Origin of the sequence: Trichocoleus sp. FACHB-591, assembly GCF_014695845.1 — a bacterium.
Lineage (GTDB): Bacteria > Cyanobacteriota > Cyanobacteriia > FACHB-46 > FACHB-46 > Trichocoleus.
In genome coordinates this window covers 1-57,671 of the sequence record NZ_JACJPA010000047.1, presented here as the reverse complement: position 1 = coordinate 57,671, position 57,671 = coordinate 1, and the positions used below count along the sequence as shown (strand labels likewise).

The following is a 57,671-nucleotide window of genomic DNA, read 5'->3' as shown; positions in this document are numbered from 1 at the left end:
CAATCCAGCGCAAGGCTCAGAGAGATGTAGCTCGCATTGAGAAAAGAGCCGATGAAGATGCAGCTCGGACTCAAAAGGCGATCGACAACAACGTAAATGCAGTTGAACGTGCGGTTGACAGCATCAAAGGTGTCTTCGGTAAGTAGACAATAAATAGCAACTTCTTAATTAGAGAGCGATGGAGAACTGAGTCTAACTAGTTCTCCATCGCTTTTTTAATAGTCAGTTATGCAGCGCGGGCTTTGAAGCTGAGAATGGCACCGAATTAGAGAATGGCAGCGATCGCCCTTGTGCAATCTCTGGGTGACGTAGGCAGGATAATAACAACGGTTTGTAGCTATCCCAAGTCATAGCTTTATCTGGCAAACTCCAGACGGTAGCTTTTAGTACAACGAGCGATGAAGCGTGGGCGGTATACCAATACACGAAGCCTTAATGTGCTTTCCATCGTTTCTGTTGGGTTGGGCGAACAAGTATGTCTACGCTGGATAGGGCTATTTCTGCATCTGTGCCGCCGGATGCTTCTGAGTATGCGGAAGCCTGGCACTTAAAACCAAGTCCAATTTTGTCAGTGCAAGAGTTGCTGGAGTTGAATGAGCGATCGGATCGCCAAGGCTGGCAGCAATTGAGCAGACATCTAACGGTGATGGTGGCTAGTGGTGCCGTCTGGGGTTTGAGTTGGGGGCACTGGTGGGTAGCAATTCCAGCATTGGTGGTTTACGGTTTTAGTCTGGCGTCGATGTTTGCACCTATGCATGAGTGTGCGCATCGGACGGCATTTGTTAGTCACCCGGTGAATGATGCAGTGGCATGGCTAGCCGGGGTGTTGTCGTTCTACAACAGCACATTCTATCGGCGCTATCACAAGTGGCATCATCGCTATACCCAAATTCCGGGGAAAGATCCGGAGTTGGAGGATATCCCCCCAACCAACTGGATGAACTACCTCTGGCAGATGAGTGGCGTTCCTTGGTGGATGGGGAAGGGACGGAGACATATTCAGACTGCGCTCGGACAGTTTGAAGGATGTCCGTATATCTCTGAAACAGCGCGAGGAGAAGTGACGCGATCGATTCGATGGCAGTTGGCCGTCTATGGCGGCGCGATCGCCCTTTCCATCGCTGTTCAACAACCCTGGTTCTTCATCTACTGGCTGTTGCCACTGGTGGTAGGACAACCAATCTTGCGTTTCGTTTTGCTTGCAGAGCACACAGGTTGCACCCAGGATGGCAATCCTCTGAGTAATACACGCACCACTCTGACAATGTGGCCGATGCGATTGTTGATGTGGAATATGCCGTTCCATGCGGAGCATCATCTCTACGCATCGATCCCCTTTCATGCTTTACCTAAAGCCCACGAAAAGTTGGCAGGGCAGTTCACTGAAGTAAGACCAGGATATGTAGCAGCCAACCGTCATATTGCTGCTCGGTTTGATGAGGCTGCCTGAGTAGTTGGATCAGATGCTAGACGGTGGAGAACTGTCTTGCTCCAGTGCTAACCCTCTTTTTAGGAAAACCCCACATGACTCCAGCTCTGTCTGAAATCGCCCGTGAGCGCGGTATCCGCTATTTTTTGATCTCGTTTACCGATCTGTTTGGGACGCAACGAGCGAAGCTGGTGCCGACACCGGCGATCGATTCGATGGCAACTAGTGGTGCGGGATTTGCGGGGTTTGCCACTTGGCTGGATATGACGCCTGCTGACCCAGATATGTTTGCCCTGCCTGACACCAGCAGCCTGTTTCAATTACCCTGGAAACCGGATGTAGCCTGGATGCCCACAGATCTAGTGACACCCAAAGGGATATCGATTCAGCAAACTCCCCGTCTGGTGCTGAAGCGAGTGCTGCAACAGGCGCAGGATATGGGCTACAGCGTCAAGACAGGAGTAGAATGCGAATATTTTTTGTTGTCAGCCGATGGAGAAACGTTATCGGATTTGTGCGATCGCCAGACCAAACCCTGTTATGACCAGCAAGCCCTGATGCGGCGGTTTGATGTGATTGCTGAGATTTGCGATGCCATGCTCACTTTAGGGTGGGGAGCTTATCAAAATGATCATGAAGATGCCAATGGGCAGTTTGAAATGAACTGGACCTATGCTGATGCGCTCGTAACTGCCGATCGCCATGCTTTCTTTAAGTACATGGTGAAGGCGATCGCGGAAAAGCATGGGCTCCGGGCCACTTTCATGCCCAAACCCTTTGCCCAGCTCACCGGGAACGGCTGCCATACACATTTATCCGTTTGGGATGCAGTGGGTACTACCAACCTGTTTCATGATCCCGATGGAGAACTAGGGTTGTCCTCCTTGGCCTACCACTTCATCGGTGGGGTTCTCCATGCCGCCCCTGCTCTCTGCGCCTTCACCAACCCCACGGTCAATTCCTACAAACGCATCAACGCTCCTGCTACCCTCTCTGGGGCAACTTGGTCTCCCAATACGATTAGTTACAGCGGCAACAACCGGACCCACGCCATCCGCATCCCCGAACCTGGACGCTTTGAGCTACGTCTAGCCGATGGAGCTGCCAACCCCTATCTGTTACCCGCCGCCCTCATTGCCGCAGGATTAGATGGAATGGTGCAAAAACGAGATCCGGGTCCCCGCTATGACAACAACAATTACACTCAGCCCCTACCTCCAGACACGGCGAAATCTCTTCCTGGCAACCTTCTCGATGCCCTACGCCAGCTAGAAAATAACTCGACCTTGCACGAATCACTAGGAACAGAGTTTGTGCAGTCTTATTTGAAGCTGAAGCATCAAGAATGGCGTGACTACAGCACCCAAATCACTCCTTGGGAGCGAGAAACTACTCTGGATTGCTAAACTTCAACGGGTACAGCAAAGGATGAGATGTGAATTATGTCACTTCCATCGTTAATAATTCCAAGGCGTTGAATCCTCCGGAAGAACCAAGCCAGTAAACTTGAAACGGCTTAGGGTGGATATAGAGTTGCAGTCCTCCCTAGGAGCACCCGAAAAACAAAGACTAGTTCTTTGAGACCAATAATTTTTTAAGTGCGCTACGGCTGCGCTACTGCCCTCACTCGGAGGCTTGGCGATTGCAATGAGGAAAAACCACGCCTTATTTTTTAACTGGCCTGCTCACTGGACGAGACGACGGTTCGTGCGATTTGGGATCGTGGGGTGCGCTTTACCGACCGCGGTCTCTCAAATAACGCGTTGTGAAAATCAGAATTTATCAGTTATGGGAACTTCAAAGCAAATCGATTCAGCCGCTACAGGCCAACTACGGTCTCGACCAGAACAGCCTACAGTATTTGGAAAACCTGGGCTGCATCCTCTCCAGTTAAGTGAAAAAAGAGACGGTTTCCTTTATGTGCCTGCTAGCTATCGCGCCGATCGCCCCGCTCCTTTAGTGTTGATGCTACATGGTGCTGGAGGGGATGCTGAAGGAGCGCTGATTATCCTTCAGCAAATCGTTGATCCAGTCGGAGCGATTGTCTTGGCAGTTGACTCGCGGCGGCAAACTTGGGATGTGATTATGGGTCAATATGGGCCAGATATTGCCTTTATTGATCAAGCGTTGGCTCAGACCTTTAGCCGTTATGCCATCGACCCTCAGCGAGTTGGAGTAGCTGGGTTTTCCGATGGCGCTTCCTATGCTCTCTCCCTAGGCATCATGAATGGAGATTTATTCACCCATGTCCTCGCTTTTTCGCCGGGATTTATGGCTCCGATTCGGCAAGCAGGCGATCCACATATCTTCGTCTCTCACGGAACCCAAGATAAAGTACTCCCAATTGATCGTTGTAGCCGCAAACTGGTGCCGCAACTAAAAGGAGCTGATTACAACGTGCTGTATCAAGAATTTGAGGGACCGCATACAGTCCCAACGGCGATCGCCCAAGGAGCCTTGGAGTGGTTTATTCAGACCGAGCCAACCCAAGCAAATCCCAACCAAAGCTAAGCCCTTCCGGATGCAGTAAGGCGATCGATGGAAGGACTTAGCAGCTTCAAAAAAGTAGAAATAGAAATTTTATGGCAGCAATGCTGAGCGGGGGCTGGCTATTCCCTCAGCTTGAATGGTTGAGAAGGCCGCTTCACCCAAAATTCGATGCGCTGCTGTGGTGGGGTGAATGCCATCCCAAAACAAAAACTGATTAGGATTGCCACAAGCATTAGAACCTGCTAAACATCCACTAGTGACATTGGCGAAGCCAAACTTGGTTGGATTGCTGATAGCTTCTCGGTAAAGTGTGTTGGCATCTAGAGTTGCAATCTGTAAATCTGGATGTTGCTGAGTCAGCACTTTGAGCGATCGCCGTAAGCCTTGATTGTGGGTTTGGCTCAAGGCACTGAGAGTCTTAGCTTGGCCTCCATTCCGGGTAGAAGGAAGCTGCCCCAAGTCTGGTAGATTTGCCACTAAGATCTTTCTCGCTCCCACTTTGTTCAGCGATGCGATCGCCTGGGTAATATTCTGGATCGGGCCATTGGTGTTGCTGACTCCTTGCAAATAATCATTTGCCCCTGCCCACAACACGTACAGAGCTTGAGAATCTGCTTTTGGATGGGTTTGGGTAAATGAGTTGACTTGGCTCAGCAGCCCCGGAACTAAACTGCTGCGATCGCTGCTAGTTGTGGCCCCACCATAGGCGAAGTTGCTCGTCTGCGCATTAGATAAAGAGAGGCGATCGCCCAGATACTCCACCCAGACTCGACCATTTGAGTAGCGTCCTTGGTAATACGTGGGACGAGGCGGATACATCCCTCCAGTTGCCCGAAACACAGTGCCTACATCTGAAAGGCTGTCTCCAAACACATAGAGCTGATTAATGGGAGTGGAACCTTGAGTAGATAGTGTCAGTGCAACCATAAAACCCAAAAACGCCAGAATTACTGCTAAAAGTCCTTTTTTTATCACGTTCAAAATCTTCCTATTCAAACCTTCTGCTCAGGAGAGCTAGGTTGGATTACCCAAATTGGAGCCTGTAAGCATCCTGGAATCGCCCTTGACACTTGCTCTACTCTAGCCATTCCGCTAGTAAGTGCGGAGGAGACAAACCGTACTAAATGGAGAGGATTGTTCTACCCTGTAGCACTACAGCTAATACCAATTCCTAAGCGGTGACTTACTAACAGACTTCCGGTCCAATATTCATTCAGAGTCTCAGGGACGTTTACAGGCGGTGCTGCCCCAGTCACCCGTAAAAGGAAGATTGAGGGAGAAATCTACTTGGAACAGTATCTATCTGACAAAGATGGCTCAGTTGAGATCTAACTCTCTGGTTGAATTGGGCGATCGCGGTTAAATCTTCAAAGCCATCTCAGCTCGATGTCTTGCTATCCAGGCCCAAGCCCACTGAAAAGTTATGCCTGCTCGTTGGGCGGCTTGTTCGTCTTCGGGACGATCACCCACATACAAGCAGTTTTCTGGTAAGTGATTGTGTCTAACCATCGCCAACTTCAGCATTCCAGGATCAGGTTTGCGATACTGACGGAACCATTTCGTTATGCTGTGGTTGTGGACATTGTGGCGAGTCACCCGGAAGCACTTTCTGCCTTCAAAGTCAGGACAGAAGTAGATTTCTTTCAGTTGAGGAATGAGTTGCAGAGTATATTGCTGCTCTTGGATGCATTGCTTGATAGATTTGTGCCCAGCCGCAACACCGCCTTGGTTGGTGATGCCTACGATGAGCCAATCTGCGGGATAGCTCTGGATCGCTAGATCTGCCCCAGCAATGATTTGTTGGTCTTGGGGGTGCTGCAAATATAGCTGTCCCTCTAAGGGTTCGCGGATGGTGCCGTCGAGGTCGAGAAGAAGAAGGCTCATAATAGGAAAACTGCGATCGCCGAAACACTTAGACCAACCGCAAGCTCAATTGCTGTCAGCCCTACTTTCTATACTGATAATTTGCTCAGCTCAATTCATCAGCCCTAAGGAGAGATCGCGCTTGGTAGCTAAGCCTACAGGCTCTATCACTACCTAAATAAATGCCAATCGCTCAGGGTGCAGTTTGGGCTCACTAATCAAGCTTGGCAGATTACTCAATGTAGCGATCGCCCTGAGTAACTTGTTGAGTGACCTGTGCCTTGCCTAATTTGAGTGAGCGTTCTACGAGTGGCTCAGGCAAAGGGAGTCAATTTTTTCTTCAGCCAAATGTCTGCCTTGGCATGGAGATAGCAAGGATCAGGATGTAAGGTAATGGCTTGATCATAGGCAGCGAGGGCCGAACCATACGCTCCCATCTCTACCAACAACAGACCTCGGTTGAACCAGGCTTGGTGATATAGCGGATTTATGAACGTGGCTTTGTCGTAGCAAGCTAGGGCTTCTGCTTGTCGCCGTAAGGCACTGTAGGCATTACCTTGGTAATTCCAAGTTTGGCAGTTATTCGGCTCTAAACTTAAAGCAATACCAAATGCTGCGATCGCCGCTGGGTATTGCTCAGCTGCACAAAGATCGCAGCCTTGCGCTTGCCACTGTGCCGCAGAGTTAATCTCTAGTTCTGCTGAAGTCATGCGATCGCCCACTCAATTCAATCCGTTCTCCTCCATTATGCCGAATATGCAGAACGGCAGCGCCAACCAACCAGATCGGTGCAGATCGATTCCTGATAGGATGATTCAGGTGATTCAGTCTTGAGACAATATCCACCCTCCCAGCCTTGCAAGCGAACCTGTAAATGTCACTTTCTCAGATCCTGCCGTTGTCAACTTGTCCGGGACTTAGCTTAACAGCCCTAGCTCCCATGCAGGATGTGACCGATTTACACTTTATGAGCGTGCTGGCTCACTATGGCTGTCCCGATTATTTCTTTACCGAGTACTTTCGCGTTCATCCTAGTTCCACGCTCAATAAAAAGATTCTGCGATCGATTACAGAAAACACGACGGGTCGCCCAGTCTTCGCGCAGCTGATTGGCGAGAGTATTCCTGACTTAGTGCGCATAGCCCGCGAGTTAAGCCACTATCCGGTTGCAGGCATCGACCTTAACTTGGGTTGTCCAGCTCCCAGAGTTTATCGCAAGAACGTTGGTGGCGGGCTGTTGCGTGACCCAGAGCAGGTGAAACGGATTCTGAGCGAGTTACGGGAAGCTGTGGCAGGACGGCTGACTGTCAAAATGCGGATTGGCTTCGACAACACAGATCACTTCGATCGCCTCCTCGACCTGATCAATCTATGCGACATCAACTTATTGAGCCTACATGGTCGTACGGTGAAGGAGAAGTATCATAGCGCCGTACACTACGACCTGATTGCCCACGCCGTCCAACAGGTTAGGTGCCCAGTGCTAGCCAACGGTAATGTGACCTCCGCCACCTCTGCCCTATCTGTTTTAGAGATGACAGGAGCCGCAGGAGTGATGATTGGTCGGGCTGCTATTCGTAACCCCTGGATTTTTCAGCAAATCCGCCAAGCCTTGAACGGTCAGCCTGTTTCTGGCGTTCCTCTCAGTGCCGTTCACGATTACATTGAGCGCTTGCGCCAAACTCAAACTGCGTCAATGGTGCCAGAGCGGGCGCGGGTCAGTCACATGAAGATGTATCTCAACTTTATTGCTCAAAGTGTCGATGTTGCGGGAGCCTTCTTAAGGGAGATGCGCCAAGCTCGGACGGAAACGGAACTGTTGGCAGTCTGCGATCGCCATTTATTAAGTAATCCAGAGACAGAATTTGCTTTGGAGCCATATCCGGGATTGGTCGCTCGTCCCACTTGTGAAACTCCCCAAGATTGCTGTGCTTGATACTTTATCTACTGATCTCAAATCATATGAATTTCTGGCAACAGATGACTTCATGGCTCGGTAGCGATGTCCGCGATCGCCAGGGTTTTCATCGCTTTGACGGTTGGTCCTTGAAAGATCGCGATCCTGAAGCGATCAAAGCTTGGATGCCGATCTGGGAATGGTTTTATCGTTACTATTTTCGGGTGGAAACCGAGGGATGGCAGCACATGCCAGCTAGTGGCAAGGTGTTAATTGTCGGCTCTCATAATGGAGGCTTGGCATCGCCTGATACCTCAATGGTCATGCTCGATTGGTTTCGGCGATTTGGCACTGAGCGTCCCGCCTATGCCTTGATGCATCCGACCGCTTGGCAAACTCCTATCTTTGCGGTTCCAGGGGCACAGGTGGGAGCGATTCAGGCTCATCCGAAAATGGCGATCGCAGCCTTGCAAGCCGATGCGGCTCTACTGGTCTATCCGGGAGGTGCCCAAGATATGTTTCGTCCCTACAGCTTGCGCCATCGCATTCACCTGGCAGGACACCGAGGCTTTATTAAGCTAGCCTTACGAGAGTCAGCGCCGATTGTGCCTGTGGTTTCTCATGGGGCGCATGAAACGCTGATGGTTTTAGGCGACTTTTATGAACAGATGCAGCAATTTCATCAGTGGGGATTTCCTTGGCGACTGGATGGCAACACTGGAGTATTTCCTATCTACTTGGGGCTGCCTTGGGGAGTGGGAATCGGTCCGTTGCCTAACTTCCCTCTGCCAGTGCCAATTCAAACCCGTGTCTGTGCGCCAGTCGTCTTTGAGCGTTATGGACGAGCCGCTGCCTGCGATCGCGCTTATGTCGATGCCTGCTACGAACAAGTACGAGCCCACATGCAAAGCGAATTGGATGATTTAGTTGCGCGCCAAAATCGACCCTGATTTAACCTGTTTTACCCCACGGTGTAACGTAGGAAATTAGAACAACTCACTAAAAAATATCGTTGGTTAGCGCTTCCTGGATCAAAGGTCAGAAATGTCAATGTCTACTGTGAGATCAGGACTATCTCAACTATTGAGCCAGGGATTTAGCAGAAAGAGCAAAAGCAGGGAGAGCAAAACCTCTAAAGCCTTTTCTAGAAGTTTGCTGCTCCTCCCAGTAGTACTCTTTGCTTGCACTGCCCCTAGAGCGGATCAACCTCAGCGTCCAGAAACAAGCACTGCTGTAGCGACAAAACAGCCTATGGAGTTGGTTGAGAATTCTTCAGTCGCCAGTCACAAACAGAAAGCAACCTATTCTCTCGTGATTCACCGCAGCGATAAGCGCCTGGAAGTACTCAACAGTCAGGGCGGTCGCCTGTACGAAGCCCCGATCGGGATTGGGCAGGGTGGCCTGAAGCAGAAACAGGACATGGCTGACCTAGTAACGCCGACGGGTGAGATGACAGTAGACCTAATTCTCTACAAAAAATCTGCCTACAACCAAATCACGAGCCAGAATGTACAGCGTTTCGCTCAAAATCCCCAATTTCGTCCCTTGGTAAGTCAACCGCAAGGCTTGGTCCAGCTATTCCAAAACATGAGTCGGCTTGACTTTGATGGCAATGGTAGCCCAGACAAAGCCTATGGCGACGGGTATATCGGACTCACCTCAGAAACCACGATTACAGGGCCTAAGATGAGCACATTTGCCTCAACGCCTTACTGGTTCTCGATCGCCCTGCATGGCACTCCTAATCCTAAGAATATTGGTCAGGCGAATTCTGGTGGTTGCGTGCATTTGGCACCCGATACCTTGAAACAGTTGATTGAGCAGAAATGGGTCCAGCTCGGCACCGCCGTTAAAATTGTGGATTAAGCTAGGATGCTAAATCCGCAATTGTGGGAGCAATGTAACCTACCTCCCGATATAGGCACTGCCATGTGAACACCCATAACATTGAGCTTCAGTCGTATTTCAGGTAAGGCACATGTCATCTCAATTGAGCAGTAAGCCAGAAAAACTTGAGGCTAAGCAAAGTACATTGCTTGATCGCACCTTTCGAGACAGTGAAGGCAAGATCGTGATTGCTCAGATGCCCAATCTACCGCTCTTGGTTGGGTTGACAGCAACTGTCTTGCAATCCGTGCTTCCTAGTGGCAAAATTCAGACCGCATTCGATTTAGTCGCGTTTGGTGCTTTGTTTACTTGGGCCTGGCAGGAACTGTTTGAGGGAGTTAACTACTTTCGTCGAGCGCTTGGCTTGATTGTATTGTTGAGTATGCTGACGCTGGGACTTAACCTCGGTAGAGTGTGAATCCTGCCAGGAAGCTCACGCCGTGAGAAGTCTCGTTAGGTGTTGAGTCATTTTGGCGAAAAGCTGTATATCCAGTTGGCCTCTGTTACAGGGCATCAATCCGATGCAGTGACTCCATCAACTCCTCAATCTCCTCATCACTAGAGCATTGCTGCACCTGAGATTTGAACCACTCTAACTCTTCTGGTTCTGTATTTTGCCCTTGGTACACTAGCAGTGTTCCTGCCACCCGCGCCAAGGTGAGGGGTTCATGAGGAACGTGATTCAGCAGGGCATTAGCGTCTTCATATAGCTGTTCTGCTGCCACCTCATTCAGCGATTTCCCCATCTGTGCTGCAATTTCCTGCAAGCTTTGCTGAATCGATCGCTGAAGATCTGGGGGGAAAGAATAGTTCATGGTGTCTGGGTAAAGGATTTAAATGCTTTAGGATTCATCTTCTCTATCGCTACCCTTCTAATCAGGCATTTCCTCAATGCTGCGTGGTTCACCCTTCGGCTGCTGATTCATCTCATGACGGTATCGGCTGGAGGCTTCGTACACCTGCCTCCGGACTCGCTGGATTGAACCAAGCGGTCGATGCTCTGCAATGCAGTGCCAGGCGTTGAACGATAGCACTTCATCGACATAAACACGCCGCGCGGGACTAAATGCCTCCTGCACCGGAATTGTGAGCTTGGCGATCGCCTGATAGGGACTTTCCTGCTCGGACCACGGAATCGAGGCATCTTCGATCGGCATCGTCTCCAAATTGGTGCAAAGCTGGGCACGCAGTTCATACTCGGCAGGTTGCTGACGAAAGAAATCGACAATCAGATCGCGCAAAACTGAAGAATCACTGGTTTCGACCGTTTTACCTATAAGTGGCTGAAGACTATCTGAGATGGGAACAGCGCTAATTTTGGCAATATAGTCTCCATAGCGCAAGGCAGCAGTCGTGTAGTAAGTTTCTCCTAGAATGTGGGTTTCTGGCACCGTGATCCCCAACGCAGTCGGGTAGAGGTCTATTCCTACCTTTTTGGTGACGGCATTCACAGTGCGTAGGGCGGTGGTCAGAAGTTGTTGCGCCTCCTCAGGGGCTCGGACCACAACCTTTTCTTGAAGTAATTGCTCATTGAGGTAGCGAGCGACATTTCCCGATGGAAAAACCGGGCGGTTGATCATCAAAAAATCTTGGGTCAGTGCGTCTGGTTCAGAGCTAAATAACTTAGAACCTTCTACGCCAATCACCTTAATGGCCATACCCCGAAACGCAGACATACCATCGGGCATGATGTCACCGGGAGAGGTCGAGAAGCGAATCATCACAGGATAGGTTCGCGGTTCACGGAACAAGCCCTGCGCTAGCGGTGTAGGCAGGTTGTCATATATCGTTAGTTCCCCTTTGAGCCCACCGTGTCCTTTGGCATGGGCACCGCGCATAGCGTGCCGATGTTTGTCAAACACCTTTTGCCCCATGCGGCTAACCGAGTCTAAGGTTTCGTGAATGAGCTTGTCTTCGTCGGGTTGTTTGACTTCTACATCGTCCGAGTAGCGAACGTATTGTTCTCTGGGGCTGGGCATTAAGGTTCCTGGTCAGGTTGAGGGGATTATTCTAGACAGTCGTAGTTTAACAATCTGAAATGGAGTCTGCCTTCAAACAGATTGAATCAAGTAGATTGAATCAAGCTAGAAATTACTTCAATCAATTTTTTGGGTTCGATTGGTTTGGAGACATGCTGTTGAAACCCAGCTTGTAGCGCTTGTTGCTGGTTGAAGTCTCCAGCGTAAGCAGTCAGGGCGATCGCTGCAACTTGCCCACCTTGCTCTGGCGACAAGGCTCTTACCTGTTGCATCAGCATGTAGCCATTCATATCTGGCATCCCGATGTCACTCAGCAGTACATTTGGCCTGAAGCGGATGAGCATAGTCAAGGCTTCAGCAGCAGTCGTTGCGATCAGCACAGTGGCTCCAGCTTCCTTCAACACAAAGGCCACGAATTCTCGCGAATCCGGTTCATCATCCACCACCAAAACCTGAACCCCATGCAAATCGTAGTCAGATTCTGGTGACTGACGGTTCTGAGTGGCGATCGCCTGTGTGGGCATCAGTGGAAGTCTGACGGTAAAGGTAGCACCCATGCCAACTCCTGGGCTTTCGACTCCGACCGTGCCTCCGTGTAGTTCGACCAAGTGCCGCACGATCGCTAACCCTAATCCCAGCCCGCCAAACTTTCGTGTTGTAGTGGCATCAGCCTGCCGAAAGCTGTCAAACACATAGGGCAGGAAGTCAGGGACAATTCCCTGTCCAGTATCACTGACTGTAATGTAAGCGTATGAGTCTAAGCGCTCTAGCCGAATCCTGACTTGCCCTCCGTTTGGCGTGAACTTTACCGCATTGGAGAGCAGATTCCAAACCACTTGCTGCAACCGAGTAGAATCTCCAGAAACCAATCCCACATCTGGTTCAAGGCTGCTCTCAATTTGGATTGACTTCGCTTCTGCTGCTAGCCGTACCGTTTCCATCGCCGCTCGAATGATGAAGGTCAGATTAATCGAGCTAACTTCAAGGTTGAGCTTGCCTTGGAGAATCCGGGAAACATCGAGCAAATCTTCAATCAATTCCGATTGCAGTTGGGCATTGCGTTCGATGGTCTTCAATGCCTGCTGGGTTCTGGCTGCGTCCAGCTTGCCGTTCTGCAAGAGCCTTGACCAGCCCAAAATGGGGTTAAGGGGCGATCGCAATTCATGGGAGAGTACTGCCAAAAACTCATCTTTGAGCCGATTCGCGCGATCGGCTTCGACTCGGGCAGCTTGCTCACGGGTCAGGAGTTGTTCGCGTTCTGCCTCAGTATGTTTTTGCTCAGTGATGTTGAGTACAGTGCCAATAAAGCGTTGTGGCTGGTCGGTAGCGTCAAAGTAAACTTGTCCTTTTGCCGTAATCCACCGTTCAACCCCATCTTGAATCCCGATCGTGCGATATTCTACGCTATACTTGCCGCCGCTGGCTGGGTTCAAAGCTTGTTGCACTACTTGTTCTAGTCGTTCGCGATCATCAGGGTGTAGACCTGCAAAAAAGCTCTCAATGCTGCTCTCTGCTTCTGGGGGTAAGCCAAACATGGCTTTGCAACCTTCATCCCAAAGCAGTTGATTAGTGATCAGATCCCAGTCCCAAGTCCCTAACTGGGCAGATTCGATCGCCATGCGGAAGCGGTTTTCACTGTCGCGCAAGGCTGCTTCGGTGCGGGCCCGATCGACTGCTGCCCAAGTCCGCTCGGCGACTTCTTCTACTAAAGCCACTTCGTCTGGTGTCCAGTCTCGTGGTTCAGCCATGTGGACTGCTAGTACCGCCACAAATTCGTTACCCTTGACCAGCGGTATGCCGATGTAGGCTCCAATCTGGATCGCAGCGTAGGCTGACCGTTGGGCTGGGGATAGGTTGGGATCGGTTGCCACATTGGGCATGGACACCGTACGACCCGCACGGAACGCCGCAAGCAGCTTGGGTCCAAATGAATCAATGGGATAGCCACCAGCGATCGCGTCGGCACCGTTGACGTAGTCACGCTCAACCACGTAATCAGCACCGCAAACCTCGAAGTAGGCCACGCGGTTCGCACCGAGATATTCACCCAGCACTCGGCTAGCTGTAGCCTGAACCTCCACTGGGTCAGCAAGTGGGCGTAGGGTATCGGTCAGAGCAACCCGGAAGGCATCAAACTCGGCAGCACGCCGTGAAACTTCTTCTGCTCGTTTGCGTTCACTGATGTCATTGAACAGAACTGCCACCTTGCGCTCGTGCGGCTCACCGACCCGGAAGGCGTAAATATCAAAAAAACGTCCCAGCGCCTCAGCAGAGTTCTCAAAACGTACCGCTACACCTGTTAACGCAATTTTGCCGTAAATCTCAAACCAGTATGCGTCATGCTCTGGGACTAATTCGCGCATTGTTTTGCCAATCGCATCCACCAGTCCCGTGTGTTTCTCAAACAGCGGGTTAGCTTCCAGGAAACGGTAATCGTCTGCTTTTCCGGTTTCATCAAACAAAACTTCGATTAGGCAAAAGCCTTCATCAATCGACTCAAACAGCGATCGATACTTTGCTTCCGATTCGCGCAAGGCTTTTTCCACCTGCTGGCGTTCGTCTTCAGCGCGTACGCGATCGCTAATGTCTCGCGAGATGCACAACAGCCTTTCAACTTGCCCACTTGCTCCCCGAATAGGGCTAATTTTGTTATCCCACCACTTAGGCTCGCCGCTCAGCGTTGGACGAAATCCTTGAAAAGTGCAAACTTTACCCGCTCTAGCCTTCGTGATCGCCTGGATTGCCACAGCCTGAGTCGATCCTTGCCAGAACTCAGTCCAGGATGTATTCAGAAACGGCGTAATGTCCTGGATGCTAAGCAGCGCTTGCCCTCGCGGACTCATGAACAGAATTCGCCCCTCTAAATCCAGTACCTTGATGCAGTCATCGCTACTTTCAAGAATCTGCTGATCAAAATCCTGACTTTGGCCTAGTGCCATTGTTGGCTCTACCTGTTTAGCTTCAGCGATGTCCTGAGTGGTGTTTTGAGTGATGTTTTGAGATAAATACTTGTTAGAAGCGACAGAGCGACGAAGGCTATCAGTCATACAGTCTCCATCCTTACTCTGAAAAGTATTTGGCGAGCAAATCTTTGCCAGTTTCACCCATCTGATGCAGCAATTGTTTAATCTGCTTCAACGCGATGGGTAAGGGCTTGGTTCGCCCATTTTCCCAGCGATTGACGCTCTGAAATGAAACTCCTAGCTTCGCGGCAAACTTGACTTGGGAGAGTGCTAGCCGTTGTCGCGTTTCTCGCACGAGATCCGCTAGCTCCGATGCGGCGATCGCAGGCATAAGGCACAAACCATAAAACAGCATTCACTAGCTATACCACGTGGTATAGAAAGCCTTCTCCCTCAGAAGACACAGGAAATACGTTGCTATCTCGTCTAAGGAATACTCGTTACAGGAATAAAGTCGAGATCGTTCTTATTTTTGTAACTGTTGGCATTACTGCTTGCCGAGGAATTCCACAGTAATGAAGTAAAGGATGCGGAGGCCCTTTGGTAGAGAGCGAAGCAATTTGGGTTTACTGTTGATCAGAATTATGCGTTTGACCCATCTGGTGTTAACAAAACCGATGTGTTCTAAGCGTTTGGAGCTTTTTCAGAGCCACCTATTTCCTCACCTATTTTGGTAAGCGTTGGAGATCCCGCTGATGTCTGCGACCTGGACCGCTGAGCAAATCTTGGCCCTAGCCCCCGATGCGAGTTCTGCTAAGAACGGCAAAGGCTTAGCGAGCATTCGCAAATGGGTTGTGTTGGGCCAAGCGGAGCTAGCAGTTTGGGGAGAATGTCAAGGCAGTGGCAAAAATCCCTATCGAACGCAGATTGACTTGAGCGAACCCGCGTTTCAGTGCAGTTGCCCCAGCCGTAAATTTCCTTGTAAACATGGCTTAGGGCTGTTTCTGGTCTGGGCCGAGCAATCCACTGCCTTTAGTGTTGGCACGCCGCCGTTCTGGGTTGAAGAGTGGCTGAGTTCTCGCCAACAGCGTCAAGAAAAGCGCACGCAAAAACAAAAACAAGAGCAATCCAAACCGATTGATGTGGCTGCACAAGCGAAGCGGGCTAGCGATCGCGCGGCTAAGGTCACGGCTGGTATCCAAGATTTGCAACTGTGGCTTTATGACCTAACCCGTCATGGGTTAGCGACGGTGCAACAAAATTCTTATCAGTTTTGGGACATGCCCGCAGCTCGGCTGGTAGATGCCCAAGCGCCCGGATTGGCTCGACAACTGCGCGAAATGGCAAGCATTCCGTCTTCGGGGTCAGGGTGGGCAGAACGATTGCTGAGCCGTTTAGGAAAACTTCACTTGCTGCTAGAAGGGTTCCAGCGCTTGGAGTCGTTGCCTCCTGGAACTCAGGCTGATATCCGCAGTTTAATTGGCTGGACCCAAACTCAAGACGAGTTATTGGCAGAGGCGATCGCGACAGAGCTACCCAGTGAACTTCAAAACCCAAGGCGTGATGGTTCAAAAGAGGTGCTGCGTGACCATTGGTTAATTTTAGGACAATATCACTCCGAAGAAGACCGTTTGCGAATTCGGCGGAGTTGGCTTTGGGGGCAGGAAAGCCAACACAGCGCCCTATTGCTCGATTTTGCTCATGGGAATCAGCCGATGGATGCCAGCTTGATTGCGGGCACGGTTTTGGATGCAGAATTGGTGTTTTATCCTAGCGCTTATCCGCTCCGAGCCTTGCTCAAAACTCGCCACCATGCCCCAGCTCCGATGCAGGAGATGCCAGGTTATCCAACGATCGCGATCGCCTTGCAGGTTTATGCTCAGGCAATGAGCTGCAATCCCTGGCTAGAGAGGTTTCCAGTTGTGCTCCAAGCGGTAACTCCAGTCTGTGAAGGCAACCATTGGTTTGTGCAGGACTCCGAGGGGCGGTTCCTCAAGCTTAGCGATCGCTTTTCTGGAAGCTGGCAATTGCTGGCCCTGAGTGGAGGACATCCGGTAGCGCTGTTTGCCGAATGGGAAGGAGAGACGCTACTGCCGCTCAGCGTTTGGACAGAAAACAAATTCTATGTTTTGAAGGGTGGTGCCCTATGACTTCGCTTTGGGAAGCCCTTGTAACAGCGGCTCTTTTGGGCACAGAGCGCCAAGCGTTTACTCCGCCTGCTGAGGCTGGCTTGCTGGGTGAATTGCTCTCGCGTTTAGATGCTGCCAACCCGGAAGCGGCTCTACTCAGCGCGGCGGCGACTGTCTCTTTGCATCAACAGGTGGGGCAATTGCCCGCGATCGCGCGTCAGCCTTTACCCACGGCTTGCGACTTAGACGACCTACCTCGGTGTAGTCCTCAATCGGGTCATCACCTGAGCCTGATGCTGAGCGGAGAGTACGCCAAGGTTTTACCAGAGTGGTTAGCGGCAGTAGCGGCGGTAGGGCAGCGGGTACCAGAATCTAATTTGCCTGCTTTGCTGGATTTGGGCCAGCGCAAAACTGATTTACAAACCGCAATTGCTCCTGTTCTTGGCAAGCGAGGGCAATGGTTAGCAGCGCAAAACCCAGATTGGAATTTTGTTACGGGGACTGAGGAGGATACAAGTTGGGAGACGGGCAATCGGGCTGCTCGAAAAGCTTTGCTGAGTCGCTGGCGATCGCAAGATCCAGAACGCACCCGCAATGCCCTAGCAGCCACTTGGAAACAAGAAACTGCCGCCGAAAAAGCAGCCTTTCTGGAAACTTTTTCAACCCAGTTGAGCTTGGCAGATGAACCTTTTCTAGAATTGGCGTTGAGCGATCGCAGCAAGGATGTGCGTCGGGTTGCCGCTGATCTGTTGGCGAGACTACCCGACTCCCGCCTCTGCCAACGAATGACAGAACAAGTCCACCGTTACATCCAGATTGGGTCAAACCAGACTCTAGAAGTCACCCTGCCTGAAGCGCTTGATCCTGAACTGCTCCGAGACGGAATTGAGCCAAAAGTACCCTATAACTACTCGATGGGTGAAAAAGCCTGGTGGCTGTTGCAGATTGTAGCGGCCACTCCCTTAAGCGTTTGGACTCAAACCCCATGCACTCCAGAAGCTTTGGTGCAAGCTGCTGAACAGGGTGAATGGATGCCTGTCTTTTGGAGCGGCTGGAAGCGAGCAACTATCCGCCAGCGATCGCCGACTTGGGTGCCTGCGCTACTAGAAGTCTACCTAGCGACAACCCAAGATACGGCTTATCTCCAGGATGAAGACTTACAACAGCTCATGGCGCTTTTACCTCAAGCTGAGCAAGAAGCGTTGGCGCTCAATCACTTGCAGCTCAAAGGGATAGAAGATTCAGTAGCATTGCGACTGTTATATCAAATGCGCTCAGCCTGGAGTATCCAACTAGGCCGAGCGGTGCTGGACGCGCTCTATCAATACATCACTGTCTTGGAAGCACAACCCTTATGGCACCTGCTAGAGGCTTTGAAAGAATTTGCCCTTTGGATATCTCCCTCTTTGTTGGCCGAAGCCGTCCCCTTAGCCGCAGCTATTGAGAATCGTAGCAACTGGGTTGCTAGCACTGATCAAGGTTGTTGGTCTAGAGAAATTGAGAAATTCTTAGCGCTGCTTCAGTTCCGGCAAGACATGTTACAGGCCCTTACCCAGCAATCGGAGTGAAACCATGACAGACAGCAAGCAAACTACCAAAACCCGCATCTCGAAAAAAGCCGCAACGGTCGAAGCCAGTCCCGCGATCGCTTCGGCACAGACCACCTTATTGCGAGAGCACGCCGAGCATCAGTTCGCCCATGAACTGGATGAACTCGCCAAACAAGATACGCGCCAGCGTCCCCCCAACTGGAAGCTCTCTCCCTGGGCTGTCTCTACCTATCTACTAGGCGGCATCCTCGATAACGGGTTTGAGGTGTCTCCCAAGTACATCGGCAATCGTCGTGTGATTGAAATTGCGGTGGCCACCTTGACCACCGATCGCGCTCTGCTCCTTTATGGGGTTCCAGGAACGGCAAAATCTTGGGTTTCCGAGCATCTATCTGCCGCGATCGCAGGTGACTCAACGCTCTTGATTCAAGGTACAGCGGGAACCAGTGAAGAAGCGATTCGCTACGGCTGGAACTATGCACGACTGCTAGCCGAAGGCCCCTCCATGCAAGCCTTGGTTCCTAGCCCCATGATGCGCGCGATGGAGATAGGGCAGATTGCCAGAGTTGAAGAACTAACCCGGATTCCCTCAGATGTGCAAGATACGCTGATTACGATTCTTTCGGAAAAGACGCTACCCATCCCAGAACTGAATACCGAAGCACAGGCAACCAAGGGATTTAACGTAATTGCCACGGCTAACAATCGCGATCGCGGTGTGAATGAACTCTCTAGTGCTTTGAAGCGTCGCTTTAACACCGTGATTCTGCCCGTTCCAGATAGCGCCGAGGACGAGGTTAATATTGTGCAGCGTCGGGTGACTAGCTTAGGCCGCGCCTTGGAGTTACCCGCCGAACCGCCCGCCCTCGAAGAAATTCGCCGAGTTGTCACTATTTTTCGAGAGTTACGCAATGGCGTGACTAGCGATGGCAAGACCAAACTGAAATCTCCCACAGGCACTCTGAGCACGGCGGAAGCCATCTCCGTTGTCAGCAGCGGCATGGCGTTGTCCGCCCATTTTGGAGACGGCAGCTTAAACGCTAGCGATCTCATGGCAGGTCTGGTTGGAGCTGTGATTAAAGACCCAGTGCAGGATCAGGTGGTCTGGAAGGAATATCTGGAGACAGTGGTGAAAGAAAGAGAGGGGTGGAAAGATCTCTACCGCGCTAGCCGAGAAGTGATGTAGCGCGATCGCTGCTTGAGATCTCCAGAAAAACTGACCCCCTTGAGTTATGTCGCCAAGTTCTAATGTTCATATTTTCGGCATTCGGCATCATGGCCCCGGTTCTGCCCGGAGCCTGTTGCAAGCGCTGCACACCCTAGAACCGGATGTGATTTTGGTCGAGGGGCCTCCTGATGCGGATGATGTTTTGCCTCTGTTGGTTCAGGCAGACATGAAGCCTCCGGTTGCCCTGCTAATCTATGCCCCAGATCAACCACAGCAGGCGGTTTATTACCCATTTGCCGTCTTTTCTCCCGAATGGCAAGCCCTGCACTATGGCCTGAAACACCAGATTCCTGTCCGCTTCATGGACTTACCGCAAATGCATCAGCTAGGGGTAAGCCCGCTGGAAGAACCTCCTAGGGAACCAGAAACTAGTGACGAAAAAGAGAACATTGCCACCACCGAACCAGAGGAGCCAACCCCTGACCCAGTAATAGATCTGCAACCCGAAGGCGATCGCCCTCTTTCTCCCTCAAACCCGAGTCAGGCTGTGATCTCCGATCCTCTCACCTGGCTAGCTCAGGCTGCGGGCTATAGTGATGGTGAGCGCTGGTGGGAACACATGGTAGAACACCGCCAAGACAGCACCGATCTCTTTGCGGCGATTCTAGAGGTGATGACGGTTCTCCGTGCCGAAGTCGAGGCTGATCTAGCTTACAGTTCTGACCTCGCTCAACGCCATCCGCTCCAAGTTGAGCGGGAAGCTAAGCGAGAAGCTTACATGCGTCAAACAATCCGGGCTGCACAGAAAGAGGGCAAAGAGCGGATTGCAGTCGTTTGTGGGGCTTGGCACGCTCCCGCCTTAGCCGAGTTGTCAAACGCAAAAGCGGATACTGCGACCCTTAAAGGACTACCTAAAACCAAAGTTCAAACCACCTGGGTTCCCTGGACCTATGGACGACTAGCCATGAGCAGCGGCTATGGCGCAGGCATTGAATCCCCCGGCTGGTATCATCACCTTTGGCAAGCAGGTACTCCCGACAAACCAAACTCCACTTCCGCCGCTCAAATCACCATCAGTTGGATGACCTGCGTCGCTCGTCTGTTGCGGCAACAAGATCTCGATGCTTCCTCTGCCAGTGTAATTGAGGCTGTGCGCTTAGCTGAAGCTCTGGCAGCTTTACGCGATCGCGCTCTACCTAGCCTCATGGAACTAAACGAAGCTACCCAGACCGTGCTTTGCTTTGGGGATGCGCTACCAATGAAGCTAATCCATGACAAGCTGATCGTTGGCGAACGCTTGGGGGAGGTGCCCGACGAAACGCCAATGGTGCCTTTGCAGCAAGACTTGTTACGACAACAGAAGCGCTTGCGGCTGAAAGTTGATGCTACCGAGCAAGCGCTAGATTTAGATTTGCGGAAGCCCACGGATCTAGAGCGATCGCATCTCCTGCATCGGCTCAGTTTGTTCGGCATCGGTTGGGGTAAACCTCAGAAAAATTCTGGTAGCAAAGGTACCTTCCATGAATTGTGGCGCTTGCAGTGGCAACCAGAGTTTGCGATCGCCCTGATTGAGGCGGGGATTTGGGGCAACACGATTGAAGCAGCCGCGATCGCCTTTGTCTGTGATGCTGCCAATCGGTCTGCTGACTTGCCCGCGTTAACCCGGCTGATTGACAAAACTCTGTTAGCGAACCTACCAGAGGCGATTCACCACTTAATGGTACGGCTGCGAGCTGAAGCTGCGATCGCCAGTGATGTCGCTCATCTCATGGCTGCCCTTCCTCCCCTAGCCAATGTGCTGCGCTATGGCAACGTTCGTCAAATTGACACAGGCATTGTTGGCCCTGTAGTGGATGGCCTGATCACGCGCGTTTGTATTGGTTTACCCGTGGCTTGTGCCTCGCTCAATGATGAAGCGGCTGCGACTTTGTACAACTTGCTCCTAGAGATGCATCGAGTCGTGACCCTATTGCAAAAGCCAGAACATCTCGCGGACTGGCAAGCAGTCTTAACTCAACTAGCCGATCAGCGAGGCTTACATGGTTTGTTAGCGGGACGTTGCTGTCGCTTGCTCTTAGAGTCTGGGGCTTTCAGTGCCGAGGAAACTGCTCAGCGTCTTGGTCTTGCCCTTTCCAGCACCAATGAACCTGCCCAATCTGCGGCCTGGGTAGAAGGGTTATTGCAAGGCAGCGGTTTGCTGTTACTTCATAACCCAACCTTGTGGCAGGTTTTAGATGAGTGGATTAGCACGCTATCGACCGAGCATTTCACAACGGTTTTGCCATTGCTCCGTCGTACCTTTTCGACCTTTTCAGCTCCAGAGCGGCGGCAAATGGGCGAGCAAGTGCGGCAAGGCAGAAGTGGTAGCTCAGCCAACCTTACTACATCAACTTCAAGTGAAAGCTTCGACCTCGATCGCGCCGATCAGGTTTTGGCGATCGTGGCTCAACTGCTGGGAATTGAACTAGCCCTGCATCATCCCATTAATTCTGTCACCGCCGTCAAGGACACCCATTAGCTATGACTCAACCGTTTGACGAACGTCTCCGCCGCTGGCGTTTAATTTTGGGTGGCGGATCAGCAGATGGGATTTGTGCAGGGGCTAGCGGGGATACAGATGGGCTTGATCTGACCCTGAGTGCCGCCGACCAAGCGATGGATGATGCCTTGAGTGCTTTGTATGACAGCGATCGCCAGGGTAGCTTGGGCAGTTCTTCGCCTAAGGTCGCTCGCTGGTTGGGGGACATTCGCAGCTATTTCCCCTCTTCCGTGGTCAAAGTGATGCAGCAAGATGCCTTGAATCGGCTAAATCTGCGGCAAATGCTACTAGAGCCAGAAATGCTAGAAGCTGTAGAACCAGATGTACATTTGGTCTCAAATCTGTTATCCCTCAGTGGCGTGATGCCCAGCAAGACCAAAGAGACGGCTCGGATTGTAGTGCGGCGAGTAGTTGAAGAGTTACAGCGAAAATTAGAAAACCCCACTCGTCAAGCCGTGATGGGGAGTTTGAATCGAGCGATCTGCAATCGTCGTCCTCGTCATAACGAGATTGACTGGCATCGGACCATTCGCGCCAACCTCAAGCACTACCAACCTGAATACCGCACGATCATTCCTGAAACTCGCATCGGCTATGGGCGCAAACGCTCCTCCTTGCGAGACATTATCTTGTGCGTAGATCAAAGCGGTTCAATGGCAACCTCTGTTGTCTACGCAGGCATTTTTAGTGCAGTTTTGGCCTCTCTTCCTGCGGTGCAAACTCGTCTTGTGGTATTCGACACCGCCGTGGTTGACCTAAGCGATCTCTTACAAGACCCAGTAGAAGTTTTGTTTGGGACTCAGCTCGGCGGTGGCACCGATATCAATCAAGCTCTTGCCTACTGCCAGACTCTCATTCGCCAACCGCAAGAAACCATCTTGGTATTAATCAGCGATCTCTATGAAGGGGGTAACCGTCAGGAAATGTTGAAACGAGTCGCGGCTCTCTCGTCCTCTGGCGTCCAGCTTGTCACACTCTTAGCGCTAAATGATGAAGGTGCCCCTTACTACGACCATCAAAACGCTGCATTTATGGCTAATTTAGGCATCCCTGCCTTTGCCTGTACCCCCGATCTGTTTCCAGATCTGATGGCTGCAGCGATTAATCGGCAAGATCTAGGACAGTGGGCTGCTAGCCAAGACATTGTGACAGCCCGCAGCGATCGCTAACGGCTCCACCTTCACTTGAGCATAGCTTCTAGTTGGCTCAGCAACTCTTCTAACTGCTGAGTTTTTTCTGGACTACTCCACAGGGCTCGATCTTTCTTCGCTTGTTGTACCACTTGAGTTAAGCGCTGCTTTAGGTCTGGTTGAGCGGCTGGTTTCGTACTGTCGTTTAGAGCTTTGACTCGTTGTTTAATTTCGGACAAGCTGAGAGATTTACTCACAGCCTCCTTTAATACTCGTCGTCGCGCCTCTAAATCTTTAATACTGGCAATCACAATTCCCTTGGTATAGTGAATCTTACCTTGGCGAATCCCATCCAAAACTTCGCTCGGCTTCTTTAGGAGTGGCAGTCGAGTCGCGACAAAAGATTGCCAAGTGATGCGTCCAAAGGCATCAAAGATTTGCTTGACCAGTTCTGCTTCTTGGCTAACCAAAACGTTTTGGTTAGTTGTCCCTTTAGCAGCGTTATTCATCCGATAAAGGAAACTGATCACTTCTTCAGTGTCATAACCCAACTGAATTTCCAGCAAACGCAGCGTGTTATCCAGTTCTTCTAGGGCACTAAAATCACGGCGATTGGAATTCTCAGAGATCGCAGCTTGAAATGCAGTGCGATCGTCCCAGTCGAATACCTTAACTGGAACTGTCTCCAGCCCTAAAATTTCTGCTGCCTTAAACCGACGCAGTCCTGCAACCAGCTCATATTGACCCGACTGTCTGGGATGGGGGCGCACCCACAGCGGCGATCGAATGCCATTCGGTTTGATGTCGTTGAGTGCCCATTGTTGCAACTCGTCGTTGTCGTAGTAGTGACGAACTGGTTTGCCATCCGGGACAAAGGTAAACGTACAGGCGAGCGCTTTCCAGGGAATGATCTGCTCTTTGGTTTCTTCAGCAGCTTGCGTAATTTTTTGCGTAGCTGCTTGACCAAAAACAAAGCTTAGTTCCTCACTGTTGGCGATCGCGTCACTGAGTTTGCGTCGTGTCGTCATGATTCAGCCTCAAACAGTTTCAGGGCTTCGGTTAAAAGTTTGGTGTAGACGTTGGCTGCCGACTTTGGGGCAGTTCCTTTCATCCGAAACACGGTGCTACCTTGGCCTGGTGCATCTTTGATACATTGGCGATCGGGAAGCGTAGTGTCTAAAAGCGGCAATAAACCACTTTGCAAAGCTTCTTTCGCTTCTCGCAACAAAACTGTGTTGTCTTTGACAGCATTGAGGTACAGCGCCGCCACGGGTAATCCACCCCGGATCTCTCTAGCTTGCCGCACAAACTGCACAATCTTACCTGTGCTGGCTAGATCAATCATGGAGTCTCGACAGGGAATTAGCACCAAGTTGGAGCGAATTAGCATCGCTTTAGTAATTTCGCTGGCATTACCAGGGCCATCCACAATCACCACATCGTAGGACTCTGCCAGCTTGGGCAACTCATCAAAAAGAGTTTCCGGATCGCTAATCACCTGGCAAGGCAAATCCAGCTCTTTCAACCACCCTGATGAACTCTGTTGACCGTCCGCATCGACCAAAATTGTCGAATATCCTTTTTGAGCAAACCAATCAGCTGCATGTACAGCTCCAGTGGATTTACCTGCTCCACCTTTCTGATTGGCAAAGGCTAATATCTTGGGCAACTTCGTCGCCACACTCACCGCTTTTACAGCTTTAGCTCTTGGCATAAGTTAAATAACCAAAACCTATGGTTTGATAGTATCACTGATTTTGTGCAGTGCAACATTGATCAGCAATTAACCAAAACGTTTTGGTTAAATAAACTTGGTTGGGATTAGTTGAGAAGGTTTCGCGATCGCCAGTCCTTCATTACTGTAGATGAATGACGCTGAGCCAATCTCCACCCTCGCAACCATTGCCGCTATGACGTTCTGGCACCCCAGGCCAAATATGATTCCCATCTAAGGCGCAAAGACGACGAACGCTCAACTGTCCTGTATCTTTTCGAATCACATACAGCTTGTCCTGGGCAACCAAGCGCCAGCATAATCCTGTTACTTCAGACGCGATCGCCACAGATCCTGAAAGTGGAATGCCATTATTACTAAAACACTCTCGCAACTTTGGTGAAATAGTGCCTCGCTCTAACTCCATTTGCAACTCTAGATCTATATTGAACAGAACTTCTTCATTTAGAATCCAGTCTCCTCGTAGTTCGACAGTGAGCTGATCTAGTTCGCCTGCTTTTATAAACTGCTGCACTTCAGGCCAAGTCAGCTGAACTGCATCTGTAAACAAAACGTTTTCTAGCGCTTCGATTCCACTGACCAGCTGAAACTCATTTCCGATATCTGTTTCACCAACGCGCCAGTAAGTTCGTTGATTCATCAGAGCAGTGATCCGTACAGGCTGAATTTTAGGCTGATGAATTAGCTGCTGGTTGGCGATCGTGTCTCCACCATGACTCCAAAGCAAAACACTTCGCTGATGGAGGCTATCTACACGCACTGGTTTAGCAAACTGAATCACCAGTCCTACAGTCTGTACTAGCTCCAGAAATGCGTTTCTAGTCAGCACCTGATCATGATGCCAACTTGCATAAATAACTCGATTCAGGTCTGTAGGCGTTGGGTGTGTAAGCGGAGATGCAGCAGAGTTAAGGCTTGAGCCTAGTTCAGTGTTACTATCTGATACTTCTAGTAAATCTTCAGTTTGAGCGGCAACTGGCGAATAGGTGCGATCGCTGCCCAGAAAAAATTCCACTTTTTCTAGATACCGTAAGCACCGTTGATACTGGTTTGGGTATTCCTCGGCTACCCGTTTCTCTAAACGTCGAGCGATCGCGGCATCTCGCTTGGCCTCCCCAATTAAGTGGGTATAGCCGAGTTGGTCAGGCTGTTGAGAGGAGAAAGCTGCTTCTGGGGAATCGAACAGACATTCAATGCTGACGTCGGCAAAGAGCGAATCTGGCAACTGCTGATGATATTCAATACAAGCTGCCAAAAAATATTGCTCAATCAGCAGGCAATCTCCTAGTTTGTTATCCATCAACGCCAAAGCTGCTTGATTGCCAGGATCAGCAGCAATTCGCAAAGCCATGTCAGCATAGTGGCGAATAAAGTCTACCTGAGCGCCGCCCATAATACCGCAGCAATAAGCCAGATTTCGGCGCTTGGCAAAATACCAGTTCCACTCATCCGGTAGCCAACCATTTGTACTTTTGACGCGATGATTAAAAATTTCTGGGCGATACCACCAGCAGGTTGCTAAGGGTTTGCCAAAGACAAAATACTCCGGGTTCTGAGCAAGCACAGGCGCAGTGTTGACGACCGGGGGCAGCGGCTTCCACAAGAACACATCGTTATCGACATGGATGAAAGGCTGGGTTTGGCTACGGTAAGCCCATAGTTTACCTAAAATCCACCAATCTGGGTCTTGAGCTTGCAACGCATTCAACTCAGTTGTAACGCTATCAAACTCTAGTCCCAAGCCATCGATCAGCATTTTGGCTCCAGCATCATCCGTCACCAGCGCAGTTTCAGGATAATGTTTTCGCGTGGTTTCGAGCGACAAGATCCAAGCCAGCAGATGATGTTTTTCACTAAACCAGATGGTTTGGCGATGCGATCGGAAAGGTTTCGTCCAGAACGACCACACCGAGCGGGCAATCGCCTGACTCATAGAAGATTACCCCCGATCGCGGTTCCAGAGCCGTAGTAAACAGGCACAACGACGCTAAATACGTCAGTGCTAGAGACTGTTCCACCACTAGTCTGGACAGTGATTGGCACATTGCCTCCGCGTGAGAACGTTGGCACTCTCACAACAATTTGAGTGGCGGTGGGCGCACCCACAATAGAAGCTGCCACAGTGCCGAACCGAATGGAAACCGTTCCTACATTCAAGTTTCTGCCAAACAAAGTTACGGTATCGCCTGCTTTTCCAGAGCGAGGAGCGAACTGATTTGGTGATGGGTTCAATAAGGGAACTGGTGGAGGCGGTGGGGGTGGAGGAGGTAGAGAATTGACTGCAAACTCACGAATGAATTGATTATTCGTCTGCAACTGATCGAAAGTTTGCTTATTGGGATCAGCCATGAAACTAATGCGGTAGATTCCAGGTTGATCGAACTTGTACTTAAAGGTGACCGCGTTGTCAGATGATTGTTGCTGCGATCGCAGAGACGCATGAGAATAAAGTTCTCGGTAAATGGACTGCGTAGAAGGTCCTTGGATATCATCTGAGTCATCCACCGCGGCTTGCAGCATCGTCGGGGCACTACGGTCTGGTAGCGGCAACCTGGTAGTGCCTACCTGAAGTAACTCCCAATTGACCTCGAAGCCTGCTGCATCGACATTACCCTGGTTACTAAGAATGGCCCGAAATGTCACTTCTTGCCCTTGCACTATGGGCGTGGGCGAATCTATCACAATATCTTGCACGTTTAGGTCAACAGTATCAGCCCGCCAAGGTAACGTGTTTGTCTTCTGATTGCCGATTTTTGCTGCTAAAAATCCACCACCCACAAGATTTCGTGGCATTTCTACCGTTATGCGAGTGTTGGTACAATCGAGAACTTTAGCCAACTTATCCTGGAAGTAAACTTCCACAGCGTCCATCCGTGTACCAAAGTTGGCACCATCAATCACGACAATACTACCGGGAGCCCCGCTCTCTGGCTTGATTTGCGTAATTAGAGGCAACTCTCGCCAGAGACGCAACCGCGCTTCATCCAGCCCGCTTTTAGCAGAAATCTCTGTCAGCATGGCAGGGGTTTGAGTTGCCACTTCCAAATCATTGACCGAGTGAATCCCTACAGTTTTGAGTTTCTGGATCTCGACACTCTGAATTTCCGGTAAGTCTTCTAGCCGCCGATAATCACCTGTTTCCAGATCGACAGACTTGCGAGTTTCTTGAACTTGCGTATCAAGTGCAGGCGTGAAACCTAGCTTTAAAACAGTAGCCCCCGTTTGACCAGGAGCTACGGTGCGAAACATGAGATGGCCGTTGGGGTCGCGGCGAACATCCACTTGGAGATCCAGGTTTAGCTGGTTGACCATCATGGACAGTCGTCGATTTTGCGACTTGAGAATTAAGGTATCTTGAGCTTGATCTAACTCTGCCGTGATCACTTGGATCAGTTCAGATAACTCCCACTCATCATTGGGTAGGGCAGGAGGTTCGTTTGGAGTCAGGGGGCGATCGCTATTGGTCACAGAAGCTATGTCACGTGATGAGATGGTAAGAACTAAAAGAATTTAGTCCAGAGGATTTAGCTTTAAGGTAACTCTAAAATGGCTCAAGGCATTGACTGATTTTGGCACCAGGGGTGAAGGTAAGGTAGTCATCAGTCGACTCCCTGACAGCGAATTGCCCGATCGCGGCGAGAGATGAAAATGCACCGGGATCGCGATTGCAATTTCATCAACCCTTAAAGTTGGAAGAGCCATTTCTGAGGCCAAGTTCTGGAGATTCGACTCAGTCACTAGTTCCTCAATTTCATCGGGCGCTAGTTCGTGCGTCACGGGAATTTGAGAGATCTCCCCAGCGGTCATCACAACTAAGTCACTAAAGTGGATAGCGAGCATTCATATTCTCGAAAAACTGAAAGTTTTATCTAACCTTTCCCCAACCCCTCCGCCAAGAAAAAGGAGCTTTATATCTAGCTCCCCTTTCTTTAAGGGAAGGGGCTGGGGGTTAGGTCTAACGGTGTATCAACGCTAGACCGTTGCAGAGAAATACAGTTCTAAACAATGGGAGCAAGATCCGACTCTTTCACCGTACCTGTCCCATCATTAAGGGGTTTGTAGTCAGTCTTGAATTTCAGGGTGACTTGGCCGCTCATTTGGGTCAGCGTTTCGATGTTGCCCACAGTAGTTTGATCTACAGTGCTGACGCTGAGGTTGTTATAGTAGGCGCTGACGCTAGCATTGCCCCAACCCCAGGTTGCGCCTGCCTTGACCGAACCTCCAAAACTCTGGCTTTTTCGGTTAGTAGTGTTCGTGCTGCTGGATTCAGTGGAGGCAACTCGGAAAATTAGCTTGGTATTGATTTCCCCCTCGGTGATAACAATCCGAGCCATCCCTTCGCGAGCCATCTGTCGCAGTTGATTCATGCCATCACGGGCTAGGCCATGCTTAATGGCAGTCTGGATAGTGCTGATATCACTGCTGGTGTAGACTTTAGAACTATCGACCTCAATGCCATCAGTCTTATCAAAATCGCTTTCAAAGAGTTCTTTGACTTTTGCTTCATCAATGACGTCAGTAGTGGTGGGTTTAAAGACGCTATCTTGCCCAAAAACCCTTATGATCTCCGCCCGATGTCCACCTGTAACAGGTGCCATGTAGTAGAGGCGCTTGAGATGGTAAGCTCGTCGAGGCTCCTTCTCCACCACTGGGAACGCTTTGTCCTTTCCAGCAGTATCTTTTTCTGTAAACGTCAGTTGAGCAAGTTTTTCTGCGACTGCATCGTCCGATACGTTATCAGAAGCAAATTCTTTCAGGCTCTTGGTCAGATCCGCGACCATGTCACTGTAGGCTTTCATCTGATCAAGAGTCGCTTTAATGATCGAGTTGAAAGTACCTGTGATTAATCCTTGAGTGAATTCAACAAAAGCCATCCCAGTTTGCTGCGATCCTCTCACCGCTGCATCGATCGCCCGCTCTGTCGTGCCATTATTACCTAGGGTTAACGATTCGCCCACGGGTTGGACTAAGCCCATCGCCATCGATTCCATATTGCCTTCTTGGGGTCGCAAGAATTCCAACAAGGTATCTTGCACAACTGTGGTCACTCCCTGACGGAGCAATTCGCGCTCGGCTTCATCACTGCCAACGTTTTCCACGCTGCGTTCGATGACTTCCATCAAGCGCTCTACGCCACCTGCTACCGCTTCATCCACAGGGGCGATCGCTTCAGGCTGAGGTTGTAGTTCCATATCAGCACTCAAGTTCTCAGGGTTGGAATCATTGTTTTGCTTGCGATTACGAGCCATGTCTAAAGATCTCCTTGATGTTTAATAAATCCGAGGCAATTCGACCACTGAGCACCAGCAAATCAGCAGAAACTATTTGAATCTGTTTTTCCTGATTTGGAGCTTGCAGTGACAGTCAAAAACTTTTAGCGAGAGAGTAACGATGTTGTTTGTTCACATCGCAGATAACGCCTGGTTTTAGCAGTTGAGGCCAAATACGCCAGTATCTACCCAGTCCTGTTTAAGGAGCACCCACCAATCTACCGAAAGTCCACCCTGAATGTAGCTGTAGGGCAGCCAACCATACCCATCTTTACCCCAACTCGTGCCCCAGGAATTCCGGATTAAGATTGCGCCTTTGCTTCTGCTCCCACCCGCTTTGGGATGCTCAATCACAATGGAGTCGTCATAGCCCACAGCTACCATTGCATGACCTCCCTTGGGGCGATCGCTGTTGCATGGATACGGCAATTGACCGAGGGTTTCAGGCCGACTAGCATGCATCAAGGGCATATCAAAGAGCATGGTGCCAAAAGCTAAGGGAAAACCTGCTGCTAATTGGGTTTTGATCGCCATTAATAACTCGGCAGTATCGATGTCTGGAGTATCTAGACGGACATAGTTAACTGATTTGTAGTTAGCAGCGAAGGCGTAGCAAAACGCGGGTGGTTCTTCGTCTTGCTTGCTAGGGTCGTAGGGCCAGTACTCCTCTGGTGGAGCTCCAAATAATCGCAAAGCTCCCATCGCAGTGCGTAAAAACACTCCAGCATTGCCTTGGACTCGTAACAAGTTTTTAGTGGCTTTATAGAGAAACAAGCGGGAGCGATGGCTGTACTCATTGAAAGCTTTTTGTTCCAAGTACTCGGCAATGGCACTCACAACATGAGCAGTGCAAGACTCGATTTTGCCTTGATCTTCAACTGGAGAGAACCCTGAGCGTAGATCAATGAAAGCGGGTAGATCTAACTTTTTGAATTGCCTTTTCTCAATCAGTTCTACAGATTGACCCATGACAGTTTCCATCATGGGTCGGATGGCTTTACTGGTCAACCTTAGATCTCGATGATCAGGATAATCGCGTATCCAGCCCATGCCATGTTGACGACTAGCGATTCCATTCATGCAATGTTGTGACTTTCGATTTTCAGGATGAGGTGCGGACTTTTATATGCTTCAGCCCTTGTTTGGTTAATTCCGTATTTTCCCCAATTAGTTACAAAACTTACCGTGCTGTATCGCGTTCTACTTAGGGAACTGAGATTACAGGGTGGTTTCATGTTAGCGAGAGGGATTGTTTTCTTAGATGAAACCGCTCTGGTTTTGCCTCGGCTAAGGGACTATATCAATAAGCAGGTGCGACCTATTCACTAGTGAGTCAGTATGAATCAGTATTTTGCTACGGTGGCGAATGGTTTAGAGCCGCTCGTCGTTCAGGAATTAGAGCAGCTAGGGGCACATTCCGTAAAGCCAGGGTTTTGTGGTGCGGCATTTGAGGGCGATCGCACCTTGCTTTACCGCGTTAACCTATGGGCAAGGGTGCCGTTCCGTATCCTGATGAAGCTGCACCAGTTTCCTTGCCAAAGTGCCGAAGATCTTTATCGCGGAATTCAGACGATTGATTGGTCAGAGTACCTCACACCGGATGTAACCTTGGCAGTGAACGCGACGGGCAAAACCGATCAGCTCAACCACACTCACTTCACGGCGCTACAGGCTAAAAATGCGATCGTGGATCAGCAGCAAGAGCAGTTTGGCGATCGCTCCAATGTCGAGCTGCAAGAACCGGATGTGCAGATTAATATTCATATCGATCGTGAGGGCTGCACAGTCAGCCTGGATAGTTCTGGAAACAGTTTGCACCGCCGAGGCTATCGTCCTGCGGTCGGAGCTGCCCCGTTGAAAGAATCTCTAGCAGCAGCCCTAATTCAGCTTTCTGGTTGGCAACCGGAGCAAATGTTTTATGACCCGCTCTGTGGCTCTGGCACCTTACCCCTAGAAGCCTGCCTCAAGTCGCTCAATATTGCCCCAGGACTGTTTCGGGAACGATTTGGGTTTGAAACCTGGCTTGACTTTGACCTCAATCTTCTGGAAGGCTTGATTCAAGAGGCGGAATCCAGTCAACGGGATACGCTACCTGCACCAATCTGGGGTAGCGATCGCGATGCCAAGGTAATTGAGCAGGCGATCGCCAATGCCCAAACCTGCGGCGTACTGGACCAGATCTGGTTTTCGGAGATGGATCTTTCTGAGGTAGTGGCACCGACCGATAGCGGGGTTGTATTCTGCAATCCTCCCTATGGCGAACGGCTAGGCCGAGACACCGACTTGGGCGCATTTTACAAACAGCTCGGTGACGTTTTGAAACAGCGGTTTAAAGGTTGGACTGCTTTTATCTTGAGCGGCAACAAAGAGCTGGCTCAGTCGATCGGGCTGAAATCAAGCCAGCGAATCGCGGTGTACAATGGAACGCTGCCCTGCCAGTTAATGAAATATGAGCTGTACTAGAGATCTGGACTAAATATCAAATCCAGGCTGGAAGAACGCTCGTAGCACCACCCAACATCGATCATGCTCCGACTCACCGAAGTAAAACTACCGCTTGATCACCCTGAAGAGGCACTTCAGGTCGCAATCCTCAAAAAGCTGCAAATTACGCCTGCCGAGCTAGTCAGCTTTTCCATCTTCAAGCGCAGCTATGATGCTCGTAAAAAAGATGACATTGTTTTTGTTTATATTCTGGATGTAGAAACTCTTCAAGAAAAGCGGCTACTCCAGCGATTCAGAAAAGATCCGCATGTTGTGCCCACGCCTGATACGAGCTATCGGTATGTGGCCCAGGCTCCTAACACGGCAACTGCATCTTTGGCGAATCGACCGATCGTAATTGGTGCGGGTCCCTGTGGCATCTTTGCGGGGTTGCTGTTGGCACAAATGGGGTTTCGCCCGCTGATTCTAGAACGGGGGAAGCCAGTTCACGATCGCTCGGTAGATACCTTTGGCTTTTGGAGCAAGCGCAAATTTAACCCTGAATCTAACGCGCAATTTGGCGAAGGGGGTGCAGGCACTTTTTCCGATGGCAAACTCTACAGCCGAGTGAAAGATGCCAATCATCACGGGCGAAAAGTTCTCGAAGAATTCGTGAATGCGGGAGCGGCTCCGGAAATTCTCTATGTCAATAAACCCCACATTGGTACCTATCGGCTAGTCAAGATTGTCGAGAATATGCGCCGCACGATCGAATCATTGGGCGGTGAATTCCGCTTTGAAAGTCGGGTGCAAACGATTGAGATCGAAGAACATGGTGACAATCGGCAAGTGCGAGGTGTGGTTCTAGCCACTGGTGAGTATATCCCCAGCGAACACGTGATCCTGGCTGTGGGGCACAGTGCCCGTGACACGTTCGAGATGCTGCATCAGCAAGGGGTTTACATTGAACCTAAGCCTTTTTCGATTGGCTTCCGAGTTGAGCATCCCCAATCTGTGATCGATCAGTGTCGCCTAGGATCACAGGCAGGCCACCCGGTTTTGGGTGCAGCTGATTATCAGTTGGTGCATCATTGCTCAAATGGGCGATCGGTCTATAGCTTCTGTATGTGTCCGGGTGGGCAAGTGGTAGCGGCAACCTCAGAAGTGGGGCGAGTCGTCACGAACGGCATGAGCCAGTATGAGCGTAGCGGCAAAAACGCGAACAGTGGCATCGTCGTTGGCATTACACCAGAAGATTATCCGGGCAGCCCTCTAGCAGGAATGGAGCTTCAGCGTCAATTAGAAGAGCGAGCTTTTGAGTTGGGCGGTTGCACTTATGAGGCTCCGGGACAGTTGGTGGGCGACTTTCTAGCTCAGCAGCCTTCAACTACCCTCGGTAGTGTCAAGCCTTCCTATCGGCCCGGGGTGCATCTCTGCGATCTCAGCTCTAGCTTGCCCGATTATGCGATCGCTGCCATCCGCGAAGCGCTACCTGCCTTCGACAAACAAATCAAAGGCTTTGCCATGCACGATGCCGTTTTAACCGGGGTAGAAACCCGCACTTCCTCCCCAATTCGGATTAAACGCAACACAGAGTATCAGAGCCTCAACACGGCAGGACTTTATCCGGCGGGTGAAGGAGCGGGATATGCTGGGGGGATTCTTTCGGCAGGCATTGACGGCATTAAAGTGGCAGAGGCAGTCGCCCTCAACATCTTGCAAGGGGTGAATCCAGGAGCTGGGCAGGGGGCAACTCAGACTGCTTGATTCACTCCTGGTTCACAACTCTTGCTTCATAACCAATTAATAGACTAACGACCCGGAGCGCGAATATAGCCCCACTCCCCTCCTTCAAGCTGCGTTAAGTATGGGCCTTCAGGCCCAGGGGCTTGAGTGATCCAACGTCCACCCAAATTTACGTAGGCCAAACCTTCTGAGAAGGAATTGGCATCTGCATATTGAGGTGCGATCGCAAACTTGCCACTTTTATCGATAAAGCCTGCTTTGTTTCCGAGTCGTGCCATTGCCAGCCCACTGGAGAAGGGAGATACTACGGCTACATCTTCGGCCACGACGGAGGTGTCATTGCCCACTTGAGCTTGGGGAGCATAGAACTGCGCCGGAATCGCGATCGCGCCTTGGGCATTAATGAAACCCCATTTATCGGCAATTAATACGCCCGCTAACCCTTCAGCAAAGGATTGTGCCCGATAGAACTGGGGTGGAATCACTAGCTTGCCGCTTTTGTCAATGTAGCCCCAGCGGCTCTCAGCGGTTTGTACTGCTGCCAATCCGCCTGCGAACGACTGAGCACCCGCAAATTGGAGTGGAATGACCATCGTTCCGGTTTTATCAATAAAGCCAATCCGATTGTTGCGCTCAACCTGAGCTAATCCTTCGGAAAATGGAGCAACTGAGCCATAAGGTTGGACGGGAATCACCCACTGCCCCTGAGGGTTGATGAAACCCCATTGCTGATTGAGTTGTGCAGCAGCCAATCCTTCGGAAAAGGGGAGAGCGTCGTCGAACTGCGGCGAAATTACAAGTTTGCCAGTGCGGTCAATAAAGCCAACCTTGTTGCCTACTCTAACGGCTGCCAATCCGGCGGAGAAAGGTTTGGCGCTAGCGAACTGCGGCTCCACCAACCATTGCCCTTGGCGATCGATATAGCCCCAGCGAGTTCCCTCGGCATCGGGGACAACTCCCACAGCCGCAAACCCTTCCGAAAACGGCAAAGCCACATTAAAGCGGGGAGCGATCGCGGTTTTTCCAGCAGTATCAATATACCCGTAGCGTCCATCTTTCTGGGCAACTGTAAGCCCTTGAGAAAACTGCCCAAACCCACCTGCTGCAGGAGGAATGGCAAACCCGCTCTGGTTCCCAGCAATGTACTGACTAGGAACCGTTTGACCGAGTTCTGGTTGGCTAGAAGCTAAAGCTTGGCAAAGGAGTACTGCCACTTCCCCCCTAGTAGCCGCTTGGTTGGGGCGAAGTTGTTTGACCTGCGGGTAATTCACGACTAAACGGTTCAGCGTCCCTGTGGCGATCGCCCGTTTGGCATAAGTAGGCACTTGAGCGGCATCGTCAAAATATTGCCGTAAGACTGCATCAGGTTGATCGGGGGCTGGATGATTCAAGGCATTGGTAGCAATCGCGATCGCCTGGACTCGCGGAATCGCTTGAGTCGGTTTAAAGGTGCCATCTGGATAACCAGAAAAAAGTTGGCGGGCAGCCGCATCCTGAATCGCTCGGTAAGCCCAGTAGGTAGTTGGTACATCCCGAAAGGTGGGAGCCCTCTGCGATCGCGGCAGGTTGGGAAAAGCATTCAGCATCAAGACGGCAAACTCAGCCCGAGTCACGGTCTGGTTGGGCCTAAAGGTACCATTTGGGTAACCGTTGACTAATTTGCGTTGTGACAGTTGGTCAATGCAAGCCCGCCCCCAGTGAGTTGAAGTATCAGAAAAACTCCAAGCGACGGATGAGTTAACGCTCCACATAGAGAAGGTGGCGATCGCCAGATTTCCCCACCATTTAGCACCGGACATGAAAAGTTGCTCCTAGCCAGATTGAGTCTCCTTACCAGTCTGAGCAATTCTCCAGGCTAACCACTACGCCTGATGGGATGAAACTAAAACTGGATCTTTCCCTAGTCTCTTGCTTCATTGGCCCCACTTTGCCTAAATTCCTGTTAAGATGAATTTCTGCCAGTACATTCCGGTCTGTTGCTGGCGCATTGGAACTTGCTCATCCAAGCTCTCCAACTGAATCATAAGTTTCCTGCTCTTAGACTGGTCCCAGGTACTGAATTTGGGATAGGGGCACCACTAGGAGCGATCGCATTCATGACATTTCAACACCTCGGTCTTTCGGCCGACTTGCTTCGTGCTGTTGCTGAGCAGGGCTACACCGAGCCTACTCCGATTCAGCAGGCAGCAATTCCCGCTATTTTGAAAGGGCAAGACATTCTTGCTAGTGCTCAAACCGGGACAGGCAAGACCGCTGGCTTTACTCTGCCACTTCTGCAACGCCTTAGCGCCAAAACTGCTGGTAAAGGCGATCGCTCACCTCGTGCCCTCATCCTCACACCGACTCGTGAATTAGCAGCTCAGGTGGGTGATAGCGTTAAAACCTATGGTAAGTACCTGTCTTTGCGAGCTACCGTTATTTATGGCGGCGTTGGCATTGAACCACAAATTCAAACCCTGCGTCGGGGCGTGGACATTCTGGTGGCTACCCCCGGTCGGTTGCTGGATCACTTAGGGCAAAAGACTCTAGACCTTTCCCAGGTCGAGATCTTAGTCCTAGATGAGTGCGATCGCATGCTGGATATGGGGTTTATCCACGACATCCGCAAGATTCTGGCGAAACTGCCTCAAGCACGGCAGACCCTAATGTTTTCCGCCACTTTTTCTAAGGCGATTCAGCAGTTGGCTAATACCCTGCTTGACTCTCCTAGCCTGATCGAAGTTGCTCCCCGCAATACTGCTGCTGAGCAAGTAGAGCAGGTGGTGCATCTAGTCGATCGCAATCGCAAGCAAGAACTCCTCTCTTATATGATTGGGTTCCACAACTGGCAGCAGGTGTTGGTCTTTACCCGCACCAAGCATGGAGCCAACCGCCTAGCTGAACAGTTGGCGAGAGACGGACTAAAAAGCACCGCGATTCACGGCAACAAAACTCAAGCCGCTCGCACCCGTGCCTTGAGTGATTTTAAGCAGGGAAAAGTGCGGGTCTTGGTTGCTACCGATGTCGCCTCACGGGGTCTAGATATTGATCAGCTGCCTCACGTCGTCAACTTTGAGCTACCAGATGTGCCAGAAGACTACGTACATCGCATTGGCCGTACAGGTCGAGCAGGCAATGAGGGCCGAGCGGTTTCCTTGGTCTGTGGCGATGAATACCCCCTGTTGAAAAATATTGAGCGCTTGCTCAATCGCACCTTTAGTAGAGACATCATTCCAGGATATGAGCCCACCGCCTCAGCCCAGTCGAAAGCAGACCCATCTAGCCGTAAGCGATCCGGTCAAGGTCGTGGTACTGGGGCAAAAACCCAGGCTCAAGCTGCTTCTACCCAGGGTAAAAAGCACACCTCCGCGAGAAGCCGCGATCGCAAACAGCTCCGGACTGGTTAAGGGTCTGCGTTAGTTCCTCAGCCAGAGCCACACCTGGGAAATGCCACCGAATTAGCTATCAGAGTAGGGTGAGTCGAGGAAAATTTTTGATCTTAAGTCGTGAGAGCGCTTAAGACCTAATTTTTAGGGAATTTTAGTACCGTTCCTACATCACAACACTTTACAATTGGCAACGTTGCCGTAAGTGTGGAAAAGGGTTCCCTAATATTCCAAGTGGTTGAAATTCAGCCTGTACTAGCTACGAAAGCAACACCGATTCCCTCTGAGTATCGCTTGCAGGTGGTCGTCAACGTTTTGTCGCATTTAATCTAAAGAGCAACTATGAAAGACCTCACTCGTTATCGCAATATCGGCATCTTCGCTCACGTTGATGCAGGTAAAACGACCACAACTGAAAGAATCCTGAAACTGACCGGTAAGATCCACAAGATTGGTGAGGTCCATGAAGGTGCGGCGACGACAGACTTCATGGAACAGGAGCAAGAACGTGGCATCACGATTCAGTCTGCTGCTACGAGCTGTTTCTGGAACGACCACCAACTCAATATCATTGACACCCCAGGTCACGTAGACTTCACCATTGAAGTTTATCGTTCCCTTAAAGTGCTCGATGGTGGTGTCGGTGTTTTCTGTGGTTCTGGTGGTGTTGAACCCCAGTCTGAAACCAACTGGCGTTATGCAAACGACTCCAAAGTTTCTCGTGTGATCTACGTTAACAAGCTCGATCGCACCGGAGCTGACTTCTACCGTGTCGTCAAGCAAGTTGAACAAGTCTTAGGTGCTAAGCCTTTGGTCATGGTGTTGCCCATCGGTGTGGAAGAGCAGTTTAGTGGTGTCGTTGATCTGCTAACCCGTAAAGCTTGGATCTGGGATAACTCTGGCGATCCCATGAACTACCAGATCAAAGATGTTCCTGCCGACATGGCCGATCAGGTCGAGACCTATCGTGAGCAGTTGATTGAAACTGCGGTCGAGCAAGACGACGAATTGATGGAGAAATACCTGGAAGGCGAAGAGCTGACCATCGACGAAATTAAGCGGTGTATCCGTAAGGGCACCATCGACCTAGCCTTCTTCCCCACCTACTGCGGCTCCTCGTTCAAAAACAAAGGGGTACAGTTGGTGCTGGATGCGGTAGTGGACTACCTACCTAACCCCACGGAAGTCAAGCCTCAGCCAGAAATGGACCTCGAAGGCAACGAGATGGGCACCTTCGCCTACGTTGACTCCGAGAAGCCATTGCGCGCTTTGGCGTTCAAGATTATGGACGATCGCTTTGGCGCGCTCACCTTTACCCGGATTTACTCCGGTAAACTATCCAAGGGTGATACGGTCCTCAACACAGCTACTGGTAAGACCGAGCGGATCAGCCGTCTGGTGGAGATGCACGCCAATTCCCGCGAAGAGATCGAATCGGCTCAAGCGGGTGACATTGTCGCGATCGTCGGCATGAAAAATGTCCAGACGGGCCATACCCTCTGCGATCCCAAGAATCCAGCGACATTGGAACCAATGGTCTTCCCAGAACCTGTGATTTCGATCTCGGTTAGACCCAAAACCAAAGGTGGTGAGGAGAAAATGGTCGCTGCCTTGACCAAGATGGTGCAAGAAGACCCATCTTTCCACATGATGACGGATGAGGAGAGTGGCGAAACGATCCTGAAGGGGATGGGCGAGCTGCACCTCGATATTAAGGTTGACATCCTCAAGCGGACTCACGGGGTGGAAGTAGAGGTTGGCAAACCTCAAGTTGCTTACCGCGAGTCGATCACCAAGCGTCTGGAAGATGATTACACCCACAAGAAGCAGTCGGGTGGTTCGGGTCAATTTGCCAAGATTGGCTACGTCATTGAGCCTGGTGAAGCAGGTACTGGTTTTGTATTCGAGTCCAAGGTGACAGGGGGTAGTGTACCTAGAGAATACTGGCCAGCAGTGCAGAAAGGCTTTGAAAGCTGTATTGATAAAGGTGTATTGGCTGGGTTCCCTTGCCTAGACTTGAAGTTCACGCTCCTAGAAGGTGGTTTCCACCCGGTTGACTCGTCAGCAATGGCGTTTGAGATCGCGGCTAAAGCAGCTTATCGCCAATCGATGCCTAAGGCGAGCCCTCAACTGCTGGAACCCATCATGAACGTAGATGTCTTCACTCCAGACAACTACATGGGCGATGTCATTGGCGACCTCAACCGTCGTCGGGGCATGATGAAATCTCAAGAGACAGGCCCGACCGGGGCCCGAATCAAGGCAGATGTGCCCTTGAGTGAGATGTTTGGCTACATTGGTGACCTCCGGACGATGACCTCAGGTCGTGGTCAGTTCTCGATGTCGTTCTCGCACTATGCGCCTTGCCCAAACAACATCGCTGAGGAAGTGATTAAGGAAACCAAAGAGCGCCAAGCTGCTTCATAGGGCTAAACGTAGCTTGCTGCTTCCAGTAAGCGTTTGATGTTTCCTAACTAATAGAAAAGCCTCCCAGTGGGAGGCTTTTTTCTTTATCATGAGGATTGAGCAGTGACAAAGCCGTTACTAAATCAACCACTAAATCGACAGTCTCAATTCCTGGCAAAGTTAGCTGGATCTTGATCCCGTCGATGTTTGACGGGAAGGGGAGGGCTCTGGCGATCGCCCACCAATGCAGCAGTTGTCTCTAAGGCTGTCCTCAGTTGTTTAGCCGCGTAGATAGACATATCGCGGGGCGCATTAATGCGATCGCGCAAATATCGCAGCGCCAGATCAGCCCCTGAGGGTGGCAAACAAGTTTGATTGGTCATCATGTAGGTGAGGGCACACCGCAAAGCTTCATCAAATAGTTTGTCATCAGCGGGATTGACCCGAATAATATTGGCGCGGTGCTTAATTACTCGGTGCAGGGCTTCAGCCCGTGAAGTCTCAGGCTCTGGGTAAGCCACATCAGGCAGCCCAAACCAAGGGCCTTGATCGACCTGGGTTTTGTTCCGCAGCATCTGAGGCTCACCGTTTTCCCAGCAGCCCCCCATTTGAGGCGGCAAATCATGCACGTGAGTATGAAAGTCGCTTTGAGTGCCACAATAGGTTGGTCGGCTTTCCATTGCGGCAAACCAGTTACCTAAACGAGGGTTTGCCTCTCGCAGGGAATAACCTTTGTAGTAATACAGACTGGCATTCATGCGCTCTACATAGGGAGTAAAGATCACATCAGCAGTGCCGAACTCCTCTAAGAAGTAAGGGCCTGGGGTGCTACCTAAAGCAAACTCGACCTTATCTACTACGCCTGTAAATTGCTCCCGGTTGCGCTGCTCTTGCCGAGCTGATCCGGTTGGGTAGCAAAGCCAAGTACACCAAGCTCTAAAGAGTAGCCGCTCCAACTGCCGCAGTGGCATCACGGTTGGGTCTTTCATGCCAAGACCGAGGGGGCCGAATACCTGTTCTAGGGCGATCAAAATGTCATCACTTTCGGTGATCAGACGGCCATCTAGTTCGATCGCGGGTAGCATGCCCGATGGCACCTTGCGTTTGTACCAGCTCTCCTTTTCTCCGTAGCAGAACATGGTCACTTTTTCGATGCGGTAAGGAATCTGCTTTTCCTCTAGCCATAGCCAAATTTTCTGGCAGTAAGGGCACCAAGCGTGATTGTCGCGATATAGCGTGACGCGCACCTCGGACTCGCTGTGCCCGAACAGGCGCAAACGAGCTTGAGCATTGGTAGGCCCATTAACCGTATCGACTTGAAAATCGGTGAGAGCTTCTAGTTCGGGCCAACTGAGGGGAGCGATCGCCATAGAGATGGATGTCATTAGGCTTGATTCAATGCGGATTAGGTTGAAAAATAGCTTTGTAGCTAGCTCAATGTCAAATTTGCGAAATTAAAGAGCAGTGTTTCCTCCTTCGATCTCCTGCTTGAGCCGCCACAAATCTTCGTACAGTTGCCCGTCTGGAGCTTCACCCAAAAATGTAGCAATGACTGCTCCTGCCATGCCACCAAAGGGGCTGTAGTCCATTGTTACCTTGACTTCTGTGCCCGCTTCGTACTCCGAGCTGCGAAAGCTGACACAGCCTTCGTTAGGCACATTACTGCCAGGCAGCGATCGCCAGCAAATTAGCTCATTTTCTTGGTCCTGCGTGATCTCAGCATCCCATTCAATGTGGTTGCCTAAGGGAGCTTTGGTAATCCAATGAGAACGCTGTTCATCTAACACTTTCACTGACTCTAGGTGATTCATGAACCGTGGCAAGTTCTCAAAGTTGCGCCAGAACTGATACAGCTCTTGAGGAGAGCGGTCAATCCGAATACTTCTTTCTACATGGATACTCATCGAGTTACCTGTTAACTAAATGTCTGACTTGTCTCGCCTAGACTTTGAGCTTAGATCCCTTTTAGTGAACTTACACCTACTAGGGGAGAGAACTATGAGGGTTTGGCCTAATAGAATGAACCACTTTCTGTGGCCACAGCCTGCCCGCATTCCAGGTCGCTCAAGGTTAGTTTGCAGACAAAGCCGCGCTTAGCTCAGTTAGATCGACGGGCTTGACTAAATGCACCGCGAAACCTGCTTGACGAGAGCGATCGCGGTCTTCTGGCTGACCATAGCCGCTTAGAGCTAAGAGTCGGATCTGGCTCAAGGCTGGTACGTGACGGAGACGACGAGCCAGCTCATAACCATCCATCCCCGGCAGCCCAATATCCAGCACCGCGATGTCTGGCAGAAAAGACTGAGCGATCTCCAGCCCTTGGAGACCGTCGTAGGCAACTTCCGTGATATGCCCACAGAGATTTAGCGAGATCGCCAAGACTTCAGCCGCATCCATATTGTCATCAACGATGAGGATACGAAGTGGCTGCTGACCCGTCGGCGCAGGGATGTCAGCTAGAGTTTTCTCACTTTGAGCCAACTGAGGCGCTAATGGCAACCACACCGAGAATTCGCTACCTTGGCCTTTGCCTGCACTCGCCGCTGATACTCGTCCTCCATGTAGGGTGACTAGGTTTTTGACAATTGCCAGTCCAAGCCCTAAACCTCCCTGCGATCGCTCAATAGACTGCTGCTCCTGGTAGAACAGGTCAAATACTTTGGGTAAGAGTTCAGGCGCAATGCCGTTCCCCGTATCCCTGACACGCAACCATACTTCGCTGTCTACCCGCTCCGCTAAGATGCTAATCTCACCTTCTGGCTCGGTGTATTTAGCTGCATTATTCAGCAAGTTCGCAATCACCTGTGCCAACCGTCTAGGATCAGCTTCAATCATGAGCCCTGTGCTAGGCACCCCAATTGTGAGGTTGTGTCGGCGTTGTTCTAATAAAGGGCTGCACTGCTCCACCGCTTCTGCAACGATCGCTGCTAGTTCCAAGGGTTCCTGCTGGAGCGTCAGCTTGCCCCGAGCGAGACGCGATACATCCAGTAAATCATCGACCAGACCTACTAGGTGATGCACTTGACGCTCAATCACTGTCCGTTCTTTGTCTACTTCTGAGATGCCGCGCAGTCGCATCAGGTTCAGCGCAGTCAGGATTGGCGCGAGCGGATTGCGGAGTTCATGCCCCAGCATAGCCAAGAATTCATCTTTAGCTCGGTTGGCTAACTCAGCTTCACGCTGGGCATTGGAAATCTCAGTCACTTCAAAGGCAACTACAACGATGCTGTCGGTCTTGTCATACTCATCGGGGAGAGGTTGGTAAACGACCTCAAAGAAGCACTCCTCAATCGTCTGTGGCTGACCACGATTCAGCATTACCTGGATTCTGCCTATGTAGGGTTGCCCCGTTGTGTAAACAACGTCGAGTAACTCATAAATACCCTGACCCGCCAACTCAGGCAGCGCCGCCTGCACTGACTTACCCACCACTAGTCTGTGACCAACCAGTTCCAGGTAGCGCTCGTTAGCAAACTCAAAGACAAAATCTGAGCCTCGCAGGACAGCAATCCCTACAGGCGCATGTTTAAAGATGCGCGATAGTTGGTTGGCATTGGCTTGCAACCGTTTTTCAAGCAGTACCTTTTCAGTTGTTTCTGTAAATGTGACGAGGATACCTGCGACGTTACCAGCGTCATCTGGAACAGGGCTATAAGAGAAATTGAAGTAGCAATCCTCTGGATAGCCAAAGCGATCGATCGTGAGCTTAAAATTATCAAAGCCAAAGGACTTGCCTTGCCATACCTCTGCCCACATGGGACCAATGGTGCTCCAAATCTCTGGCCAAGTTTCTTGGGCACTAATTCCTAAAGCTGCTGGATGCTTATCACCTAAAATCGGACGATAGGCGTCGTTATAAAACTGAGTAAATTCCTGTCCCCAAGCAATGTACATTGGCAACTGACATTGCAGCAGGATACGAACAGCAATCTTTAGGCTTTGGGGCCAAGTCTCTGCCGATCCGACCGGCGTTTTAGCCCAGTCAATCGTCCGCATGAGCGCACCCATTTCTCCACCACCAGAGAAAGTAGCATGAGCGGCTAACCAATTCGTTTCGTCCCTAGATGCATCCGGTTGCATAGGCCTGTGGTCAACAGTTATTGATTTGTAGTCCCCTACTTCTCATCCTAGAGGATGCGCTTCTAGAGGCTCAGGATTTGCAGCTTCACTACTGATTTGGCTGGTTACTTACTGGAACTAAGTCATTAGCGGAGTTGACTAGAATCAGAATTTTCGTGACCTTCCAGTAACACTTCAAAAGTTGTCCAACCTTGGCCGCTGTCTACTCGTAGCTCTCCACCTATTTGCGCCACTAGCTTTTGTACCAAGGCTAGTCCTAGACCAGTTCCACCTTGCCGCCACGGGTCGGCGTGAGGCACTCGGTAAAACTTCTCAAAAATATGAGGCAATGCAGCAGGCGGAATTTCTGCTTGATTACTCACTTCAAACTGAGTCCTGAGTGCCGCAGGTTGATCAGGGAGCGCGGGGTCGATCTGCTGCTCAACTCTCAGTTGAATCTCGCCTTGAGGTGGCGTGTATTTACAGGCATTATTGAGCAACTCAGCTAGTAATCGAGCTAAGCTATTGCGGTCTGACTGAATCGGCAGAACATGAGGTGGTAGATCAACTGTGAATTGTTGACCCCGCTCTTGCATGCGGGTCGAAAATGGTTGGACGATGCTGGTCAGCCAGTCTTGAAGCACAATTGTCTCAAGGGATATAGGATAGCGATCTGCTTCAAGTCGCTGTAAGTCTAGCAAGTCATTGATTAGGTTCGCTTCTCTGGCGCACTCAGCTTGTAGGATTTCTAGGTATTGCTGCTGCCGCTCTGAGGAGGGAGAGAGCTTGAGCATGTGAAGTGCCAGCTTCATGTTAGAGATTGGCGTACGCAGTTCGTGGGATACGGTACTCAGGAAGTCATCTTTGAGTTGATGCAGATGTTGCAAAACTTCGACTTGGGCTTGAGCTGCTTGATATAAGCGAGCTTGACGAATGGCGATCGCGCACTGATTGGCTGCTTGTTGCACTAAGCGGACCTCTAGGTCATCGAACACGCAGTTGGGCAGGCGGAAGATCCATAGGTCTCCTAAGACTCCCTGATCATCAAAGATTGGGCAAGCCAAAATCGCCGCTTGAGGTCTACTAAACTTGGGTGCTAAGCGACAGAACTGCAGGATCTGCCCCTCCAGCAACGCTTGGTGGACATCTGAGACAGTCTCTAGAGGTAATGCACCGCTCTGACTAGAAGGCCAACCAGGCGTCACCGCCTCGTAGTGGATTGTAATGACGTTTTTCTCTAGATCATATAGGGCGGCATTACAGCACTCTGCGATTAGCGCCTGGTTTAATTCCTGCACCACAGTTTCTAGAATCTGGGCTTCATCCAAACTGTCCCGCACCTTATCTGTAACTCTTTTCAGCAGTGCTTCTAAATCGAGGGCTTGTCGCAGTTGCAAGGTGCGTTCTTGTAATTCGGCTGTGCGCTGTGTCACGCGCAGCTCTAACTCATCCTTCACTGCTTCTAGAGCTGCAAAAGAGCCTCGCAATTGCGCCGCCATCTGGTTATGAGCTTGAGCTAAAACTCTAAATTCATTCACCCCTCCGAGGCTGACAGTTTGGTTAAAGTTCCCATTGGCTAGGGCTTGGGAGGCCGAGCACAAACGGAGAATTGGGTCAGTAATGCGGTGAGACGTGAGCACTCCTAGAACGATCGCCACCAGCAACGCCCCTAGGCACAGCAAAACCGTAGTGCGTCGGCTTGCTTCGATGTGCTCCATAAAATCTGCTTCTGGCACCACCACTACAATCAACCAATCCAACCCATAAGGGTCGGTAAAGGGCATGACTTGCACAAACTGCCGCTGACCCTCCACGACAAAATCGAGTTGTTGGCTCTGCCGAATAGAGCTAAGACTACCAAAGTATTTTTGTAATTGTTGCGCCGTCAGGCGAGTCATCTGATTCCGGCTGGCGATCGCACTTAGCCGTCGTCGCGGGTCCGCCACTCCCTCTAGATTCAAGCTAAAAGGTAGCTCAGCCGTTGAACTAGCCACGAGGTTGCCTGAGCGCTCGATGATAAAGGTTTGTCCAGAGCGGCCCACCTTCAGCCGGTGCAAAAAGTCATCCAGTTGTGAGAGTGAAACCGTGGCATTGGTCGCACCAATTAAAGTCCCCGCTCCGTCATAAATAGGTCGAGTGGCACTGACGGCTAGCCCTCTAGAAGAGAAATAGGGATAGACTGCTGTCCAAGTTGGTTTATTTGCTTGCACCGCCTCGCGATACCAGGGACGAATCCGAGGGTCGAAGGTGGTATCCAGCCGGATCAATTGCTGGCGATTACCTTGCTGATTAATCGTGTAGGTGTGGTACTTGCCAGCAGTGGAGGCATCGATTACGCGAATGACGAGGGTTCCGTCCTGCAAGCGGTCCACAGCATGAATCTCTCCCTGCTCACTGCCAAAGGCGATCGGGTTTAAAGACTGAAACAACTGCATTTGTTGCCAGAAATGCTGCTCCAAACGCTTGCCGTCTCGCAAATTCAACTCCCCTAAGCGAAACGCACTGGCGTTGATCGCAGTGACCAATTGCGGAGTTTCTAGATAGTTAGCAAGATGCTGATGGACGCGATTTGTAACTTCGTTTCTCAGCTCAGCCGCAACTTCATTGACTGCTCTCTGACCATCTCTTAAGGAAAAATATGCCGTTAACCCAACCGCCGCGGTAATTTGCAGAACAAAAGGAACAATGAGCGCTACTCTGAGCGGCACATTCGATAAACCTCTAAACAGGGGATGCAAGAGCTTCTGCATGTATCCTAGTTTAGAGCCTGCTTAAAAGTGAGTGGGCAGTGGAGTCATTCATGATAGGTACAAAGCAAAAATTATAATAGCTTTTACTTAATACCTTCTAGCCGTGCCTGTCCTGTAGCTTAAGTGTAGCTCAGCAGCCTCACATAATGGTTCGCGTCACGCTTGATCAGGAATTTCTGGCAAGGGGTAACCGAGTGATCGCACCCCTGCCAATAATATGCTGAATCATTAGGATGGTTGCCCCAGCTTACACGAGAGGTAAGCAAATGCTAAAACAAGTGTTTCCCGGCTGCGATTCAACTAAAATCGTACCTTGGTGACGATTTTCGACAATGCGCCGCACAGCTTCTAATCCAAGTCCTGAGCCTTTGCCTACTGCTTTGGTCGTGAAGAATGGCTCAAAGATGCGTGACTGAATTTCAGGCGGAATGCCATCGCCAGAATCCATGATGTCAACGCGGACAGAATGCTCCTTACGTTGCGTGGTAATGGTCAGCACTCCTTTGCCATTCATAGCATCAATGGCGTTATCGATTAAGTTCGTCCACACCTGATTGAGTTCGCTGCCATAAACCAGTAACTTGGGCAGCTGCTTATCATAACACCGTTTAACTTGGACTCCCTGCTTGAGTTTATGAGCAAACAATCGCAAGGTATCTTCCAATCCTTGATGCACATCTACTTCTTGTCGAGTGCCTTGATCCAAGTAGGAATAGGACTTCATCGCTTGCACCAGTTCTGAAATTCGCTCTGCTCCCCGCAGACCATGTTTAATCATGGATATCACCTCAAACGAAAGTGATAGCCATTGCAACCCAATCTCGCGTAATTCAGTGGGGTCATCTCGCCAACGCACCATCAGTTGGTCTAAGGTTTCAGTCTCAACGCCTCCCTCTGCTAGGGGTTCTGCCAGTTTCCATGCTTGGCTAACTCCATAGTCTTCTAGCCAATTTTCTAAGATTTCGGTGCGATCGCTCAGAGTTACAGCATCTACGCGATTGTTCAGAATCAAGTCATAGCCTACATCCCGCGTCTGTAGCCACTGTTGCGTATGTGCGTCATCCACTTGGCGTTTACCATAAACCAAGTTCATGCGCTGGAGTTCTAGAATGGCTGGGGGCATTTCTCGCAATGCGCGCACCAGTGCGGCGGCGGGATTGTTGAGTTCATGAGCTAGACCTGCGGCTAGCGTGCCCAGGGCTGCCATTTTCTCCCGCCCCCGGATGAAGGACTCTAACCCACGCAACCGTTGTTCCACAATACGGAACACCATCCGCTCGAACGTGCGGCATTCGTGCAACAGCGTCAGAAAGTCACTGGCTTCAATTTCGTGAAGATGGCAATCTGTGATGGCTCGCAGGGTCACTGGAGCAGGCTCATCTGTCAGGACTTGAACTTCTCCAAAGAAGGCGGGTGCTTGATGTCTCCCTAGCGGGATCTCTGTCCCCTCACTGCGACGGGTAATCAGCATTTGACCCTTTACCAGGATAAATAAGCCCCGATGCGGATCTCGCTCTTGAATTAGTGTCTCTCCAGCCTGCACCATCACAGTTTGAGTGCGATCGCATACCCACTCTAATCGGGTTTGGGACAGATGTTGAAACGCCTCCAGTTTGAGCAGGTCTTCGATGCACAACTTGCGATTCACCATGTCATACCTTACTTAGATAACGATGGATAAATTGCACCGCGATCGATCCTTCACCCACACCCGATGCCACCCGCTTCACGGAGTTATACCGCGCGTCTCCAGCGGCAAAAATGCCGGGAACACTGGTTTCTAAAAGAAAAGGCGATCGATCCTGATTCCACCCTTTGGGAGGCTTACCATCACGGATCAAGTCAGGCCCAGTCAAGATAAACCCTCGCTCATCTCGCTCTACTACGCCATCCAACCAGTCGGTTTTGGGCATTGCCCCGATAAAGATAAACAAAGAGGCAGCTTCGACGGTTTCGCTCTCGCCTGTGTGGATGTTTTTGATGACAATCGCCTCTAGGTTTTTGTCGCCTTTGACTTCCTCAACCGCACAACCGACACAAACTTTGATGTTATTTGTCGCTTCTATCTGGTCAATTAAGTACTGCGACATACTCTTGGTTAAGGGCGATCGCACCAACATCACGACTTCGAGGGCATATTTAGAGAAGTGCATCGCGGCTTGTCCCGCAGAGTTGGCACCGCCCACAATATAAACGGTTTCACCCTGGCAAGCGATCGCTTCGGTCATCGCTGCTCCGTAATAGACGCCCGCTCCACACAGTTGGTCCATGCCTGGCACATCCAACTTGCGATAGGCAACTCCGGTTGCTACTAACAGCGCGTGACAACTAATTTCGCTGCCGTCAGCCAAATGCAGAATTCGGTAGGGATTAGTGATCTCGACTGCTGTTACTTCTTGAGGAGTGAGAATTTCTACCCCAAATCGTCGCGCTTGGGCTACCGCTCGCCGAGCCAAGTCTACCCCACTTAAGCCTACCGGAAATCCTAAATAATTCTCAATGCGTGAGCTAGAACCCGCTTGCCCGCCTGGGGCTTGACGCTCAATCATGACGGTGCTGAGTCCTTCCGAGGCTCCGTAAACCGCAGCGGCTAACCCTGCTGGCCCGCCACCAATAATAGCTAGGTCGTAGAAAGGACGCTCTGCTTGGGTTTGTAAGCCAATCTTTTCTGCGATCGCCAGATTTGAGGGTTGGATTAACCGGGAACCATCAGGGAACAAAACTAATGGCAATTGTTGCTTGCCATCAGCTTCAGCATATTCCACTAGCTGCGTAGCTTCACCTTCTAGTTCAATATCCAACCACTGGTAAGGCACTTGGTTGCGGGCCAGAAAGTCTTTGACTTGATGAGACAAGGGAGACCAACGGTTGCCAACTACCCGAATGCCTTCAAAGGGAGGCCGAAAAGACGCAAACCAGTCATCGAGCAAATCATCTAAAACTGGATATAACCGCTCTTCAGGAGGGTCCCAAGGCTTGAGTAGGTAATAGTCGATCTGGATACTATTGATGGCTCGAATGGCAGCATCTGTATCCGCATAGGCCGTGAGCAAGGCCCGCTTGGAGTTTGGGTACATATCCAGAGCTTGCTCAAGAAACTCAACTCCGCTCATTTGCGGCATGCGTTGGTCTACCAAGAAGAGTGCCACAAACTCATTGCGTAGCTTGAGCTGTTGTAAGGCATCCAATGCCGCCTGCCCAGAATCCGCTCGCACAATCCGGAAGCGATCGCCATACTGATGCCGTAAATCCCGTGATACTGTTTGCAGCACATCTGGATCATCATCCACGGTGAGAATTACAGGTTTTGCCATCACTCAATCTCCTGTTATTCAACGGCCACAGTTAGGAATTTTGTATACCATTTATCGATTTGATGCTGCATTAACGTATACATATTCAGCATTTCTAGATAGAGAGCTATCTCAAACGCGATTCCGTTCGGGGAAAAAGCCAAACGCTCACTGAATTGATTAATTGATGGCTCAGTAGTTCTTTCCCTCCTCATCGGTAAAACACCACAGCCATTGTTCTCCTAATTCCGCTGAACTAATCACAGCATGTCCGCTCTCCTCATAATGACGACGTGCATGCTGATTTTTGGAGGAATCGCAGCATAGCATCTTGCCGCAGGTCTGACAGATTCGCAGATGTACCCAGCGATCGTTAGTCCGCATGCACTCTTCACACCGGAACATGGGGTAGTTGGCTTTCGGAATTAAGTTTTCCAGAGTCATTTCATTGAGATGTTGACAGGGCATAGATTTTTACTATGTGAATGAGTAGGATGTTTGTTTGGGAAAGAATAATTGGGGAAGAATAAATAGCCTTTTCTGACAACTCCATATCGTTCTATGGAAGGGGATACAGCCATTTGCAAAATAGTTGAGTTAGGTGTGGCATGATGAGATAAGTGAGCAAGGCAACACTGAAGCCTGTACTGATCAGTTGCTGGAGCAATATAGGCAAATCAGACAGTAGTGGTGCCAGCAAATGGTTCGAGATAGGAAGCGTGAGAAACACTCCTAGCCACGTCACTAACACCATTTTGTAGCGAGGGGGCGGCATCTCTACTCTGTTTGGGAGTGTAAACCAGGTTTCCAGTCCGGTTAGGGTTTGAACCGCTTCAGGCTTTTCAATTAGGGGCTGCAATCGCGCCAGCCATTCTTGCCGGATATCAGATTCTAGCCAAGTTTTGAGGTTACTGTACTGATCGAATTTGAGGATGGCAACATATTCAGGGTGAGCATGATTCCACGGTCGAATTACATTGACTCCCAAGTGTCCTCTAAACTTTTGGGCAACCGCAGCGATACCGTGCAACCACTCTTCATACCCATGCTCGCGCCCAGGGCGAACCGTATGAGAAATGATGGCAGTGACCTGCTGAGTTTTTGCATCTGTACCCATTGCTTGGGGTTCAAACATGAAATGCAACCTCAGTGAGCGATCGCTTCAGACCAATGGAGTATCCACTAAATGTTCTGCCAGAAACCAAACCTGTAACTCGTTCGCAACACTTGGCTCACTAACATGATTATCCCTCTTTGAGAAAGTCTAGCAGTGCGGGGTTGACCTGTTCTGCATGAGTCCAGTTGATAGCGTGAGGACCATCAGGGATCACCACTAGACGACTATCTTTAATGAGCTGCGGCAACCTCTTACCAGTGGAAGCGATCGGAAGGATGCGGTCAGCCTCACCTTGAATAATTAGGGTTGGCACATCAATGTGGGGCAAGTCATCTCGGAAGTCGGTCAACCAGGAGGGTACACAGTCCAAGGTTCCTTTTGCAGAAGCTCCTGCTGCGACATTCCAGCTCATCTGGATGGCCTCATTGCTGATGCGATCGCCGAGAAATACATCGACGTTAAAGAAATTGTGGAGAAATAGAGAGAGATAGGCGGGACGGTCTGCGACAATGCTCTTCATAATGCCATCGAAGACGCTTTGATCCACTCCTTCTGGGTTATCGTCTGTTTTCAACAGGAAGGGGGGCACCGGAGCTATTAGTACTGCTTTACTCACCCGCTCTGAGCCGTACTTGCCGAGATAGCGCGTCACTTCACCCGTCCCCATCGAGAAGCCAACCAGCAAAACATCCCGCAGGTCCAGTTCTGCGATGAGTGTGTTCAAATCTGCGGCGAAAGTGTCGTAATCATAGCCAAAAGAGGGTTGGCTAGAGTTACCAAAGCCCCGGCGATCGTAGGTGATGACTCGGTAGCCTGCTGCCAGCAAAACCCCTACTTGCTTTTCCCAGGAATGTCCGTTCAGCGGAAAACCGTGGATAAGTACCACAGGCTGACCTGCGCCGTAGTCTTCATAGTAGATATCGATGGTGCTGGAATTCTCTTTGCCAACGGTGACGTAAGACATTTTAGAATCTCCTTTTCGTGATTAAGTTTGTGGAATCATTCACCTGTGCCAAGAGGCTATTCTTCTTGGCTACAAAACAGTATTTCAACTAAGCTAGGATGCTTTCATCGCAGCAGTTGCAGCCGCCTCGATAAATTTAGTAACCTCTTTGGGATGAGAGACAAAGGGTACATGGCTGGATTTGATCTCGCTGGTTTTGGCACCGATCCGTTTTGCCATAAAGCGCTCAAGTTCAGGGTTGATCGCCCGATCTTCCTGAGTCACGAGATACCAAGAGGGAATTGTTTTCCAGGCGGCGCGATCGAGTGTTTGGTTGAAAGCGATACTAGCGACTGGCTTTTGGGTTGCTGCCATCACTCGAGCCTCAGCTAAGGAAACATCCTGAGCAAAGAACTCATGCAGCTTGGCTCGATCAATGAAGAGAAAGCCTGCGGTATCAGGCACAATTGCCGTGCTGAGCGGAGGGGCTGCATACCTACCATTCAACTCACTAATCTTTTCGCCGACTTCGGGGGCAAAACCAGCGATATAAACCAATGCCTTGACTTGCGGGTTACCAGCCGCCGCGCTCGTAATCACACTTCCCCCATAAGAATGTCCAACCACCACAACAGCGCCCTTCTGAGCATCAATCACTCGCTTAGTGGTGGCAATATCATCTGGGAGAGAGGTGAGCGTATTCTGCACAGCCGTCACGGTGTAGCCATCTCGTTCTAGCAACGGAATGATGTGTTGCCAGGATGTGGCATCAGCGAAGGTACCGTGAACCAGAACGATCGCGGGTTTGGAGTTGGAGCTTTGGGTTACTTCCTTAGAAGTGGCTACTTCTGCACGTATCAGCACAATTATTGAAACACTGAATGCCAGTAGCAACAGAAAAAACTTTTGAATTTTGATGATTAGCATATTCCACCAAATAGCCGCTTCCTAATGCTTGTTGATAGGATGAATTTGAGGTTGAGGGAACTGCCGAAACACAAAGCATAGATAGTCTTCCGCAGCAGAGGTCGCGTCGAGCTGTCTTTGAATTGTCTTAATTTGCATCACCCTAATTTAGGGAACTCCCTCAGATCTGTCGTCCATTCCAAGTTCATACTTGCAGCCACAAAACGATCAGTCATTGGGCAATCTGAAGTATGGGGTTGGCATCCAACTTAAGTTCAGATCTATCTCAAACTTAGAGGCAAAATTCATACCGCCGTCATCAATGAAGATACGGATATGGCTGTGATTACTCAGGCTAAAAATGGGGTTGAGGCGATCGCGCTGTTCCGCCAAGTGGAACCGATGTAGCCTTAATGGATTTGCATTAAAGCGAAGGATTGCCAGTCTGTAAGCCTGTCATCTTAGCTTAAGTTGGATGTCAACCTGAACTTAAGTTGGATATGAAGCTGATACCTCAGGTTGCTTTATGATTGATCGTTTTGTAGCTTCAAGTATGGACTCTGAATGGACGACAGAGTTGAATTAGTCCCTTAAATTAAGGCCATATAAACGGTTGTAGAAGTGACCTGAGAGGGAAAAAAGAGAGCAGTCAGCGCTGGAATCTTCCAAGAGCCAGTTAGTAACAACTTGTCTGCTGGGAGATGATCTATTGGGAGACGACAATGACTATCAACCAAAATGGACTTTTTGTTCAATCGGATCAAGGTCGTTCTTACTACTTTGGTGAAGATCTCTATACCTTCAAAGCCATTGGTGAAGAGACCGAGGAAGCCTATGCCCTTTGTGAGGTCATCGTTGCACCTCAAGGTGGTACTCCTCCCCATCGACACAGTCGAGAAAATGAATCGTTCTATGTGCAAGACGGAGAGATTGAATTCCAGCTTGACGATCGCACCTTGATGGCAACGGCTGGAACCTTTCTCCATTCACCCAAAGGGCAGCTTCATCAATTTACCAATACAACCTCTGTCCCTGCCAAGATGTTGGTTTGGGTGACACCTGCTGGCTTTGAGAAATTTATTGCTGAAGTGGGAAAGGCAGTGAATGGTCAAATTACAGCGGCCCCACCCTTAATTGCTGAAGACTTAGATAACATCCTCACTACTGCACCTAAGTACGGCATCGAGATTATTCCTCCGCCTTCTCAGCAATGACCACAGGACTGCAACCCACCCCTGCCTAATCAGTGCCAAGGTAGCTGAGCGATCGCTTTCATGACAGATGAATGATGAATCAGAGGATAAGCAGCTATGGAAAGAAGCACTAGTTTTGAGAGTAAAGGGTTAAAGTGTTCTGTCACCTTTTACACGCCAGATAATGTTGCATCTGGCGATCGCTGTCCTGCCATTGTCATGGCGCATGGCATTGGCTTGACCAAAGAGATGGGACTGCCGCAGTTTGCTGAGCGCTTTGCTCAGGCTGGATTCGCCGTCACGCTGTTCGATTATCGCTACATGGGTGCCAGTGAGGGAGAGCCTCGGGGGCAAATGCTCCCGACCGAGCAGCATGAAGACTACCGCAATGCCATTACCTGGACCCAACTTCAAAGCGAAGTTGACCCGGAACGCATTGGTCTTTGGGGCTTCTCCTATAGCGGTGGTCACGTTCTGCACTTAGCAGCATTCGATCGGCGCGTGAAAGCGATCGTGGCCCAAATGCCTACAGTGAATGCATTTCTTAACTCCCGCCGTTTGGCCTCCCCGCTTGCACTCCATGAACTCACAAAGTTGCTTGCAGAAGATCGGATCAAACGGTATCAAACCGGAGAGGTGAGCTACTTCCCCTTGGTTGCCCCGCCCGGTCAACCCTCCTTTCTAGCGACACCCGATGCCTTTACTTGGATTGAATTGGCTAAGGATGCCAGCGAAGGTAGATGGGAAAATCGGCTCACCTTTGAATCGATTGAACATTGTCTCTACTACGAAGCCATTCCTCACCCTGAGGCCATCTTTCCCACTCCGCTCTGTCTGATTGTGGGCGAGCAAGACTTCCTTGCCTCTCCCCAATTGGCCGCCGCTGTCTATGCAGACGCGATCGAACCAAAGTCTTTCACAGTTTTGAAAGGTGGACACTTTGACGGCTTCCAGGGAGAAGGCTTTGAGATTGCCAGCACCACCGCCTTGAGCTGGTTTGGGAAATATTTAAAGCATAAGCCTGCTTGTGAGACATAAAGCCATTACAAATAACCGAGGAAGATGTCATGACCCAGTATGACTACATTGTGATTGGGGCAGGTTCGGCAGGCTGTGTAGTCGCCAACCGCCTCACCGAAGACAGTGACACAACCGTGTTGTTACTTGAAGCGGGTAACCCAGATATAAAATCAGAAATTCACATCCCGGCGCAATGCCTCAGTCTACAAGGCTCTGAGGTGGACTGGGCATATTTCTCTGAACCCGAACCCTACCTGAATGACCGCAAAATCTTTTGTCCTCGTGGGAAAGTTTTGGGCGGCAGCAGTTCGATTAATATCATGATTTATCTGCGAGGCAATCCTCACGATTATGACCACTGGCAGTCATTGGGAAATCCCGGTTGGAGTTACCAAGATGTTTTACCATACTTCAAGAAATCGGAGCACCAACAGCGAGGTGCGTCCGAATTTCACGGAATTGATGGAGAGTTGAGCGTCACCGATCCGATTGCGCCTGCTGTGGTATCTCAACGCTTTGTAGACGCAGCAGTAGCAGTAGGATATGACCACAATTCTGATCCTAATGGAATGCAGCAAGAGGGGGCAGGACTCTATCAATTGACCATCAAGGATGGTAAACGACATAGTACCGCTGCTGCCTTCCTTGTGCCCATTCTCCAGCGTCCCAATTTGACGGTAACGACAGGAGCATTTGTCACTCGCTTGTTGTTCGAGGGTACTCGCACCATTGGAGTCGAATATCTGCACGAAGGCACGCTGCACCAAGTTAGGGTTAACCACGAAGTGATTCTAAGTGCTGGCGCGTTCGATTCGCCCAAGCTGCTCATGCTTTCCGGCATTGGCGATGCAGAACACCTGCAAGCAATGGGAATTCCAGTAGTGGCTAATTTACCGGGTGTGGGTCAAAATCTTCAAGACCACCCTGTTGTGGCCGTAGCACATGAAGCAACTCAGGATTTACACCCAGCAAGCACCAGTAGTGTCGCTGAAGCGGGCTTGTTTTTGCATACTCCAGGCAGTCTGGATGCTGCGCCAGATTTGCAGTTTCTCTTCGGCCCCGTTGTGTTGGCACCGCCCGGTTATGCCCACTCGGGTTTAGGCTTCACCAGTTTCGTCTGTTTGACTCATCCCCAAAACATTGGCAGTGTCAGTTTGCGTTCCTTCGACCCCAAAGCCGCACCGATGATTCAAATGAACTTTCTCCAAAGTGAAGCGGATGTGCAAAAGCTCGTGATCGGGATCAAATTACTTCGTAACTTGTTCGGTGCCAGTGCTTTGGATGAGTTTCGTGGTGAGGAAATCGCTCCGGGTGCCGAGAAGCAAAGTGATGCAGCCCTCGTTGCTTACGTCCGGGAAACTTGCAGTACCGTGTGGCATCCGGTGGGCACTTGCAAAATGGGCACTGACCCAATGGCAGTGGTAGATCCTGAACTCCGCGTACATGGAATTGAGGGGTTACGGGTTGTGGATGCCTCGATCATGCCAACAATCACCACAGGCAATACGAACGCACCGACGATCATGATTGGCGAAAAAGCCGCCGATTTAATTAAAGCCGCAGGTCGTGTTTCACAGCAAGCTGCTTCCGTGATCGCGCAGAGCACAGCACCAAGGGCGATCGCAAACTAACGCGATCGCACCGATACAGCCCTATTAATCATCTCCTTTGACTGTGTAAATTAGGCAATGCATCATGAGAGCTATCACAATTCAAAACTCAATTCCTCAAATCACTTTTGTGCTATCCAAAGTATTTTTGCCAACAGCCTTAGCAGCAGAACTGCTGGGAGTTTCACTATCTGGTAAAGCGATCGCGCAACCCTGCTGCATTAGTGAAGCCTGGTCCCTAGACAAAACGCAGGTCGTACCTATATCTTCACAACAAGGGCATCCAGTTTTGATCGCCACCGCGTATACTGATCTTACATTACCCACCCTGCGACGTGGCGATCGCGGCAGAAGCGTTCAACTGTTGCAGCAAGTTCTCTCAGACAATGGCTTTTTAGGAGCCGCAGGAGTCAGATTAAGAAATCCGAGTGGTGCCGTTGTGGATGGAGTGTTTGGTCCCATTACGGAATCTGCGGTGAGAGATTTACAGCAGCGGTACAAAGTTCCAGTAACAGGGCAGGTAAATCCTCGAACTTGGGAAGTGTTAGATATGCATGAAAATCCTTATCGAGCCCCGCTTCCTTGGAAAGGATAGTTCTTTGCCAGACTTGGGGTTAACGGGTGAAAAAGAGGCACCGTTTCCACTGCCATCAATGAATGTTATCAACGCATGATAAATGTTTAGTTTCTTCAAGTCCTACTACCCTGTAGCCTCGCGCCCTTTAGATTAGTCTGCTGTAGAATTACTTCTTGTAGGCTAGTAGTTCGACACACCGATTTTGACAGGTAGAGAGAAGTCAGGGAAACTGGTTGAAAATCAACAATCCCCTCCTCATGCCAGAAAAGTACACGGTCACCCTCACCCCTGAG

47 protein-coding genes (1 of these 47 running past the window's edge) are annotated in these 57,671 nt (G+C 50.5%); 21 read left to right on the top strand and 26 right to left on the bottom strand.

Annotation, left to right across the window (positions count from 1 at the left end):
* The 4 genes from H6F90_RS10485 to H6F90_RS10470 form a co-directional block, all read left to right on the top strand.
* Window positions 1–146, top strand: the 3' portion of a protein-coding gene (locus H6F90_RS10485; protein WP_190443132.1) for a hypothetical protein. Its footprint begins 268 nt before the window's first position; the window shows 146 of its 414 coding nt (coding positions 269–414); its start codon lies beyond the left edge, outside the window; its stop codon occupies window positions 144–146.
* Window positions 147–475: 329 nt separating this feature from the next.
* Window positions 476–1,450, top strand: a complete 975-nt coding sequence (locus H6F90_RS10480) for a fatty acid desaturase family protein (RefSeq protein WP_190552426.1) — start codon at window positions 476–478, stop codon at window positions 1,448–1,450.
* Window positions 1,451–1,524: 74 nt separating this feature from the next.
* Window positions 1,525–2,835: a type III glutamate--ammonia ligase gene (gene glnT, locus H6F90_RS10475; RefSeq protein WP_190552425.1), complete on the top strand. Its 1,311-nt coding sequence runs from the start codon at window positions 1,525–1,527 to the stop codon at window positions 2,833–2,835.
* A gap of 382 nt (window positions 2,836–3,217) precedes the next feature.
* Window positions 3,218–3,940: an alpha/beta hydrolase gene (locus H6F90_RS10470; protein WP_190552424.1), complete on the top strand. Its 723-nt coding sequence runs from the start codon at window positions 3,218–3,220 to the stop codon at window positions 3,938–3,940.
* Between the two features lie 69 nt (window positions 3,941–4,009).
* Here H6F90_RS10470 and H6F90_RS10465 read toward each other — a convergent pair whose 3' ends face one another.
* The 3 genes from H6F90_RS10465 to H6F90_RS10455 form a co-directional block, all read right to left on the bottom strand.
* Window positions 4,010–4,894, bottom strand: a complete 885-nt coding sequence (locus H6F90_RS10465) for an SGNH/GDSL hydrolase family protein (protein ID WP_370587990.1) — start codon at window positions 4,892–4,894, stop codon at window positions 4,010–4,012.
* A gap of 384 nt (window positions 4,895–5,278) precedes the next feature.
* Window positions 5,279–5,803 (bottom strand): HAD-IIIA family hydrolase, encoded by a 525-nt coding sequence (locus H6F90_RS10460; protein WP_190552422.1) that lies wholly within the window; start codon window positions 5,801–5,803, stop codon window positions 5,279–5,281.
* Between the two features lie 293 nt (window positions 5,804–6,096).
* Window positions 6,097–6,492, bottom strand: a complete 396-nt coding sequence (locus tag H6F90_RS10455; protein ID WP_190552421.1) for a tetratricopeptide repeat protein — start codon at window positions 6,490–6,492, stop codon at window positions 6,097–6,099.
* 164 nt (window positions 6,493–6,656) lie between these two features.
* Here H6F90_RS10455 and H6F90_RS10450 point away from each other — a divergent pair, with 164 nt between their 5' ends.
* The 4 genes from H6F90_RS10450 to H6F90_RS10435 all read left to right on the top strand — a co-directional run bounded on the left by H6F90_RS10450 (window position 6,657) and on the right by H6F90_RS10435 (window position 9,984).
* The gene (locus tag H6F90_RS10450; RefSeq protein ID WP_190552420.1) at window positions 6,657–7,718 is read left to right on the top strand and encodes a tRNA-dihydrouridine synthase; all 1,062 of its coding nucleotides are present in this window, start codon (window positions 6,657–6,659) and stop codon (window positions 7,716–7,718) included.
* 44 nt (window positions 7,719–7,762) lie between these two features.
* Window positions 7,763–8,629, top strand: coding sequence for a glycerol acyltransferase (locus tag H6F90_RS10445; protein WP_190552419.1), 867 nt, complete (start codon window positions 7,763–7,765; stop codon window positions 8,627–8,629).
* A 301-nt stretch (window positions 8,630–8,930) separates the two neighbouring features.
* Entirely contained in the window at window positions 8,931–9,545 is a 615-nt protein-coding gene (locus tag H6F90_RS10440; RefSeq protein WP_190552418.1) for a L,D-transpeptidase, read from the top strand.
* 112 nt (window positions 9,546–9,657) lie between these two features.
* On the top strand, window positions 9,658–9,984 hold the full coding sequence (locus tag H6F90_RS10435; RefSeq protein WP_190552417.1) for a hypothetical protein: 327 nt from the start codon (window positions 9,658–9,660) through the stop codon (window positions 9,982–9,984).
* A gap of 85 nt (window positions 9,985–10,069) precedes the next feature.
* Here the strand turns inward: H6F90_RS10435 and H6F90_RS10430 are convergent, their stop codons facing one another.
* The 4 genes from H6F90_RS10430 to H6F90_RS10415 form a co-directional block, all read right to left on the bottom strand.
* Window positions 10,070–10,381, bottom strand: a complete 312-nt coding sequence (locus H6F90_RS10430; protein WP_190552416.1) for a hypothetical protein — start codon at window positions 10,379–10,381, stop codon at window positions 10,070–10,072.
* 57 nt (window positions 10,382–10,438) lie between these two features.
* Window positions 10,439–11,545 (bottom strand): catalase family protein, encoded by a 1,107-nt coding sequence (locus H6F90_RS10425; protein WP_190552415.1) that lies wholly within the window; start codon window positions 11,543–11,545, stop codon window positions 10,439–10,441.
* An 86-nt stretch (window positions 11,546–11,631) separates the two neighbouring features.
* The gene (locus H6F90_RS10420; protein ID WP_190552414.1) at window positions 11,632–14,592 is read right to left on the bottom strand and encodes an ATP-binding protein; all 2,961 of its coding nucleotides are present in this window, start codon (window positions 14,590–14,592) and stop codon (window positions 11,632–11,634) included.
* Window positions 14,593–14,605: 13 nt separating this feature from the next.
* Window positions 14,606–14,839 carry a DNA-binding transcriptional regulator gene (locus H6F90_RS10415; protein ID WP_190552413.1) on the bottom strand — a complete coding sequence of 78 codons (234 nt, stop codon included), beginning with the start codon at window positions 14,837–14,839 and terminating at the stop codon, window positions 14,606–14,608.
* Window positions 14,840–15,203: 364 nt separating this feature from the next.
* Between H6F90_RS10415 and H6F90_RS10410 the strand changes: the two genes are divergently transcribed.
* The 5 genes from H6F90_RS10410 to H6F90_RS10390 are packed head-to-tail and all read left to right on the top strand — an operon-like array spanning window position 15,204 to window position 23,003.
* Window positions 15,204–16,598, top strand: a complete 1,395-nt coding sequence (locus H6F90_RS10410) for an SWIM zinc finger family protein (protein ID WP_190552412.1) — start codon at window positions 15,204–15,206, stop codon at window positions 16,596–16,598.
* Entirely contained in the window at window positions 16,595–18,145 is a 1,551-nt protein-coding gene (locus tag H6F90_RS10405) for a DUF5691 domain-containing protein (protein WP_190552411.1), read from the top strand. The genes H6F90_RS10410 and H6F90_RS10405 overlap by 4 nt, the downstream gene beginning before the upstream one ends.
* Window positions 18,146–18,149: 4 nt before the next feature.
* Entirely contained in the window at window positions 18,150–19,313 is a 1,164-nt protein-coding gene (locus H6F90_RS10400) for an AAA family ATPase (RefSeq protein WP_190552410.1), read from the top strand.
* Window positions 19,314–19,359: 46 nt separating this feature from the next.
* The gene (locus H6F90_RS10395) at window positions 19,360–21,813 is read left to right on the top strand and encodes a DUF5682 family protein (RefSeq protein WP_190552409.1); all 2,454 of its coding nucleotides are present in this window, start codon (window positions 19,360–19,362) and stop codon (window positions 21,811–21,813) included.
* Between the two features lie 2 nt (window positions 21,814–21,815).
* Window positions 21,816–23,003, top strand: coding sequence for a VWA domain-containing protein (locus tag H6F90_RS10390; protein WP_190552408.1), 1,188 nt, complete (start codon window positions 21,816–21,818; stop codon window positions 23,001–23,003).
* A gap of 11 nt (window positions 23,004–23,014) precedes the next feature.
* On the opposite strand, the gene H6F90_RS10385 is transcribed toward H6F90_RS10390, so the two are convergent.
* The 7 genes from H6F90_RS10385 to H6F90_RS10355 form a co-directional block, all read right to left on the bottom strand.
* A complete protein-coding gene (locus H6F90_RS10385; RefSeq protein WP_190552407.1) occupies window positions 23,015–23,992 on the bottom strand; it encodes a ParB/RepB/Spo0J family partition protein in 978 nt (325 codons plus the stop codon).
* A complete protein-coding gene (locus H6F90_RS10380) occupies window positions 23,989–24,678 on the bottom strand; it encodes a ParA family protein (protein WP_190552406.1) in 690 nt (229 codons plus the stop codon). The genes H6F90_RS10385 and H6F90_RS10380 overlap by 4 nt, the downstream gene beginning before the upstream one ends.
* 142 nt (window positions 24,679–24,820) lie before the next feature.
* Window positions 24,821–26,632, bottom strand: a complete 1,812-nt coding sequence (locus tag H6F90_RS10375; protein WP_190552405.1) for a DUF6734 family protein — start codon at window positions 26,630–26,632, stop codon at window positions 24,821–24,823.
* Window positions 26,629–28,167 carry an IPT/TIG domain-containing protein gene (locus H6F90_RS10370; RefSeq protein WP_190552404.1) on the bottom strand — a complete coding sequence of 513 codons (1,539 nt, stop codon included), beginning with the start codon at window positions 28,165–28,167 and terminating at the stop codon, window positions 26,629–26,631. The genes H6F90_RS10375 and H6F90_RS10370 overlap by 4 nt, the downstream gene beginning before the upstream one ends.
* A gap of 42 nt (window positions 28,168–28,209) precedes the next feature.
* A complete protein-coding gene (locus H6F90_RS10365; RefSeq protein WP_190552403.1) occupies window positions 28,210–28,539 on the bottom strand; it encodes a hypothetical protein in 330 nt (109 codons plus the stop codon).
* Between the two features lie 158 nt (window positions 28,540–28,697).
* Complete coding sequence (locus tag H6F90_RS10360; protein ID WP_190552402.1) at window positions 28,698–29,948, bottom strand: hypothetical protein; 1,251 nt, start codon at window positions 29,946–29,948, stop codon at window positions 28,698–28,700.
* A 177-nt stretch (window positions 29,949–30,125) separates the two neighbouring features.
* A complete protein-coding gene (locus tag H6F90_RS10355) occupies window positions 30,126–31,049 on the bottom strand; it encodes a C1 family peptidase (protein WP_199295845.1) in 924 nt (307 codons plus the stop codon).
* A gap of 258 nt (window positions 31,050–31,307) precedes the next feature.
* Here H6F90_RS10355 and H6F90_RS10350 point away from each other — a divergent pair, with 258 nt between their 5' ends.
* Together H6F90_RS10350 and H6F90_RS10345 are read left to right on the top strand one after the other, a co-directional pair.
* Window positions 31,308–32,432, top strand: coding sequence for a class I SAM-dependent RNA methyltransferase (locus H6F90_RS10350; protein WP_190552401.1), 1,125 nt, complete (start codon window positions 31,308–31,310; stop codon window positions 32,430–32,432).
* Window positions 32,433–32,495: 63 nt separating this feature from the next.
* Entirely contained in the window at window positions 32,496–34,160 is a 1,665-nt protein-coding gene (locus tag H6F90_RS10345; protein ID WP_190552400.1) for an NAD(P)/FAD-dependent oxidoreductase, read from the top strand.
* A gap of 44 nt (window positions 34,161–34,204) precedes the next feature.
* Here H6F90_RS10345 and H6F90_RS29995 read toward each other — a convergent pair whose 3' ends face one another.
* Window positions 34,205–35,938: a WG repeat-containing protein gene (locus tag H6F90_RS29995; RefSeq protein WP_199295844.1), complete on the bottom strand. Its 1,734-nt coding sequence runs from the start codon at window positions 35,936–35,938 to the stop codon at window positions 34,205–34,207.
* 297 nt (window positions 35,939–36,235) lie between these two features.
* Between H6F90_RS29995 and H6F90_RS10320 the strand changes: the two genes are divergently transcribed.
* Both H6F90_RS10320 and fusA read left to right on the top strand, forming a co-directional pair.
* Window positions 36,236–37,525, top strand: coding sequence for a DEAD/DEAH box helicase (locus tag H6F90_RS10320; protein WP_190552399.1), 1,290 nt, complete (start codon window positions 36,236–36,238; stop codon window positions 37,523–37,525).
* Between the two features lie 321 nt (window positions 37,526–37,846).
* Entirely contained in the window at window positions 37,847–39,931 is a 2,085-nt protein-coding gene (gene fusA / locus H6F90_RS10315) for an elongation factor G (protein ID WP_190552398.1), read from the top strand.
* Window positions 39,932–40,074: 143 nt separating this feature from the next.
* Here fusA and H6F90_RS10310 read toward each other — a convergent pair whose 3' ends face one another.
* The 10 genes from H6F90_RS10310 to H6F90_RS10265 form a co-directional block, all read right to left on the bottom strand.
* The gene (locus tag H6F90_RS10310; RefSeq protein ID WP_370587988.1) at window positions 40,075–41,295 is read right to left on the bottom strand and encodes a glutathione S-transferase family protein; all 1,221 of its coding nucleotides are present in this window, start codon (window positions 41,293–41,295) and stop codon (window positions 40,075–40,077) included.
* A gap of 69 nt (window positions 41,296–41,364) precedes the next feature.
* Window positions 41,365–41,814, bottom strand: coding sequence for an SRPBCC family protein (locus H6F90_RS10305; protein WP_190443057.1), 450 nt, complete (start codon window positions 41,812–41,814; stop codon window positions 41,365–41,367).
* 166 nt (window positions 41,815–41,980) lie between these two features.
* The gene (locus H6F90_RS10300; RefSeq protein WP_199295843.1) at window positions 41,981–43,990 is read right to left on the bottom strand and encodes an ATP-binding protein; all 2,010 of its coding nucleotides are present in this window, start codon (window positions 43,988–43,990) and stop codon (window positions 41,981–41,983) included.
* 125 nt (window positions 43,991–44,115) lie between these two features.
* Entirely contained in the window at window positions 44,116–46,719 is a 2,604-nt protein-coding gene (locus tag H6F90_RS10295) for a cache domain-containing protein (protein WP_190552397.1), read from the bottom strand.
* A 247-nt stretch (window positions 46,720–46,966) separates the two neighbouring features.
* Window positions 46,967–48,370 carry a sensor histidine kinase gene (locus H6F90_RS10290; RefSeq protein ID WP_190552396.1) on the bottom strand — a complete coding sequence of 468 codons (1,404 nt, stop codon included), beginning with the start codon at window positions 48,368–48,370 and terminating at the stop codon, window positions 46,967–46,969.
* 1 nt (window position 48,371) lies between these two features.
* Window positions 48,372–50,033, bottom strand: coding sequence for a response regulator (locus H6F90_RS10285; protein WP_190552395.1), 1,662 nt, complete (start codon window positions 50,031–50,033; stop codon window positions 48,372–48,374).
* A 171-nt stretch (window positions 50,034–50,204) separates the two neighbouring features.
* A complete protein-coding gene (locus tag H6F90_RS10280; protein WP_190552394.1) occupies window positions 50,205–50,480 on the bottom strand; it encodes a UBP-type zinc finger domain-containing protein in 276 nt (91 codons plus the stop codon).
* A 91-nt stretch (window positions 50,481–50,571) separates the two neighbouring features.
* Window positions 50,572–51,147 carry an antibiotic biosynthesis monooxygenase gene (locus tag H6F90_RS10275; RefSeq protein ID WP_190552393.1) on the bottom strand — a complete coding sequence of 192 codons (576 nt, stop codon included), beginning with the start codon at window positions 51,145–51,147 and terminating at the stop codon, window positions 50,572–50,574.
* Between the two features lie 109 nt (window positions 51,148–51,256).
* Complete coding sequence (locus H6F90_RS10270; protein ID WP_190552392.1) at window positions 51,257–52,093, bottom strand: alpha/beta fold hydrolase; 837 nt, start codon at window positions 52,091–52,093, stop codon at window positions 51,257–51,259.
* A 93-nt stretch (window positions 52,094–52,186) separates the two neighbouring features.
* Window positions 52,187–52,936, bottom strand: coding sequence for an alpha/beta hydrolase (locus H6F90_RS10265; protein WP_190552391.1), 750 nt, complete (start codon window positions 52,934–52,936; stop codon window positions 52,187–52,189).
* Window positions 52,937–53,700: 764 nt separating this feature from the next.
* Here H6F90_RS10265 and H6F90_RS10260 point away from each other — a divergent pair.
* The 4 genes from H6F90_RS10260 (at window position 53,701) to H6F90_RS10245 (ending at window position 57,396) form a co-directional block, all read left to right on the top strand.
* The gene (locus H6F90_RS10260) at window positions 53,701–54,192 is read left to right on the top strand and encodes a cupin domain-containing protein (RefSeq protein ID WP_190552390.1); all 492 of its coding nucleotides are present in this window, start codon (window positions 53,701–53,703) and stop codon (window positions 54,190–54,192) included.
* A 96-nt stretch (window positions 54,193–54,288) separates the two neighbouring features.
* On the top strand, window positions 54,289–55,209 hold the full coding sequence (locus H6F90_RS10255; RefSeq protein ID WP_190552389.1) for an alpha/beta hydrolase: 921 nt from the start codon (window positions 54,289–54,291) through the stop codon (window positions 55,207–55,209).
* Window positions 55,210–55,238: 29 nt separating this feature from the next.
* Window positions 55,239–56,822 (top strand): GMC family oxidoreductase, encoded by a 1,584-nt coding sequence (locus H6F90_RS10250; RefSeq protein ID WP_190552388.1) that lies wholly within the window; start codon window positions 55,239–55,241, stop codon window positions 56,820–56,822.
* Window positions 56,823–56,886: 64 nt separating this feature from the next.
* On the top strand, window positions 56,887–57,396 hold the full coding sequence (locus H6F90_RS10245) for a peptidoglycan-binding protein (RefSeq protein WP_190552387.1): 510 nt from the start codon (window positions 56,887–56,889) through the stop codon (window positions 57,394–57,396).
* A gap of 95 nt (window positions 57,397–57,491) precedes the next feature.
* Here H6F90_RS10245 and H6F90_RS31465 read toward each other — a convergent pair whose 3' ends face one another.
* Entirely contained in the window at window positions 57,492–57,602 is a 111-nt protein-coding gene (locus H6F90_RS31465; protein ID WP_370587989.1) for a pentapeptide repeat-containing protein, read from the bottom strand.
* Window positions 57,603–57,671 lie beyond the last annotated feature (69 nt).

Bases quoted from the DNA above. Each gene is read 5' to 3' on its own strand.
- H6F90_RS10480 (WP_190552426.1), top strand. From the start codon at position 476: ATGTCTACGCTGGATAGGGCTATTTCTGCATCTGTGCCGCCGGATGCT.
- glnT (WP_190552425.1), top strand. From the start codon at position 1,525: ATGACTCCAGCTCTGTCTGAAATCGCCCGTGAGCGCGGTATCCGCTAT.
- H6F90_RS10470 (WP_190552424.1), top strand. From the start codon at position 3,218: ATGGGAACTTCAAAGCAAATCGATTCAGCCGCTACAGGCCAACTACGG.
- H6F90_RS10460 (WP_190552422.1), bottom strand. From the start codon at position 5,803: ATGAGCCTTCTTCTTCTCGACCTCGACGGCACCATCCGCGAACCCTTA.
- H6F90_RS10455 (WP_190552421.1), bottom strand. From the start codon at position 6,492: ATGACTTCAGCAGAACTAGAGATTAACTCTGCGGCACAGTGGCAAGCG.
- H6F90_RS10450 (WP_190552420.1), top strand. From the start codon at position 6,657: ATGTCACTTTCTCAGATCCTGCCGTTGTCAACTTGTCCGGGACTTAGC.
- H6F90_RS10445 (WP_190552419.1), top strand. From the start codon at position 7,763: ATGACTTCATGGCTCGGTAGCGATGTCCGCGATCGCCAGGGTTTTCAT.
- H6F90_RS10440 (WP_190552418.1), top strand. From the start codon at position 8,931: ATGGAGTTGGTTGAGAATTCTTCAGTCGCCAGTCACAAACAGAAAGCA.
- H6F90_RS10435 (WP_190552417.1), top strand. From the start codon at position 9,658: ATGTCATCTCAATTGAGCAGTAAGCCAGAAAAACTTGAGGCTAAGCAA.
- H6F90_RS10430 (WP_190552416.1), bottom strand. From the start codon at position 10,381: ATGAACTATTCTTTCCCCCCAGATCTTCAGCGATCGATTCAGCAAAGC.
- H6F90_RS10425 (WP_190552415.1), bottom strand. From the start codon at position 11,545: ATGCCCAGCCCCAGAGAACAATACGTTCGCTACTCGGACGATGTAGAA.
- H6F90_RS10420 (WP_190552414.1), bottom strand. From the start codon at position 14,592: ATGACTGATAGCCTTCGTCGCTCTGTCGCTTCTAACAAGTATTTATCT.
- H6F90_RS10415 (WP_190552413.1), bottom strand. From the start codon at position 14,839: ATGCCTGCGATCGCCGCATCGGAGCTAGCGGATCTCGTGCGAGAAACG.
- H6F90_RS10410 (WP_190552412.1), top strand. From the start codon at position 15,204: ATGTCTGCGACCTGGACCGCTGAGCAAATCTTGGCCCTAGCCCCCGAT.
- H6F90_RS10405 (WP_190552411.1), top strand. From the start codon at position 16,595: ATGACTTCGCTTTGGGAAGCCCTTGTAACAGCGGCTCTTTTGGGCACA.
- H6F90_RS10400 (WP_190552410.1), top strand. From the start codon at position 18,150: ATGACAGACAGCAAGCAAACTACCAAAACCCGCATCTCGAAAAAAGCC.
- H6F90_RS10395 (WP_190552409.1), top strand. From the start codon at position 19,360: ATGTCGCCAAGTTCTAATGTTCATATTTTCGGCATTCGGCATCATGGC.
- H6F90_RS10390 (WP_190552408.1), top strand. From the start codon at position 21,816: ATGACTCAACCGTTTGACGAACGTCTCCGCCGCTGGCGTTTAATTTTG.
- H6F90_RS10385 (WP_190552407.1), bottom strand. From the start codon at position 23,992: ATGACGACACGACGCAAACTCAGTGACGCGATCGCCAACAGTGAGGAA.
- H6F90_RS10380 (WP_190552406.1), bottom strand. From the start codon at position 24,678: ATGCCAAGAGCTAAAGCTGTAAAAGCGGTGAGTGTGGCGACGAAGTTG.
- H6F90_RS10375 (WP_190552405.1), bottom strand. From the start codon at position 26,632: ATGAGTCAGGCGATTGCCCGCTCGGTGTGGTCGTTCTGGACGAAACCT.
- H6F90_RS10365 (WP_190552403.1), bottom strand. From the start codon at position 28,539: ATGCTCGCTATCCACTTTAGTGACTTAGTTGTGATGACCGCTGGGGAG.
- H6F90_RS10360 (WP_190552402.1), bottom strand. From the start codon at position 29,948: ATGGCTCGTAATCGCAAGCAAAACAATGATTCCAACCCTGAGAACTTG.
- H6F90_RS10355 (WP_199295845.1), bottom strand. From the start codon at position 31,049: ATGAATGGAATCGCTAGTCGTCAACATGGCATGGGCTGGATACGCGAT.
- H6F90_RS10350 (WP_190552401.1), top strand. From the start codon at position 31,308: ATGAATCAGTATTTTGCTACGGTGGCGAATGGTTTAGAGCCGCTCGTC.
- H6F90_RS10345 (WP_190552400.1), top strand. From the start codon at position 32,496: ATGCTCCGACTCACCGAAGTAAAACTACCGCTTGATCACCCTGAAGAG.
- H6F90_RS29995 (WP_199295844.1), bottom strand. From the start codon at position 35,938: ATGTCCGGTGCTAAATGGTGGGGAAATCTGGCGATCGCCACCTTCTCT.
- H6F90_RS10320 (WP_190552399.1), top strand. From the start codon at position 36,236: ATGACATTTCAACACCTCGGTCTTTCGGCCGACTTGCTTCGTGCTGTT.
- fusA (WP_190552398.1), top strand. From the start codon at position 37,847: ATGAAAGACCTCACTCGTTATCGCAATATCGGCATCTTCGCTCACGTT.
- H6F90_RS10310 (WP_370587988.1), bottom strand. From the start codon at position 41,295: ATGACATCCATCTCTATGGCGATCGCTCCCCTCAGTTGGCCCGAACTA.
- H6F90_RS10305 (WP_190443057.1), bottom strand. From the start codon at position 41,814: ATGAGTATCCATGTAGAAAGAAGTATTCGGATTGACCGCTCTCCTCAA.
- H6F90_RS10300 (WP_199295843.1), bottom strand. From the start codon at position 43,990: ATGCAACCGGATGCATCTAGGGACGAAACGAATTGGTTAGCCGCTCAT.
- H6F90_RS10295 (WP_190552397.1), bottom strand. From the start codon at position 46,719: ATGCAGAAGCTCTTGCATCCCCTGTTTAGAGGTTTATCGAATGTGCCG.
- H6F90_RS10290 (WP_190552396.1), bottom strand. From the start codon at position 48,370: ATGGTGAATCGCAAGTTGTGCATCGAAGACCTGCTCAAACTGGAGGCG.
- H6F90_RS10285 (WP_190552395.1), bottom strand. From the start codon at position 50,033: ATGGCAAAACCTGTAATTCTCACCGTGGATGATGATCCAGATGTGCTG.
- H6F90_RS10280 (WP_190552394.1), bottom strand. From the start codon at position 50,480: ATGCCCTGTCAACATCTCAATGAAATGACTCTGGAAAACTTAATTCCG.
- H6F90_RS10275 (WP_190552393.1), bottom strand. From the start codon at position 51,147: ATGTTTGAACCCCAAGCAATGGGTACAGATGCAAAAACTCAGCAGGTC.
- H6F90_RS10270 (WP_190552392.1), bottom strand. From the start codon at position 52,093: ATGTCTTACGTCACCGTTGGCAAAGAGAATTCCAGCACCATCGATATC.
- H6F90_RS10260 (WP_190552390.1), top strand. From the start codon at position 53,701: ATGACTATCAACCAAAATGGACTTTTTGTTCAATCGGATCAAGGTCGT.
- H6F90_RS10255 (WP_190552389.1), top strand. From the start codon at position 54,289: ATGGAAAGAAGCACTAGTTTTGAGAGTAAAGGGTTAAAGTGTTCTGTC.
- H6F90_RS10250 (WP_190552388.1), top strand. From the start codon at position 55,239: ATGACCCAGTATGACTACATTGTGATTGGGGCAGGTTCGGCAGGCTGT.
- H6F90_RS10245 (WP_190552387.1), top strand. From the start codon at position 56,887: ATGAGAGCTATCACAATTCAAAACTCAATTCCTCAAATCACTTTTGTG.